Genomic DNA, 57,671 nt, shown 5'->3' with positions numbered 1-57,671 from the left:
GTTTGAAAATGTCTCCGTTAAATTCGGCGACGGTAACCGTTATGGCCTGATAGGCGCTAATGGTTGCGGAAAATCCACCTTTATGAAGATTCTGGCCGGCGTGCTGGAGCCCAGCAGCGGCAATATCAGCCTGGACCCTAACGAGCGTATGGCTTTCCTGAAGCAGGACCAGTTCGCCTATGAAGACCAGCGCGTGCTGGATGTGGTCATGATGGGCCACGAACAGATGTGGAAAGCCATGCAGGAGCGTGACGCGATCTACGCCAACCTCGAAGCGACTGAGGATGACTACATGCGCGCGGCAGAACTCGAAGGCGAGTTCGCCGAGTATGACGGCTACACCGCTGAAGCGCGTGCTGGCGAATTGCTGCTGGGCGTTGGTATCCCTATCGAGCAGCATACCGGCCCTATGAGCGCGGTTGCGCCAGGCTGGAAACTGCGCGTGTTGCTGGTGCAGGCCCTGTTCGCCAACCCGGACGTGTTACTGCTGGATGAGCCGACCAACAACCTGGATATCAACACCATACGCTGGCTGGAAGATATCGTGAATAACCGTGACTGTACCATGGTGATCATCTCGCATGACCGCCACTTTCTGAATCAGGTGTGTACGCATACCTGCGACATGGATTACGGCAAGATCACCTCTTACCCGGGTAACTATGACGATTACATGGAAGCCAGCATCGCTGCACGTAATCAGCAGGCCAAAGACAACGCCAAAGCCAAACAGCAGATCGCTGACCTGCAGGACTTTGTACGCCGCTTCTCGGCCAATGCGTCTAAAGCCAAACAGGCCACCAGCCGCGCCAAGCAGATCGACAAGATCAAGGTCGAGGAATTCAAGCCTTCCAGCCGCCAGTACCCGTTTATCCGCTTTGAGTATGACGAGAGGGAAAAACTGCACCGCAATGCGGTTGAGCTGAAAAAACTCAGCCATGGCTTTGATAAACCCTTGTTCAATGGCGTTGAAATGATGTTTGAAGCCGGTGAAAAAGTAGCGATCATAGGCGAGAACGGCATTGGTAAAACCACCTTCTTGCGCTGCCTGGCTGGCGACCTGCAAGCCAAGCACGGTGAAGTGAAATGGGCAGAAAAAGCCAATCTCGGTTATTTCGCGCAAGACCATGAATACGAGTTTGAAAAAGGTGAAGACCTGTTTGAATGGATGACCGCACAACGCCAGCAAGGTGATGATGACAACACGGTACGCAGCATGCTGGGCCGTCTGCTGTTTCCCACCGAGGCGACCAAGAAATCAGTCAAAGTGCTGTCAGGTGGTGAAAAAGGCCGCATGCTGTATGGCAAGCTGATGCTGGCCAAAACCAATGTGTTACTGATGGACGAACCGACCAACCATATGGATATGGAATCCATAGAAGCGCTCAACACCGCGCTGGACAAGTATAAAGGCACCCTGTTCTTTGTCAGCCATGACAGGGAATTCGTCAGTTCTATCGCCACCCGCATCATTGAGATCAAGGCCGACGGCATCGTTGATTTCACTGGCAACTATGAGGATTACCTGGCCAGCCAGGGTATAGAGTAAAGCGATGACGTACCAGGTGGCTGCGTCACTTGTTGCGTCTTTGCTTGCGATACATTCAGATACATAAGCCTGCAGCCCTGACAAACACCCGATACATTCGGGTGTTTTAATGTCAACATTGCAATTTCGCAATGATGACTGAAGGATACATGATGAAACTAAAAAAACTGGCTATCGCAGGTGCTCTGGTTTTAGTCTCTATGGCTGCCTTTGCAGACGGCGCCACTTGTGGCAAAGGTAAATTCGACAAAGCCCAATGGCAAGAACATAAACTGGAGCACTTTGAAAAGCACCAGGAAAAACTGCACACCGTGCTACAACTGAACGCGACGCAGGAAACCGCCTGGAACAGCTATCAGGCGCAGATCAAGCCTAAGGAAAAAGGCGAGCACCCTGACTTTGCCGAACTCGACAAACTGGGCACCATACAGCGCCTGGATAAAATGGAAGCCTGGGATAAAACGCGTGATGCACGCCAGGCCGAGCGTTCAAAAGCCATACGCACTTTCTATGCACAATTGAACGATGCGCAGAAAAAGGTGTTTGACGAGAATGCCTTCCCGCACCCTCATCATGGCGGACGTGGTCACGATCATGGCGGCCCGCAGCATGACAAACCACACCAGGACAAGCCACGATCATAATCGTAGCTAATGCTTATAAACCGGCCTGAATGGCCGGTTTTGTGCTCAAATATTTACTTCAACGCAAAGAGATAACCAGTGATGACCGAAACCAGCCACGAAACCCATGTTCTGGTGGTAGATGATGACGACGCCATCCGCGATCTGCTGTGTGATTTTCTGCATGAAAATCAACTGAGCACCCATCAGGCCGCCAATCATGCACAGATGTGGCAGGTGCTGCAGCAGAAAGTACCTGATGTGGTCATCCTCGATATCAATATGCCGCAGCGCAATGGCATAGAACTGTGTAGAGAGCTGCGTGAATCGCCCAAATACCATAGCATCCCCATCATCATGCTGACAGCGCGCAGCAGCTCGCTGGATACCATCATGGGCCTGGAGACTGGCGCGGATGATTATGTGGCCAAACCGTTCGAGCCGCTAGAATTACTTTCACGCATACGCAGCGTAGTGCGTCGTAGCCGCATGGCGGCTGAAAATTCAGGTAAGCATGTAGAAGAGCTGGATAACGGCATTCTGCGCTTTATTGCCTTTAACGAATGGACGCTGGACATTCAGAACCGCACATTGATCGATAAACTCAATACCAGCATCCCGCTCTCTAACGCAGAATTCAAGTTCTTGCGCTTTATGTTATTGCACGCCAACCGCCCGCTCAGCCGCGACCAGCTGATGGAAGAAATGCACGGCCGTGAAGCTGGCCCGTTTGACAGGTCTATAGACTTGCAGATCAGCAGGATACGGCAAAAGGTCGAAGTGGATAGCAAAAATCCCACTGTGATTAAAACCTTGCGCAATGAAGGTTACCTGCTCACCGCCAATGTGCGCTATCTCAAATAATGAGGCTTGAGGCTATGTTGAAAAACCTGCTAGGGGCGATGTCTGTCAGAATCTTCCTCATCACTGTCATCGGTATCCTGCTGACAGCGACCGTGGTCAATATGCTGGGGCAACGCGACTCACGCGTCAATGAATCACGCCTGCGTGATCAGTTTGCGTTTGACCGTATTGAAAGCATGATACGCATCCTTGAGATCACCGTGCCGGAGAAGCGCCAGGAGATCCAGCAAGTGTTCAACCGCATGGGCAGCAGCCTGAAACTGCACGCCAGGCCACCACAAAATGCCCAGACCCTGCCGGCAGAACTTGCCAACCTGAATACTTTGCTGGTGCCGGAAATCGCGGATCATATCAGTATCCTGGCGCTGGATCAGTGCGCCCCGCGCAACCGCCCGCCTCCACCGCCTTCCGGCTTTGGCCCTACGCCGCCGCAACTGCAAGGGTATTGCCTGGCGGTATATACCCATTTGCAGGATAACACGCCAGTGCTGATCCAGCTGCGTTATGGCGGCCATAGACCGCCTCCCGGTCACCCGGCAGAACGTAACCCGCTCGCCTTTCTGCTGGCCTTGCTCGGGCTGATCAGCATCATCTGGGTGGTAGCCTCGGTGGCGACGCAACCCTTGCGCAAACTGGCAAACGCCGCCCTGCAACTGGCACGCAATATAGAACATCCACCCCTGCCTGAAAACCAGGGCTCCACTGAAGTGCGCCATGCCGCCAAAGCCTTTAACGAGATGCAGCGCAGCATCCTCAATCACGTGCAGGAACGCGGCTTCATCCTCGGCGCGATCGCGCATGATCTGCAGACACCGTTGACCCGTTTACGCTTGCGGCTGGAAAAAGTCAAAGACCCGGAACTCAAGCAAAGCCTGGTCAAAGACCTCACCGCCACCCAGGAGATGGTGCGTGAAGGCCTGGACTTTGCCCGGTTATGCAGTGACAGCATAGATAAGAACCGCGTAGACCTGACCGCCCTCGCCAACGCCGTGTGTGATGACTTTGAAGAAGCAGGCTACCCGATCAACAAAACATTGCCGGCCGAAGCCATCACCATCATGGGCTCGGCGCACCTGCTCACCCGCTGCCTGAATAACCTGCTCAATAATGCCATACACTACGCCCTGGCGCCCGCTCTTACCATACAGCGCGACGATAAGCGCGTGACCTGCATCATCACCGATGAAGGCCCGGGTATTCCTGAACAAGAACTCGCAACCGTGCTGGAACCATTCCGCAGGCTGGAAGATTCGCGCTCGCGCCACACTGGCGGTACCGGGCTGGGGCTATCGATCGCGCGCATGATCGTTGAAAAACACGGCGGCAGCATGACCCTGAGCAACAAACCGGCGCCTGCGTCAGGGCTCATCATCCATATCGAATTGCCTTTGAACTAAGGTACTGACATAGCCGGGCTAACATATTGGCAAGCCAGATTTATATTGAAACCCGCCATGCGCCCGGTGTAGACTATTGCCGTTGCCAGGCAGTGGTTGCCTGTGCAAGATAGGAGAAGTGGCAGAGCTGGTTGAATGTACCTGACTCGAAATCAGGCATGCGTGAAAACGCATCGAGGGTTCGAATCCCTCCTTCTCCGCCAGCGTTGGCAGTACAGCGCTCAAAGCGCACTGCTAGCTTACAGATAACCTCAAACAATTCCCAGACACCTGCCTGTGATCGCCGGGGTCCCACTCAAGAAAATTCGGGAATAACTCCCATATACACGATTAATGATTCCCTGCATTCTAGCTAAGGGCTAATTTGTCGACTAGGACAGGCTGAAACGAGGCGACTTGTTTCATCCTGGGCGAATCAGCCCCATCCCCATATTTAGTTTGTATGTAGTCTCCGAGTTTAAGGGCACCTGTCAAAGGGTGCCTTTTCTTTTTTTATCCTCTGCCAACACCACAGCGCTGACGTTAGCGTTTCATTCAAGCCACTTGCAAGCTTAGTCGCTGCATCTTCGATTAAAAATATCAGCCTGTGACGGCCTACGTTGTTTAACGTATTAATAAACAAGGCCTTAGGTGCGAGCATAGTGCCATAAGTCGTGCCAGCCCTGAGCCCTGGCACTGGATGCACACTGCCCTCTTGCCACTCCCCCTGCGCAAGATCAGCGCATAAAAATCGTATTCAAGGCATGGGCTATATACAAGCCTGCGATCAGCAGTGAACTGGCCATGATCAAGTTTCAGAATCACGCGATTTTGAACAACGCATTTGTGATTTTTTAATACAGTGGAGTCTTTAAAATGGCGGAACATACTTGTAGTCCCGGTTGTAATCATGGCATCACCCCGGAAAACGAGGGGCTGATTAAAGAAGAGTTTCACGAGGCCAGGCGTTCATTTCTGAAAGATGCGTTCGCGGTTGGCGGCAGTACGGCCGCATTGGGTGCGTTGGGCATTACCATGTCACAGAGTGCATTCGCTCAAAGCCCAAAGGTAGGTGCCGGTGCCGGGCGGGCCAGTCATTACTATGTGCCAGCCAATGATAAGACTGTGCACTGGGGCTTCTTCAGTAAATCACTCAAGCCATTGATTGAAGTTGAATCAGGCGATTATGTGACGCTGGAGACCCTGACCCACCACGCCAATGATGACGCCGAACGCATGGTGCGCGGTGACCCCGGCGCAGAAAGTGTTTTTTACTGGGACAGCAAACGCAAGGGAGTGGACCGCCGCGGTATAGGTGCCATGAATGCCAAGGTCGGCGCTGGCGGTGGTTTGGGCGTGCATATCTGCACCGGGCCGGTGGCCATTAAAGGGGCTGAACCCGGCGACATTCTGGAAGTGCGCATTGTCGATGTCACGCCGAGAGCCAGTGCTAATCCGCTATACAAAGGCAAGGCGTTTGGCAGTAATGCGGCGGCCTGGTGGGGCTTTCACTACGGCGATACGGTAGAAGAACCCAAGAAACGTGAAGTCATCACTATTTATGAGGTGGATGCGACAGGCGAAAGAAATTACGCCAGTGCCGTCTATAACTTCCGCTGGACACCGCAAACTGACCCGTTTGGCGTAGTGCACCCTATCATTGATTATCCAGGGGTGCCGGTAGACCACAAAACCATACAGGAAAACCACAATGTGCTTAAAAATGTGCGTGTGCCCATACGTCCGCACTTTGGCACCATGGGCGTGGCGCCAGCCGAAGCGGACATGGTCAATTCTATCCCGCCCAGCTATACCGGCGGCAATATAGATAACTGGCGCATAGGCAAAGGCGCGACCCTGTATTACCCGGTGTCGGTGGCAGGCGGTTTATTCTCGGTCGGTGACCCGCATGCGTCACAAGGTGATTCCGAGCTGTGTGGCACCGCGATCGAATGCTCACTCACCGGCACCTTCCAGCTGATACTGCATAAAAAAGCCAGTCTGCCCGGCACCCCGCTCGAAAGCCTGAAATATCCATTGCTGGAAACGCAGGATGAATGGTTGCTGCATGGCTTCAGCTACCCTAACTATCTGGCTGATTTGGGTGCGGATGCACAGAACAGCATTTTCGCCAAATCTTCAGTCGATCTGGCCTTGCGCGATGCTTATCGCAAGATGCGTGATTTTCTGATGAGTACGCAGGGATTAAGCGAAGATGAGGCTATTTCGCTGATGTCTATTGCAGTAGACTTTGGTATCACCCAGGTAGTCGATGGCAACTGGGGCGTACACGCCCTGGTGAAAAAAAGCATATTCCCGCCACGCAAAACCTGATCGCACAAAATCTGATCCCACAAAACCTGATCACGAGGCTGGCAAGCGTTTGGGCATTGCCCCTGCCAGCCCAAATGAAAAAAGCCGGTTGCCTCAGGCTAAACCGGCTTTCTGCTTTTCTTCAACAGGACGTTTAGCTTTCTTTCAACGCCCGTATCTCCGGCAAGTTGCGCCACCAGCCATACACATCCATGCCACAGCCAAACACATAGCGGTTGGGTACGTTTAAGCCGACCACGTCTGCTTTTAAGGGTTTGGCCAGACCGTTATCTTTCTCAGTCAGCACGGCAGTCAGCACCTGTTTGGCATTCGCCTGCTGGCAATGCTGCACCACTGCCGCCAGGGTGATCCCTTCATCCAGAATATCGTCCAGCACGACGACGGTTTGTCCACTGAGGTCGAACTCCGGCAGCCTGGCCCAGACGATGTCACTGCCGGCAGTGCCATGGTAACGATTGGCTTGCAGGTAATCCAGGCGCGCCGGCAGTTGCAGCCTTTGCATCAACTGCCCGGCCAGGTAAAGCCCGCCACGCATCACGCATAACAGCAGAATGGGTTGAGCGGCCAACCTGGCCTGCAAGGCATGGGCCATCTGGTCCAGTGCCTGCGCTACCTCGGCCGCACTGAACACAAGCTCAGAGTTGTCAAGCCAGTAGTCGGGCGACCGGGTGTTGGGATCTTGCATGCTGTTCTATATAAAAGTGACTTGAATACAGGATCAGATCGCCAGTGTTTTCAGGTATTCCCTGAAGCTGTCTGAGATCTCATCATGTTTTAGTGCCAGCTCAACGTTGGCTTGCATAAAGCCCAGCTTGCTACCGCAATCATAGCGTTTGCCTTTATAGCGGTAGGCTTTCACTTTTTCAAATTCCATTAAAGCAGCAATACCATCAGTCAGCTGTATTTCACCACCCTTGCCTGGTTTTACCTTTTCCAGGCAGTCAAAAATACGTGGCGATAAGACATAACGGCCGACCACCGCCAGGTTGGATGGGGCTTCTTCCGGCTTTGGCTTCTCTACCATGCCTTTGACTAACAGCAGATCATCAGTTTCCGGCACTGCATCCACCACGCCATAGCTGCTGGTTTCTTCAGGGGCAACTGTTTCAATGCCCAGGATAGAGCATTGGTTTTGCTCGTAGATATCCACCATCTGTTTAGTGATAGACACATCGCCACACAACAGGTCATCTGCCAGCAGCACGGCAAACGGCTCGTTACCTACCACAGGTTTGGCACATAACACTGCATGCCCAAGGCCCAGGGCCTGTGACTGGCGGATAAACACGCAGCTCACGCCTTTGGGCAAAATGCTGTGTACGATATCCAGCAACTTTTGTTTACCGGCGGCTTCGAGCTCGGCTTCCAGCTCATAGGCTTTATCAAAGTGGTCAGCGATAGAACGTTTGTTACGGCCGGTGATAAAGATCAACTCGGTGGCACCAGCGGCGATCGCCTCTTCAGCGGCGTATTGAATTAGTGGTTTGTCTACGATAGGCAACATTTCCTTGGGGCTGGCTTTGGTCGCCGGCAGAAAACGGGTCCCTAACCCGGCAACAGGAAACACTGCTTTTGTAATTCTTTTCATGGTCATATCCTAAGAAATTTCTAGTTATAAAATAAATAATATCAATCTGACATTAGCAGCGTGCAATTGATTTCAATTTTAACAAAAGAACCACACCTGCCAGTTATGCAGTGATCGCATTGGCAACGATCACCGGCCAATCACTGATCAATAATCCATACACCAGCCATAAAATGACACCCAGGGTGAAAATCGTGTACATAGGCAGCGAGATTCCACTCAGATCCCGCGTGCGCCACGATTTGATCACCTGTGGCACAAATGCTACCGTAGTGCAGATGGCCGCTATAGAGCCAATACAGGCATTTAAGCTGATCATTTCAAATCTTCTACTTCGGCACCGAAAGCCTGCAACTTGAGCTTTTTAAACTGGTCACGGAACTGGGCCGCTTTTTCAAACTCAAGGTTCTTGGCGGCGTCGTGCATGGCTTTTTCAATACGTTTCAGTTCTTTCATCAGCGTTTTTTCGCTCATGTTTTCGTAGCTGGCCTGCTCTTGCGCGGCCTTACGCTCGCGGTGCGCCTCATCCTTGTCGTATACGCCTTCAATGATATCCTTGATACGTTTGGTCACGCCTTTGGGGGTGATGCCGTGCTCGGCATTGAAAGCTTCCTGGATCGCACGGCGGCGATCGGCTTCGTCCATCGCCAGCTTCATGCTGCGGGTGATCTTGTTAGCGTAAAAGATGACCTTGCCATTCAGGTTACGCGCCGCACGGCCTGCGGTCTGTATCAGTGAACGTTCAGAACGCAAGAATCCTTCTTTATCCGCATCCAGCACCGCAACCAGCGAGACTTCCGGGATATCCAGGCCTTCGCGCAGCAGATTGATACCCACCAGCACATCAAACTCGCCCAGACGCAGGTCGCGTATGATCTCCACCCGTTCCACCGTTTCAATATCGCTGTGCAGGTAGCGCACTTTCACGCCATGTTCAGACAGGTAATCAGTGAGGTCTTCTGCCATGCGTTTGGTCAGCGTGGTGGTCAGCACGCGTTCACCCACCGCCACGCGCTCCCTGATCTCGCCCAGCAGGTCATCCACTTGCGTATCTGCCGGTTTGACTATGATCTTCGGGTCGACCAGGCCGGTCGGGCGGGCGATCATTTCCACCACTTGTTGCTGGTGGTTCTTTTCGTAATCTGCCGGTGTGGCCGAGACAAACACGCACTGGCGCATGATGCGCTCAAACTCTTCAAACTTGAGCGGACGGTTATCCATGGCTGAAGGCAGGCGCCAGCCATAATCGACCAGATTGGATTTGCGTGAACGGTCACCCAGGTACATGCCGCCTATCTGCGGCACGGTGACATGGCTTTCATCTATGATCATCAGGGCCTGCGCCGGTAAATAATCGATCAAGGTCGGCGGCGGGTCGCCGGGGTTGCGGCCGGTCAAATGGCGGCTGTAGTTTTCAATGCCTTTGCAGAAACCGATCTCGTTGAGCATTTCCAGATCGAACCGCGTGCGCTGTTCGATGCGTTGCGCTTCTACCAGTTTGCCATCCGCCAGAAAAGTCGCCACGCGGTCGCGCAATTCGACCTTGATGGTTTCCATCGCCCGCACGGTCGCTTCACGCGCAGTCACATAATGGCTGGAAGGGAAAATACGGAAGTTATGGATCTTGTTGAAGACCTGGCCGGTCAACGGGTCAAACAACTGTATGCTGTCTATCTCATCATCAAACAGGCTGATGCGTACCGCTGTTTCACTGTTTTCAGAAGGGAACACATCAATGATGTCACCGCGCACGCGGAAACAGCCACGGCCAAAATCAAAGTCGTTGCGGTCATACTGCATGGCGATCAGGCGCAAGACGACATCTTTTTGCGCGATCTTCAGGCCCTGGTGCACATGCAGTACCATGCCATGATATTCACCGGGGTCGCCGATACCATAAATGGCAGACACGGTAGCCACGATCACCGCATCTTCACGCTCAAGCAAGGCCTTGGTGGCTGCAAGCCGCAACTGCTCGATATGCTCGTTGATGCTGGAGTCTTTCTCGATAAACAGGTCGCGTGAGGGTACGTAGGCTTCCGGCTGGTAATAGTCATAGTAACTGACGAAATATTCCACCGCATTATTGGGAAAGAACTCCCTGAATTCACTGTATAACTGCGCCGCCAGCGTCTTGTTGGGCGCCATGACGATGGCAGGTTTGCCGGTACGCGCGATCACGTTGGCCATGGTATAAGTCTTACCCGAGCCGGTCACGCCGAGCAGGGTCTGAAACTTCAAACCATCTTCAATGCCCTTGGTGAGTTTTTCAATGGCCTGTGGCTGATCTCCAGCCGGGGGAAAAGGCTGATGCAACTCAAACTTGCTACCTGGAAAGGTGACGATCACAAAAACAATCTGATGAAATATACAATAGTGTCATTTTAACCGTTTTTAGTTCATCAGGCGCGTGATTTACATTTGAAAGCACAGGCTTTTCAGAGAACTTTTAGCGGTAAAAAGTGGTCCTTTTTTGAATGCTGGCAAAATCACCCTGGGGAATCGCTTGAAGCTTCTGTTATCGGTTTGCATCGTACTACTCTCCTCAGCAGCGCAGGCTTACAACCAGCAGGCCATGATGGAAGCTTATTTCGGCGTGGTCATGATACGTGGCTACAATGAGAACGGCGGCATGGCTTATGGCTCGGGCGTGGTCATCGCTGACCATACTGTAGTCACCAATTGCCATGTCTTGCGCGCTACCAAACAACCCTGGGTGTCGCGTGGAGAAGACACCTACCCTATCACCAGCGTACGCGCCGATGTCTGGCACGACCTGTGTGTGGTCAGCTCGCCTACCCTGCCATTCAAACCGGTAGCTCGCGGTAACAGCTACGCCCTGGTGCGCGGGCAGGAGATCAGCGCGATCGGCCACTCCAACGGGGTGCCCGCGCCTATCACTTCCATAGGTGAGATCCAGGGCCTGTACCCTACCCCATCCGGCAATATGATACGCAGCAGTGCAAAGTTCCTGATGGGCGCCAGCGGCAGTGGCTTATTTGATATGGATGGCCGCCTGGTTGGCATCAACACCTTTAAAACCGCCGGCCATGGCGGCAGCATACACTTTGCACTGCCGGTAGAATGGCTGGAGACGCTGGAAAAAATGCCAGCCACGACCGAGTTCCCGGTGCGTGGCAAAGCCCTGTGGGAAGAAGATGAGGATAAAAAACCTTATTACATGCGCGCCGCCGTGCCGGAATCGCGCCAGGATTGGCCTGGTCTAGAGAAAATAAGCATGCTCTGGACACAGCAGGAGACCAACAATGCCGATGCCTGGTTCAGCCTGGGCCTGGCCGAACAGTCACTGAAGCAGCTGGATGCCGCCGCCCTTGCTTTCCAGAAAGCGGTGACGCTGGACGGCCAGTTTGTCGAAGCCTGGTTCAGGCGCGGCGAAGTCGCCCAGCTGCTTGGCGACGATAAAACAGTGAAAGAGGTGGAACTGCAATTGCAGAAAATCGACCCGCTGCTGGTGTCTGTGTACCAGAATTACCTGCATTGCGAGAAAAACTGCCAGAAACAATGAGTTAAACCGGCAAAAAACGCTGGCCGCTGGCTTCCACGACAGGTCATTTTTGCGTAAAATGTTGCGTTTTTCATTTTTTTGCAGGCGCCTGATGCCTGTTTGTGCACACCGATCAACAAGGAAGCCATTTTGAGCAAACCTGCCGCCAACGTGCTGTCTGCGCGTGTTTTATCCATTAAAGAATCCCCTACTTTGGCGATCACGGCCAAAGCCGCCAGATATAAATCTGAAGGCCGCCCTATCATTGGCCTGGCAGCAGGTGAACCGGATTTCGATACACCGCAGCATATCAAGGACGCAGCCAAAGCAGCCATTGATGCCGGTTACACAAAATACACACCCGTCAGCGGCATCCCGGCGCTGAAAAAAGCCATCGTCAACAAATTTAAAAATGAAAACGGTTTTGATTATGCCGTCAATGAAGTGATCGTTGGCGTAGGTGGCAAGCAAACCATCTTCAACCTTTGCCTGGCGGTGTTAAACCCGGGCGATGAAGTGGTCATTCCAGCGCCTTACTGGGTCAGCTATGCCGATATCGCCATGGTGGCCGAAGCCAAACCGGTGATCTTGGAGTGCGGTATTGAACAAGGTTTTAAACTGTTGCCTGCCCAGCTGGAAGCCGCCATCAACAGCCGCACCAAACTGGTGATGTTCAACTCGCCTTCTAACCCGACCGGCGCAGTCTACTCACTGGATGAATTAAAGGCCCTGGGTGAAGTGTTGCTCAAGCACCCGCATGTACTGATTGCCACCGACGATATGTATGAACACGTCAACCTGACCGGCGAAAAATTCCATAACATCCTCAATGCTGCGCCTGGCCTGAAAGACCGCTGTATCGTATTGAACGGCGTCTCCAAAGCGTATTCCATGACCGGCTGGCGTATCGGTTATGCGGCTGGCCCGGCTTATATCATCAAGGCGATGGAGATCCTGCAAAGCCAGTCCACCAGCAACCCGACCTCGATCTCGCAATATGCAGCAGAAGCAGCGCTGAGTGGTTCACAAGACTGTATCAAGCCTATGGTCGCCGCATTTAAAGAGCGGCATAAATATGTGGTTGACCGCTTTAACGCCATGCCAGGCCTGAGCTGCCTGATGGCTGGCGGCGCTTTTTATGCTTTCCCGGATGCGCGCCAGGCGATCAGCAACCTGCACCAGGCAGGCAAGATCAAGGAAACCAGCGATATGGCATTGGCTGAATACCTGCTTGAAGAGCATAACGTGGCCGTGGTGCCAGGCTCTGCTTTTGGTGCCGAAGGTTACTTCCGAATCTCGTTTGCCACCAGCATGGACAACCTGCGTGAAGCTTTGGACAGGATAGAAAAAGCTCTCAGCGTATAAGCGATTTGCTATCTAGCAGACAATAAAAAAGCGCCTCAGGCGCTTTTTTAGTTTTATGCTTTCAAGCATCAATCGTTCAGAAAATCTTTTAACGGGCCGTTAGGCAGGCCGATATCGATCGTTGAGGTCTGCGTCATCAGATCCGCCAGCTGCGTGATCGGCATCACGGCAGACGGCAAGGCCGCAGGGTTATCCCCCGCCACCAGCACATCATGGATATTCAGCGCATCGGACTGCAATACCCGCTCGGTAATAGAAGCATGCGTGATAGAAACAAAAGCGCTAGTGTCATCTTGCAAGGTGCTGGTCAAAGGCAGCGATAAATCGACTGCATCATTCAACTGCAAGGCAGCCAGCAAATGCTGTATCACCGCCGGATTCACGGCATACTCGCTGATATCCACCGCATCAGGCGAAGCAGTCAACGCCTGAGAAAGCTTGACTGCCTGCTGCTCGGCAAATTGCACCAGCTCGCCATTGCCCACTTGCATGGTGACCTGTGCCCCAGCCACGGTGATCAACTGGTCACCCTCATGCAAGGCATCGCCCGCTTTCAGCAAATGATGCTGGCCCTGCTGATCGACAATTTCTGCTGCACCCGCCAGACCAACGACTTTTCCTAATACTGTACGCATAGTAATCTCCTGTTGCGCTCATTATAAACGACGTTGGCACAATAAAAAATTGGCCCATTTGGGTAATAAAGCGGCATTCCGACCATGCAAACCCCTTGACTTTCACAGCCAGTTTATTAGCGAAACCGGCATTTAAACTGCACATAGAAAAATATAAAGAAATTCGCAGAAAGTGGTTGACCAAGGGGCACGCTCTCAGTAATATAGCGCCTTCAAACGACGTACCGATTCCTCAATAGCTCAGTCGGTAGAGCGCCGGACTGTTAATCCGTAGGTCCCTGGTTCGAGCCCAGGTTGAGGAGCCAAATAAAAAAGGCCTTGCAGAAATGCAAGGCCTTTTGCTTTTGGGTCAGCGTTGGAAGCACTTTATGGTTTCTCAATAAGTGAAGAAAACAGGCCGGTGTTTTGGAATGATGAAACAGATACCCCCTCACCTAGGCAGCACACTGGAAAGTGGCCTGAGATAAATGGAGGAGGTGATTAATATCTGTCGCTGGATTTGCGCTTGTAACGCTTGATGATTGAATAGGCTGCATGAAACGGCCTGTGTTAATTCCAGTCTATAAACAATATCTCGCAATCTTCAGCATGCGCGATCTTGCTAACTTCGCCTTTGCCATAGCACTGCAGTTTTACTTTTTGCCCTTTTTTGAGTTCGGCTGCCTTGCTTTTCTCACTATCAGCCAGGGTGAAGTGTGGCTCCAGCAATGGGTCTATGCCACCTTCGAGTATCAGTACGGCATGCTCAGACGGATCAGTACTCTTATCGACGACACTGCCGCTGACTATAAAAGCTTTGTTTTTGTATTTTTCATCTGCCGCAACGGCATCATTGGCATAAGCTTTTGCTATTTCACCTGCTGTGGTTTCAAAAGGTGGCGCGTCGTTACTTTGCCCAGGTTTTTCTTTTGCAGTTTGTTGAGTCTCTGTTTCTTGGAACGACTCACCAACGATCAACCAGGCAATGCTGAGCACTGCAACTATCCCCAAACCCCATTTAAGTACGTTTTTCATTGTTTTTCTCCATTTTGAATAATCAGTCACTGCTCACTTACATTAGTTGAAGTTTTTACCATATGCGAGCTGCCACAGCTTATAACTTTAACACTCATAAATCCAAGCAGTGCCCACTTTCATGTGGGCTGTTGTAGCAAATTACAAAAATAGCCTTGCCGAAATGCCGGGCTATTTGCATTTCAGCGCTTTCATCACAGTTTTCTTGATCGATCGTCAAAGCGCATGCATGCGCCCTTCCCTTTTCACGCAGCTAACTTTTATGAACCATGCAACTATCCTGGCTGATATCAGCTCCATGTTATAACCCTGGTCACTCTGTTAACATTCCTGAGTACAACATCACGCTCGGCATGTGACTAGCCGGTGGCACTAGACATTAGGCGTTAGGCGCAATACATAAGGATAACAATGTCTGATCTGGCATTAACGTTAGCAAGGATCCAATTTGGGTTCACCATCTCTTTCCATATCGTCTTTCCGGCGATCACCATAGGCTTGGCGAGTTACCTGGCGGTGCTTGAAGCCAGCTGGTTAAAAACCAAGAACACGGTTTACCTCGATCTGTACCACTTCTGGGTCAAGATCTTTTCTTTATGTTTTGGCATGGGCGTGGTGTCTGGCCTGGTGATGGCTTATCAGTTCGGCACCAACTGGGCAGGGTTTTCCAGCGTGGCCGGTAGCGTGACCGGCCCGTTGCTCACTTATGAAGTGTTGACCGCGTTTTTTCTTGAGGCTGGCTTTTTAGGTGTGATGCTGTTTGGCTGGAACAAGGTCGGTCCGGGTTTGCATTTCACCGCGACCTTGATGGTGGCCATAGGCACCCTGGTATCGGCGACCTGGATATTGGCTTCTAACAGCTGGATGCATACGCCGCAAGGGTTTGAACTGGTGGATGGCAAAGTCATCCCGGTTGACTGGTTTAAAATCATTTTTAACCCTTCTTTCCCCTACCGGCTGGTGCACATGGTGATAGGCGCTTATCTGGCGACCGCCTTGTTTGTGTCGGCGGCGGCTTCCTGGCAATTATTGCATGGCAAAAACAACCGCAGCGTGCGCAAGATGCTGTCCATGGGTTTATGGCTGATCTTGTTGCTGGCGCCGCTACAGGCCATGGTCGGCGACCTGCATGGCTTGAATACGCTGAAACACCAGCCGGCCAAGATCGCCGCGATAGAAGGCCATTGGGAGAACAAGGGCGAAGAAGCGTCGCCACTGGTGCTGTTTGCCTGGCCGGATATGGCACAGGAGAAGAATCATTTTGCGCTGGAGATCCCGCTTTTAGGTAGCCTGATATTGCGCCACTCGCTGACCGAGCAGATCCCGGCACTCAAGGACTTTCCTGCTGCGGACAGGCCGAACGCGACCATTGTGTTCTGGACCTTCCGCGTCATGGTAAGCCTGGGGCTGATGATGATATTGCTGGCAGTCACCTCACTCTGGCTACGCCTCAAGGATAAGTTATACAACAGCCCGCCGTTCCAGAAGTTCTCCATCGCCATGGGGCCAGCCGGGGTGGTTGCCATTCTGGCTGGCTGGTATACCACGGAGATAGGCCGGCAACCGTGGGTGGTATACGGCGTTTTGCGCACCGCAGATGCGGTCACGCCACATACCACTGGTGAAATGGCGCTGACGCTGGGCTTGTTTGTGGTGATTTACATCGCGCTATTCGGCATGGGTACCTTATATGTGTTGCGACTGGTGAAGGTCGGGCCAAAAACTGATGAAGCCTTGCAGGGCGATGCTATCTCCATCAATCGCACCGAGCTTGATGAATTCACCCTGGCGCCGGAGTTTCACCCTGATAATAAAACGCCAGCGACATCAGACAGCCAGGCTGACCAGCAACACCACCCTGATAAAAAGGATAACTAAATGGATTTATCACTGGACTTATCATTGGTTTGGGCCGGCATTATCCTGTTTGGCATCATGATGTATATCATCATGGACGGCTTCGACCTCGGCATAGGCATCCTTTATCCATTTTTTCAGGAGAAGCATGACAGAGACCTGATGATGAATACCGTAGCACCGGTGTGGGATGGCAATGAGACCTGGCTGGTGCTGGGCGGTGCCGGCTTGCTGGCGGCATTTCCGCTGGCTTATGCCGTGATATTGAGCGCGCTTTCGCTACCGCTGCTATTGATGCTGATGGCCCTGATCTTCAGAGGGGTGGCGTTTGAATTCAGGTTCCGCGCCACGGATGAAGAGCGACATTTCTGGGATAAAGCGTTTTTGTGCGGATCGATAGTGGCGACTTTCTTTCAGGGCATGACGCTGGGTGCTTATCTGCAAGGCATCAAAGTCGTCAATGACGCCTATGCCGGCGGGCCGCTGGACTGGATCTCGCCATTTTCCATCTTTACCGGCCTGGGCTTACTGGTGACTTATGCTTTACTAGGCTGCACCTGGCTGATCATGAAGACCGGGGGCGAGTTGCAGGCGACCTGTTACAAACTGTCGCGCCAGGTTTCTATCATACTGCTTCTGATCATCGCCGCCATCAGCCTGTGGACGCCGCTGATGGATAGCGGTATCGCCGAGCGCTGGTTTACTATGCCTAATTTCCTGCTGCTCTCGCCGGTGCCGCTGCTGGTGGCGTTCTTTTTCTACCGGCTGCAGGTATCGCTGCGTGCAAGATCAGAAACCACGCCGTTCATCTATACGCTATGCCTGATCCTGCTCGGCTATGCAGGCCTGGGCATCAGTATCTGGCCGAATATCATCCCGCCGCATATCTCCATATACGCCGCGGCAGCACCGCCGCAAAGCCAGATGTTCGCCCTGATAGGCGCGCTGGTGATCATCCCGGTCATCCTGATCTACACCGGCTGGGCCTATTACGTTTTCCGTGGCAAGGTAGACCCGGATGAGGCTTACCATTAATGCGGAGCGGCAGTGTATGACAGGCACAAAACAAAAAAACAGTTTTGCCAAACGTTTAGGCTGGCTGGTGCTGATCTGGCTGGCGAGTATCGCCACCCTCAGCGTGGTCAGCCTGCTCATCAAGCTATTGATGAAAGCAGCAGGATTCAATAGCTAAGCCTGAGAAGTTAAGCCTGGTACGGGCGCGATCAGAGAATCTTTTTTGCTTTTGCAGGTCATCACAGTATAGACGTTGCCATCGCATGCATGATCAAATGTGCTTGCCCGTTCAAAACCAATCCGTTTAACATGCCATATAAAGCTTGTGCCTGAACAAACCTAACCAACCCTGATGACGACTACCCAGCAAAAAATAAAATGGCGGCGTTTGCGTGCCTGTAGTGCTTGCGATATGGTCAGCGCCATTCCCGTGCTGCGCCCGGGTGAGCACGCCAGTTGCCCGCGTTGTGGCCATGTGTTGGCAAGGCGGCACTTGCACCCGGTACAGCGCAGCATCGCTTTGGCAGTCACTGCTTTGCTCAGCCTGATGATCGCCATCGCCTTTCCGTTTATCAGCATGGATACCAATGGCCTGGATAGCCAGATCGCCCTGCCGCAAACCGCTGTCACTCTGCTCAATGTCAACCAGCCGCTGGTGGCGCTGATCGTCAGTGCCACGGCCATCATCCTGCCTGCTCTGTACCTGATAGGCGTGATCCTGATGCAGGCCAATGTGTTGCGTACAGTGCCGCGCGCTTACAGTGACGTCATCGCCCGCTTATTCTCGCGCCTGCATCCGTGGATGATGGCCGATGTGTTCATGATCGCGGCGCTGGTGAGCCTGGTGAAACTGACCGATATAGGCGAAGTACAGCTGGGGGTCTCGTTCTGGGCCTATTGCGTGTTCGCCCTGTTATTACTGATGACCACACGTTCGGTCGATATCGATCTGCTATGGCTGAAACTGGCTGGTGAACCGCCGCCGGATACCGGCATCCGCTGCGGCGTCAATGCGGCTGAACAACATGTGGCCGGCTGCACCACCTGTGGCTTGCTCAATACGCTACCGCCTGCAGACAAAGACACGGCTTTTCTATGCATGCGTTGTGGCAGTACGCTGTATGCGCGCAAGCCTAACAGCCTGCAATTCACCTGGGCCTTATTGCTGACGGCAGCCGTGCTCTATATCCCGGCCAATGCCTACCCGATGATGATCACCACCTCGCTAGGCCAAAGCCATTCTTCCACCATCATAGGCGGCATGATAGAGCTCTGGCAGCATGGTTCGGAGCCGGTGGCAGTCATTATTTTTGTCGCCAGCGTGCTGGTGCCTATCATTAAAATGCTGATACTGGTGCTGTTACTATGGCTGGCACGCCACCCCGGCCCGTTGAATGCGCAGCAAAAAACCGCACTTTACCGGCTCACCGAATTGATAGGCCGCTGGTCTATGGTCGATGTATTTGTCGTCGCCATCATGGTGGCACTGATACAATCAGGCAACCTGATGTCGGTATTGCCCGGCCCGGCGGCACTGGCTTTTTGCGCGGTCGTGATCACGACCATGCTTGCAGCGATGGCTTTTGATCCCCGTTTATTGTGGGATACCCAAGGAAAACCTTATGACAGAGCAAAACAATAATCAGCCACCCGCAAACCCGTCCCGCCCTGAGGAGCCAGGCAAAAGTCAGCCCGCCCATGACCATCTTCTGGCCAATGTCAGCAAGCAGGTGCGCGTGTCGCCGATCTGGATAGTGCCTATCGTCGCCCTGCTGATAGGCTTATGGCTGATCTATGACAATTACACCCGTGTCGGCAAACAGATCACGCTTTCGATGACCAATGCCGAAGGCATAGAAGCCGGAAAAACCAAGATCAAGGTGCATAGCGTGGATATCGGCCAGGTCGAACAAGTGACCTTGTCCGATGACCTCACCCATATTGAAGTGCTGGCGCGTATCACGCCCAAAGCGCAGCCCATGCTGGTGAAAGACACCCAGTTGTGGGTAGTCAAACCGCGCATAGGCCTGGAAGGCATCAGTGGTCTGAACACGGTGATCTCGGGTTCCTATATCCAGTTGCAACCGGGTAAAGAACTGGAAGAAACCGACCACTTCACCGTGCTCGACCAGCCACCTATCTCGCTCAATGGCGCCAAAGGCGTACACGTCAACCTGGAAGGCAAAGTCGGCAATGCCCTGCGCGTAGGCGACCCGGTCACTTACCAGGGTTTGCGCGTCGGCCGCGTAGTCAGCGCCACGTTTGACCCCAAACAGCGCAAAATGCAGCACGAACTGTTTATTGAGCACCCTTACGATGTGCTGGTGACTGAAAACTCCCGTTTCTGGACCGCGGTCGGCATAGACGTCAAACTGGACGCAGAAGGCTTTAAAGCGAATATCCCCACCGTAGAGTCGCTGATCGCCGGTGGCGTCAGTTTCGGGCATCCCGACGATACACCTATGGGGCAACCAGTGCGCTCGGAAACCAAGTTCGAACTGTTCGCCAATGAAGACGCCGCACGCCAGCAGACTTACGCCCAGTACATAGAATACGTGTTACTGGTGGATGATACCGTGCGTGGGCTGACCAAAGGCGCCCCGGTTGAATTCAGGGGCTTGCGCATAGGTACGGTGATGAACGTGCCGTGGAAATTCAACTCGCCTGAACGCAAAAAAGATTTCCGCTATGCGATCCCGGTGCTGATCCACCTGGAACCAGGCAGGCTGGCCGACAACGGCCAGGCCAACCTCGAAGAATGGAAGACCCGCATCGGCCATATGCTGGAACGCGGGCTGCACGCCACCCTCAAATCCGGCAATCTGCTCACGGGTTCGGTCTATGTCGATCTGAATGTCGGTCAAAAAGGGCATAAACCCTATAAACGCGAGCGTTTTGAAGGCTTGCCGGTATTGCCTACCACTGCCACCAGCCTGGCGCAGATAGAACAAAAACTTTCTGACCTGCTGGATAAACTCAACCGCCTGAATGTAGAACCTGTGCTTTCCGGGCTGGATAAGAACCTGCAGCAGTCCGAGATCACCATGAAAGAGATCCGTGCGCTGAGCGTGCAGGTCAACCAGTTTATCAGCCAGCCAGATCTGCAGCAGATGCCAGCCAACCTGAACAAAACCATGCAGGAGGTGCAAACCACCCTCAAGGGTCTGTCACCAGACTCACCGGCCTACCAGGAATTGACCAGCACCTTGCAACGCCTGGATAAAGCCCTGCGTGACATACAGCCACTGGCGCGCACCCTGAACGAAGAGCCGAGTGCCGTGCTGTTTGGCCGCAAACCCGGGAATGACCCGGTGCCTCAAGCACCGGCAAACCAACAGGTGCCCCAAGCACCGGCTAACCCGTAAGGAAACACATATATGATGACTACCCTCACCCCCTTACGGACTGGCTTGCTGTTGATCGCGGCATGCAGCCTGAGCGCCTGCCTGAAATCAAACCCGCCGGTGACCAGCCAGCGCTTCAGCCTGCCGGAAGTCACTACGCCGGCTGCGGCGCAATCGACCTCTGCAGCACAGCAGACGCTGGTATTAAACCGCATTCAACTGGCAGATTACCTGGATACAGACCGCATAGTGGTGCAACTGGACGATGTGACTTTGCATCCGGCGCGCGACCACCTATGGGTAGACAACCTGTCGCAGGAGTTACGTCGTGGCCTGCGTGCCCGCCTGGCCAGCCGTCTGCCGGATACTGCCATCACAGATCCGCTGCCCGGCGCAGCACCCTCAGCCACCAGCCTGCAATTGACCATAGACCAGTTTCACGGCCAGATCGGTGGTTATGCCATATTGAGTGGCCAATGGCAGTTGCTATCTGCTGACCACAAGCCCTTGCAAAACCAGTCATTCAAGTTCCGCACCCCGCTGGCCGAGAGTGGTTACCCGGCCCTGGTGCGTGCACTGGGCAGCAACCTCGATCTACTCAGCGCGCAGATCGCCGGACAACTGCCACACTCGCCCTAGCCTTACCCAACTGGCCTGACTCACCTAGCAAGGCCCGTCTGCCGCGACCTGTGGCAGCGGCCCGTGCACCTGCTGTAGCACCCACACATGCCGGGCGAAAAAAAGCCGGCCTATAGCCTCTAGTGGCATAACCCTGTATTTGCTATGATGACTTTTCCATTCACAATAAAAAAGTCAGGAGCTGCTAATGGGTCTATTCTCTTTTATCAAAGAAGCGGGTGAAAAGCTGTTTGGGGCTGGCGAGGCCAAGGCCGCGCAGGAAACTGCCACTAAAGCCCCTACCCCGGTCAATGTCGATGCCGCCAATGCAGCTGCCGCCAAAGCCATCCAGAACTACATTGCAAAAAACAATCTGCCAACCGCAGGCTACGACATTAAATTTGATGGCGCCAGCGGTACCGTGATCGCGCAAGGCAATGTGGAAACACAGGAAACCAAGGAGAAGATCTTGCTGTGCTGTGGCAATGTCGCCGGCGTCGAGGCGGTGCAAGACCAGTTATATGTGCCTAGCCAGGAAGCAGAAGCCAGGTTTTACACTGTGGTTAAAGGCGACACCTTATCCAGGATAGCCAAAGAGATGTATGGCAATGCCAATGCCTATATGAAGATCTTTGAAGCCAACCGGCCCATGCTTAACCACCCTGACAAGATCTACCCCGGGCAGGCCTTGCGCATTCCCGAATAAACCACAGTCTGTTTGTCTCAATGATTGTTAACCACATTGTAAATGATTCAAAATTATTAGGAGCATGATATGTCTGCATTTTTTCGTTTGTTGATCATTGCCGGTTTAAGTGCCAGCTTGCTGGTTGCCTGCGGCGAGAAAGAACCCACGGTTGAAGAAGCGCTGGAATCTGCGCAAACGCACACCGAGGCAGCCGCGACTGAAGCCAAGGATGCTGCTGCAGATGCGGTTCAGGCTGCAAAAGATGCAGCAGCGGCAGCAAAAGCGCAGATCAGTGAAACCACCGCAGCGACTGAAAAAGCGGTCGAAAACAAGTAAGGCCGGTCCCGCACAAAAAACCCGCATTTGCATGCGGGTTTTTTATTGCCGCTAGCGCAACGTTAGTTAGTAACTCTTTGCTTTTCTTAATCGCCTGGCCCCGCTATATCCCGGGAATTTTTCATGTACACTGCCCCGTGCTTTACAGCGTTGACTGGAAAATTTAGATTGCAACGATATCGGTTTTGGACGCGACTGACACTATGGATCAGCCTGGTTCCATCAGTGTTCTGCCTGGTGCCATTGGCATCTGCGGCCCCGGCTTTGCTCGGAACCACCTGCATCAACCAGCAAGGCACCATCATTGCCAATATCCCCTTGCAAGGCGGTAAATTCGCCTGCCAGAGCGTGCTCAAGATCACCGAGGCCGGCCTGTATGTGATCGATTTCAAAAACACCTCGACCATTGCCCGCTTCCAGCATGAGATCTCGCAGGAGAGCAGCACGCAGCAAGCGGCCACCCAGGGTAAAAATGCCACGGATGGCATAGCGCCGCCTGACCAGGCGCTAGCGCAAGGCTCACACAAAAAACAACAGACTATCCTGCTCAGCGGTGGTTTGAGCAGTTCTGCAGACAACCCGTTCATGCTGCGCCATGGGCGCATAGTCAGCCTGCAGCCAGGCAGCTATAGACTGGTCACCTGGCTGCAATCCCCTTACTATCTGGCAGCCCCCAGCCTGGTGATCAGCGAACTGGCCAGCTATCAGCAACAGAGCAATATCAGCGCCGCCACCAGCCTGCTGTTACTGGGCATACTGCTGGGTCTGTTCAGTTATTACGCGATACTGGGTGCGTTGCCCGGCCACCTGACCGAACGCATGTATGCCATCTTTATTTTTGGTAACCTGCTGTTTCACGCCGCCGCACTGGGCGTATTCAACCAGTTTTTTCACTGGCACTGGTTTTACCTGACCGGCCTGCCGTTGCTGATCGCCAACCTGGCGTATGTGAGTTTCATCTGCCACCTGCTGGGCATCAACCAGTTTCACCGGCCGCGTTTATACCAGTTATCCCTGATCGCCAGCAGCCTGCTGATCGCCCTGATCGTACTCGGCATGATCTTCCCCGACTGGATGCTGGAAATGTCGCGCCTGGGCATAGTGATTTTTCTCGCTTTTGGCCTGTTTTGCGGCCTGCGCCTGAGTGCCCAGCGGCAGATCATCGCTCAACTCTACCTGCTGACGACCATAGGTTTTGGCATACTGGGTATGATGGTGCTCAACGCGGCCAATGCTACCCAGCATATCTTCAGTATTGAGCAGTTAGGGCTGTTTGCGGTGACGGTACACGCCATCCTGCTCGCTATCCTGGTCGCCTATAAACTCAGTCGGCTGCATCATGAAAAAGAGCAATTGCTGGTCGAGCTGCAAAACACACGCTCGCTGGCCCTGAACGACAGGCTCACCGGCATCCCCAACCGGCATGCGCTGGAGAACAAGCTGTTGAAGTTGCCGCTACATGGCTGCCTGATGTTTCTCGATATGGATAACCTCAAGCATGTGAACGACCAGTTCGGCCACGAAGCGGGTGACATGCTACTCAAACTGTTCAGCCAGATTCTGGCGCATAAGCTCAGCGAGCACGGCCAGCTTTACCGCCTCGGCGGAGACGAGTTCGCCATTCTCTGCCATGAAGATGATGTCGAGTGGTGCCAGCACCAGCTCGAATACACGCATCTGCAACTGCACAAAGAGGGCTTCAGCGGCGTCGGTGCCAGCATGGGCATCGTATTCGCACATGAAGCCAGCGACACCGAAGCACTGCTGCGTATCGCAGATAAACGCATGTACGAAAACAAACGTACCCGCAAAAACCGTAAAGAAATGATGCAGGTGCTGCACCCGTAATCATGCCGGCGCACGAACAATAACGCTGCCAGACACAGTTTTTCGCCGCCTGGTGCATAAGTCGCTTTAAAAGCGCAAGCCGTGCCTGCTTATGATTTATACTCATGACATGGATAGTCAGGCAGCGCACTCAGCGCCCATGATTGAATACTTTACGCTGGCCAGCAAAAGGCCTGTTGATAAAGCTGAACGATAACATCAGGCTAGCACTTGAACACCTGGCTAGCACGAAAACCAGGCCAGCGTTTGCCCTGCATCAGTAATAAAAGAAAGTAGTGATGCCTTTACTCACCACCCTGCTTGTTCTCATCGTCTGCGCCCGCCTGCTAGGGCAAGTGTTCAGCCGCTTTAACCAGCCCGCCATCATCGGCGAAATGGTCGCCGGTGTCATTCTTGGCCCCAGCCTGCTCAATTTCATCACCCCTACCCCGGCCTTATCCGGCATTTCTGAGCTGGCCGTGTTTTTGATCGTATTGTCAGCCGGGCTGGAAATGAATTTCAAGGAAGTCATAGACTCCATGCGCGGCAAGGGCATAGTGATCGCCTTGCTCGGGTTTTTTCTGCCGCTCACAGGCGGCATACTGGTCGGTGTCGCGTTCGGGCTGGATGTCAGCCGCACCATCTTTTTAGGCCTGTGCGTCTCCATCACCGCGCTGCCGGTCACTGTCAGCATACTGCAAAGTTTTAAACTGCTGGATTCGGATATTGCCCGTTACTCGGTGGCCACCGCCATCTTTAACGATATCGCCGCACTGCTGGTGTTGGGCGTGATCCTCAACCTGCCGGAACAAAAATCCTACCAGGCGGTGAGCTTTGCTATTTTTCACGCCAGCTGGAAACTGATACTGCTGATTTTTCTCATCCTCAGCGTTAGCTTGATCATCAAGAAAGTGATCGATAAAGGCGTCAACCTGCACTTGTGGTCAGAAAAACTGGTGGCGCTGATAGGCAATGAGGCGCTGTTCGGCATTCTGTTGTTATTTGTGCTGCTGTTCGGCTCTGTGAGTGCCGCGCTCGGTTTCCATTTCGTGATCGGCGCATTTTTTGGTGCACTGTTGATAGACCGCAATTTTTTCCTGCCCTCGCGCTACCAGGAGCTGGAGTTGACGCTGGGCTCTATCACTGGCGGTTTTCTGGCGCCGGTGTTCTTTGCCTACCTGGGGCTGGAATTCAAAGTGCAGATCATAGAATCATTCTGGTTTGTTGCAGTGGTGTTGCTGGTGTCTATCGCGACCAAGATTCTGGCCGGCTGGCTGGGTGGCCGCCTGATAGGTTTGCCAAAAAGCGATGCGCTGGGCATAGGCTTTATTCTGAATGGCCGCGGCGTGATGGAACTGGTGATTGCCAGTATCGCCTACGAGCGCGGATTTATCGGCCAGGACCTGTTCTCGGTGCTGATATTGATGGGTGTGGTCACCACACTGATCACGCCGCTGATGTTCCGTAAATGGATCATGCCGCAGATAGAAGCCAGGGCCGGCATGCTCTCTTCATCGTCATCGTCGTCATCCGGGCAGTGATACCCATGAAAAAGTCTTGCCACACAGCCGGGCTTTTTCTATTATCAATACTGCGGCCGTCTGCATCATACGCAAGCATACTGACCGTTGCGCATGCTTTCACGCTCCATTCGAGCATGAATTCATACATAATAGCGTTTTATCCACTGCCAGTGCTCAAGGGTCCGTTGTGCTGACGTCAATTATTCATCGTTGTTTGTGGCTGTTGCTCGGCCTGCTGCTAGCCAACCCTGTGTTTGCACAGCCCAGCCTCGGCACAACCTCGTGCCAGAACGAGCATGGCCAGCCGGTGGCACAGATCCCGCTGCAAGGCGGCAAATTCACCTGCCACACCGCGCTGACCATCACCGACACCGACGACTATGTGCTCGACTTTAAAAATACCACTGTGATCGCCAGTTTCAGCCACCAGCTGACCACGACAGATGGCGTCAGCCATGTTGTACACGGCGGCCTCAACAGCCACCAGGCCAACCCTTACCTGCTACGCCATGGCCGCAAGTTCAGCCTGTCGCCTGGCACCTACCAGCTCACCACTCATCTCAACTCACCGTATTACCTGGCGCAACCAGAACTGTTTATCGCCAGCGAGCCGGATTACCTGAGTCAGGTCATTAAAAGCTCGGCCGGTGCCATTTTGATGCTGGGCGTGCTCATGGGAATTTTTGTCTATTACATCGCGATCGGCATGGCCCCGGGCCACACTACCGAACGTATGTATGCCCTGTTTATCTTCGGCAACCTGATCTTTCAGGGCGCGGCACTGGGTGCATTTGCGCAGTTGGGCGATTCACACTGGTTTTACCTGAGCAGTGCGCCCATCCTGCTGTCCAATATGGCCTACGTCAGCTTTGTCCGCCACCTGCTGGGCATCAACGCCATCCACTACCCCAGGCTGCATCAGCTGTCACTGGTGGTCTACGCCATTTTGCTCGCCTTGTTGATCAATGCGCTGATCAACCCGAACTGGATGCTGGAAATGGCGCGCACCGGTGTGGCTATCTTTCTGGGCTTTGGCTTGATCTGCGGCGGTTACTTCAGCTGGCTGAAACATCGCACCGCCCAGTTCTACCTGATCGCCATCACCGTATTTGGTGTGCTCGGTGGCATCAGCATCAGCGCGCAAAAACTCAGCACCAATATCTGGACCATAGAACAGATGGGCCTGATCGCCGTGACGGTGGAAGCGATCTTACTGGCACTGGTACTGGCCTACCAGATCAACCGCCTGCACCAGGACAAAGAGCGCATGCTGGTCGAGCTGCAAGACACCCGCTCCCTGGCCCTCACCGACCGCTTGACCAACCTGCCCAACCGGCATGCGCTGGAAGGCAAGATGCTGAATTTTCCGTCCTACGGCTGCCTGATCTTTCTGGATATGGATAACCTCAAGCACTTTAATGACCACTTTGGTCACGAAGTCGGCGACACCCTGTTAAAGAATTTCAGTTTATTCCTCAACCAGCGCCTGGGCCACGACGCGCAGCTATACCGGCTAGGCGGCGATGAATTCGCCATTCTGTGTCATGAAGATGAAGTGGAATGGTGCCAGCACCAGGTAGATGCCACCAACAAGCAACTGCAAGCCAACGGCTTTATAGGCGCAGGCGCCAGCCAGGGCGTGGTGTTTGCGCGTGAAGCCGACACTTCGGCAGACCTGATGCGCATTGCCGACAAACGTATGTACGCCAACAAGCGCTCGCGTAAAGACCGCAAGGAAATGATACAGATCCTGCAGTCCTGACCCCCACTCGCTGTTTTTTCCACGCCGCCCCCCTTCTGGCGGTCACTTTTTCAAAGCTTAAACATTGCACTCTGCAAACTGCCAGCCGCAGTAGGCTATAATCCTGAAAACTTTAGGTTCTCTCGGTGCATTCCCCGCCGAGGATTAAACGGGAAGTTCGATTCGACAAAGTCACACTGAGTCTAATTCGACGCTGCCCCCGCAACGGTAATTGAGTTATGCCGGTTCGATATGCCACTGTGCGCTTGTATGCATGGGAAGGTGAACCGGATTTATGCTCATTAGCCCGGAGACCGGCCTACAGTCTGTAATACAAGTGCTACGGTGGGTGGCATGATGTTGAGTAACTCAGGTCGACCGGCTCGCAACTGCGGATGGTGTAGACCCAACATTCATCCGACTAATAAAGCCTTAACGCTATCATGCGAGTGACTAGCTGTCAGCTCGCGGCCTGCCGTATTCTGCGGCTGGTGCAGTTCAGCCAACTGGTTTTGCTGCGCACTGATAGTTTCTAAGGCCGGTTTTAGCCGCATTCACCGTATTACGCTCGTGTCATTTTAATAACAAGAAATGTCCAGGGAGGACACATTGTTCAACGAGAATGTAGTGAATTCGGCGCCTATCTGGCCACTTAAACGCAGCCACATGCTGGTCACCGCCGCCATGGCCATCATGGGCAACCCGCTGGCTTATGCCGAACCGGGTGAGACACTGCCTGAGGTCAAGGCACTGCCCGAGGTAAAGGTGCAGTCAAAAAAAGACACCCGCAGCACACCGCTTGATTTGCCGGCCAGCACGGCTTCAAGGCTGGGTATCACCTTGCAGGAGACACCAGCCAGTGTAGAAGTACTGTCTAAAGAAACCATGCACGAGCGCGGTGACCGCACCGTCACCGAAGCGGTCGAAAAAGCCGCAGGCTTTACCGCAGCAGTGACACCGGGTTCGCCGGGCATGTTCTCTACGCGTGGCTTTACCAATAATGCTGTGGCGTGGCTGTATAACGGCACGCGCATTCCCGGTGGCTCATCCATGTCGGCGCGGGTGCTGGATATCGCCAACTTTGACCGCATAGAGATCATCAAAGGCCCGGCCGGGGTATTGCATGGCGAAGGCTCTATCGGTGGCGCCATCAACCTGATCTCGCGGGCGCCCAGCTTCAGCAACCAGCCATGGGAGCTGGATTACTCATACGCCAGTTTCGATACCCATAGACTGCATCTGGGCACAGGCGGCGCCATCAATGGCGATGCGGCGGCCTATAGGGTAGATTACAGCGGCACGCGCTTTGGCACCAATGTCGACCACGAAAGAGGCAGTCTGGATAGGTTTACCGGCTCTGTGCTGTTTAAGCTGAGTGAAAAAACCAAACTGACTTTTGAGCTGGATAAACTGTATGACGATACCGACAATGTGTATTTCGGCACGCCACTGGTCAATGGCAAACTCAAAAGCTCGCTGCGCAAGGTCAACTACAACGACATCAGCGGCAACCGCTACAAATCGGATAGCCTGTGGCTACGCGCCAACCTCGAATGGCTGCCCAACGAGCAGTGGGAGATCCGCAACCAGTTTTATTACTACACCGCCTATAGAGACTGGCGCAACACCGAAGCCTATACCTACAACGCCAACAACACGGTGACCCGTGGATCATGGGGCGATCTGGACCAGGATCATGACCTGATAGGCAACCGCTTTGAAGCGCTGCACAAAGGCCAGATCGCCGGCCTGGATAACCGCTTTATGCTAGGCATGGATATCAACCAAACCGATTTCCATAATCCACGAAACGGATTCCCAAACGGACCGTTAGCTGCGACCAATGCTTACAACCCGGCTGATACCAGCTTCGCCCTCGGTTCCGGCGGTGTGTTTAAAGGCAATGACACGCGTGACGTCACCATAGACCAGTGGTCTGCCTTTATGGATGACCAGCTGGCGCTGACCAGCAAACTGAAAGCGGTGCTAGGCCTGCGTTATGACCAGTTCGACACCCACTGGAAATACACCACGCCCGCCACGGTGACAAAGACTTCCAATACCTACGAATTCGCTTCTTACCGGCTGGGCGGCGTGTATGACATCACCCCTACACTCACCACCTATGCCTCATATGGCAGCGCCGTTGAACCTGGCGGCGTGATATTGCTACTGAACAGCACCCAGAGCCAGCTGGACCTGACCACGGCAAAACAGGCAGAAGTCGGCTTAAAACACGCATTCTGGGAAGGCAAAGGGGAATGGACCGCCGCCATCTACGAGATCACCAAAAAGAATGTGTTTGTCACCGACCCCAACAACTCACAAAACCGCCTGCCTATCGGCCAGCAATCCTCGCGCGGCATCGAACTGGGCCTGGGCTTGCGCCCTAGCGCACAATGGCAGATAGACGCCAATATTGCTGCCACCCGTGCACGCTATGATGATTACAGCACAGGTGTGCCGCCGGCCAACTTCAGCGGCAACCAGCCGCCGTTTGTGCCTGATTATGTTGCCAACCTCGGCCTGCGCTTTATGCCAACCAGTGATTTAAGCTTTAGCACCTGGATACGCCATGTGGATGGCATTTATGCCAACGACGCCAACACCATCAAGTTGCCGGCTTACACCACCGTGGATGTGGCGGCGGATTATAAGGTCAACAAAGCAGTCAATCTTGGTTTCAGGGTACGCAACCTGACCGATGAGTTCTACGCCACATTTGGCTCGTCCAACGGGCGGCAAGCCATGATCGCCGCACCCAGGACTTTCGAACTGTCAGTCAATCTGCGCTATTAGTGCTCACCGTGCATCAATATTAAGCAGAGGCGGCATATTGCCGCCTTTCTCCACGGTTACCTGCGTTACGCTTAAGAAACAATTAACCCTCTGATCGCTGCTGCCACAAAGTAAAAAGCCTCCAGCTCGGGAGGCTTTTTACTTATGACAAATACCTGTCAACCTGGCAATGCACTTACCCCGTGGTAACCAACATAGATCCCCACTAACAGAATCAACACCGCTGAGAAATAAGGCGCTTTTCTGGCAAACGCGCCAAACCCTGACCAGCGGCTGGAGACATGTTTGATACTCATGGCAGCCAGCACGCCAGAAGCCACCATGGTCAATGCCAGCCCGACACTAAAACACAGCACCAGCGTAGCACCCAGAGCCACCTGCTTTAACTGCAAGCACAGCAACAAGACCGTGATAGAGGCAGGGCAAGGGATCAAGCCGCCGGTTAAACCAAACATCACGATCTGCGCGGTAGTGGCCTGACGGCCGGCAAAGCGCTGCTGTATCTCCCTGGCATGCGCCAGTTCGTGCGGGTCTTGATAATCGGGTGACAGATCCTGCAGCCCGGCATGGTGATCGTGATCGTGATCGTGGTCGTGGTCGTGGTCATGGTCATGCGCCATTTTCGTGTGCCGTCGCGTTACCAGCGCCATCCAGATCGCCATCGCGATCAAAATAATCGCCGACACAATCTGAAAGTACGGTTCTGAGGTTTCAGCGTTCCAGCTACTGCCAAAATACAAACCCAGCATGGCGATCGCCCAGACGATAGCGGTGTGTGAAATGGTCGCCGCCAGGCCTAACAGCACTGCCTGTTTCACCGTGCCGCGTATGGCGATAATAAACGCCGCCATCATGGTTTTAGAGTGGCCAGGCTCCAGCCCATGCAACACGCCAAGAAAAATGGCGCTAGGGATAAACAACCAGCCGTTGCCCTGCTGGATCAAATGCAAAAAATCACTCATTTGAATCCCCCGGTGCAAGCAACATACAAATAAAACTGCCTCGCACAGACAGTGTAGAAGTAACCATCATAAAAGCCCCTCAATGTTTAAGAACACACACAGAGCGCCGGGCGAAACCTATCGTCAGGCGCTTACAGGGCGAGGTAAGGAGGCTTTTGCGGGGGAGAGGTAGATGGGTTGAGGTAAATCACGCAGAAAAACACAGGCACAGCATCACCAGCCTGGCTGGCAGCCAGCATAGCGTCACTCACCAGCAAACTGGAAAGATGGATATTGTGCTCAAAATCCACCAGATGCAGCACCGATGGCGCAGACTCATCCTCATGCAGATCGCCATCCTGCTCATGGTGGTGCGCGATATGCTGCATATGCTCGACCATATGCGTCAATGTTTTTTCATGCGAGCTTTGTGAGCCGACCAGGTGCGCAAACTTCATATCCGCAGCCAGCAACGGTTGCAGCGGTAAAAGCCAGATAAGCAAGAAAATAAACAGGCGGCGCATAGCCCTATTCTATTACAAGCTTCAAATAAAAAACCATGCCTAATCGGTTATAATGCCGCAACCTTTGGGGAGTAGCCTGCTTCATCTCAAGTGAAGTGCCTGTGTCAACATAATCGACTTACGTCGTGGTGCAGGCGGCCGTTTTCGGTTGGCGAGACTAATGGATATCAGTGCGACAAAAGTCGGGCGTGCTGCTATCTGTTATTTTCGTCCCGACTAGAAAACATAACTCAATGACCCTTACCAGCACCTCCATCGCGCTTATCGCGCTAGCCATGTCCACCGACGCCTTCGCCGCAGCTATCAGCAAAGGCGCAGCGCTCAAAAATCCCAAACTGTCAGAAGCCCTACGCACCGGTTTGATCTTTGGTGTAATAGAAGCCATCACGCCACTCATCGGCTGGGCCATCGCCACCTTCACCATCAAAACCTTCGCCGCCAGCTATATCACCGACTGGGATCACTGGATCGCCTTCACCCTGCTGCTCGCCCTCGGCCTGCACATGATTTACGAAGGCCTGCAACCCGCAGAACCTGAAGATGAAAAACCAAACAGTCACTCCTTCTACATTCTCGCCCTCACCGCAGTCGCCACCAGCATAGATGCCATGGCCGTAGGCGTCAGCCTGGCGTTTATGGAAGTGAATATATTTGTGACCGCCGCAGCCATCGGCTTGGCGACTTTTACCATGGTGACAATCGGAGTGATGCTGGGACGGGTGTTGGGGTTGATGTTTGGGAAACGTTCAGAGATTGTAGGTGGCTTAGTGTTGATTGCGATTGGGTCTTATATTCTTTATCAGCATCTTGCACTATAAATCAGTTTAGGCTACTTTCGTTCTAGATTTAGATTAATAACCGTATTTGATTTACTTTAGCCCCCAACGCTAATAGCTTCTGGGGAAATACGTAACTCCTGCTTTGTACTCTGGGATTATTTATGAAAAAGATTGATTTTCACATTCATACGGTACCAACGGTTAGTGACTCTATTTTTACATTCAGCCTAGATGTCTTTCAAAAATATGTTAATGAAACGCATCTTGATGCGGTAGCTATAACGAATCACGACTTATTTGATGCTGAACAGTTTCGATTGATTGAGAGAAATCTTGGCATCACTGTTTTTCCCGGAATTGAGATAAATCTAGAAAAAGGACATGTATTAATAATTACAGAGAGCACAGACGTAGAAGACTTTGTGACAAAAACTAACTTAGTATCGCAAAGGATCACAAAAAAAGGAGATTTCATCACAATCGAAGAGTTTGAAACTTTTTTTGGAAATCTCAATAAATATTTAGTAATTCCTCATTATGACAAAAGACCTTCTTTGTCTAACGAAACACTAGATAAAATGAAATCATATGTTGCTGCTGGTGAAGTAGATAGTGCTAAGAAATTTATACGCAATATAAAAGACCCCAATAAATTAACTCCCGTACTCTTCAGTGATCTACGAATAAAAGTAGGTTTAGATAAATTTCCAACTAGACAGACATTCATCGATTGCGGAGATATATCCTTATCTGCTATTAAACTAGCTCTTCAAGATAAAAAGAAGGTAACTCTTTCCGAAAATGACGGTAATAAATTGTGGCAGGTATTTACTACTGGGCAAATGCTATCTACGGGTTTGAACATTCTTATTGGAGAACGCTCTTCAGGTAAGACTCATACTCTTAATGAAATATATAGCAACATTGACAATGTTAAATACATTCAACAATTTTCTCTAGTTCAACAAAATGAAGCCTCATACGAGCGTGATTTCAAAACCGATGTAGAGCGTAAGCGTAGTGTTTTTATAGATGAGTATTTACTGGGGTTTAAAAAAATCCTAGACGATATTATGAATGTTGATTTGATTTCAGATGATCGAGAAGTTGATAGCTACTTATCGACACTGTTGAAATCAGCTGAAGAAATTGATCGCAATGATGCATTTTCAAACGCGGCCCTATTTTCAGAGTTACCGTTTCCAATTGGTAACTCTCAAACCCTAAAAGAGCTTATTGAATCTGTTAGGCAAGTAATAGAAAATATTGAATTTAAAATCATAATTGAAAAACATTTAGAGGCTAAGTCATTAAAAAGTTTAGCAAGTGAGTTAATTAAACTCTTGTGGGAAAAAACACTTGAGAGTAGTAAAAAGAAGCTAATTAATGAGCTAATAATAGATATAAAGAAAAGCTTGCAAATACGTACTTCAGCAACTCAAATTGAAGACGTCGACTTATATAAAATCATCCTAAATAAGAAACGTGTTAGAAAGTTTAAAGAGATCACCAATCTTTTAAAAACAGAAGCAGTAATATCAGAGGAAAATATCCAAGGTTTTCGAATAGAAGCTAAAAAAGAACCCTTTACAGGAGCGGGGGAAATTCGGTCAACTAGTGGTGGAAATGCAGCATTTAGTGAAGCCTTTAAGGATTATGCAAACCCCTATATGTACTTACGTGCACTTATGTCTAATGAAAACCTGACATTATCAGAGTTGTATAAGCTATTCGTAAAAATTAACTACCGGATATTAAATAAAGATGGTTTCGAAGTGTCTGGAGGTGAGAGATCAGAGTTTAGGCTATTACAAGAAATATCCGATGCGAAAAACTACGATCTACTATTAATTGATGAACCTGAGTCATCATTTGATAATCTTTTTTTGAAGAGCGATGTTAATCAAATTCTTAAAAAACTCTCGGAATTCATGCCCGTTGTTGTTGTTACACATAATAGTACGGTTGGAGCATCAATTGGCGCAGACTATATCTTGTATACAAGGAAAGAGATTGAAAATGAAAAACCAGCTTACCGCGTTTACTCTGGATACCCTACTGATAAGAAACTTTTCTCAACAGATCAAAAATTTATTAGTAGTCATGAAATCATGATGAATTCTCTAGAGGCTGGAGTAGAGGCTTATAACAATAGGAGGCTTGGATATGAAGCTATTAAAGATTGATGAGAATGATGGATTTTTTCTAGACATTACAGGCCAATACCGCGTAATGAGCAAAATCACCAAGGAAGATATACTTAGACTAGTAAATATGATTCTTGATGATGATCATGCAGAATTTGATCTATACAACGAAGAGGGTATAAAAAATCAAGCACATCAAATTATCTACAAGAGCGTAGTCGCGAAGCTTCTAGACTTACAAGAACGAAGACAAGAGTTTATCGATGAATCACAACGACTGTTTCTGACGGAATATGAAAAATACAGCACTAATCACTAGCGAGTCTTAAGTGAAAATTGGATTTATCAAGGTAGAACTCCATGCAATGTGGTATTGAATAAAGAATGAAGTAATCTTTAATAGGCTTCCGATCCTATTCAGATTTCTCTGAATAGGATCTTCCACACTAAGACTCAGTCCTTATCGTGCCACTGCTATAACAACGACAACGGCCGCAGGTAACAAAAATGCTACCAACGGTGACAATCCAGCTCCAGTAAGTGCCATAAAAGCACTTAATATTGCTGTCATAGCCTGACTAAAGCCATCCGGCGTTGTTGAGTTTAGGTCATCCATAGACTCTCCTTACACAACTTTGCTACCAGTCTCTTGATGAGTCGGAGGTAGCAACCAGACTTTGCTGCCATTTCGTCAGTTTTCACCTTATAGGGCTTTTTGCAGCGGACTGGCGACAGCAACCCGACTGCTTAGGTCTATTTTAAACCATCTAAAAGAGTTATATCAAATAAGATTGGAGAATCTCATTTCATGTTGAGCATGCTAATTAAAGACGAACATTTTCTATGCCTACTCCCTTGTGGTCAGGTAGCACAACACCATATAAGTCGAAACACTTAGTACCTCCAACAATCATCCGCGTTAAAATAGCGCCACACTCGTTTTATTAGAATTTATATGGATAAACGTATCCCCGTCACGCTGCTTACTGGTTTTTTAGGCAGCGGCAAAACTACCCTGCTTAACAAGCTGCTGCATAACCCGGCGATGAAAGATACTGCCGTGATCATCAATGAGCTTGGCGAGGCTGGTTTGGACCAGATTTTTGCTAATAGCCAGATTTCGCAAACGGTTGAGAGCGAGCATGTGGCTGATAACACGGTGTTGTTGAGTTCTGGCTGTTTGTGTTGCTCGCTCAAGAATGAGCTGGCAGATACCATGCGTGATTTGTTTTTTAAGCGCAGTTTGCAGGCGGTGCCGGAATTTAACCGGCTGGTGATTGAAACTACCGGCATGGCTGACCCTGGCCCTATTTTAGCCAACCTGATGAATGAGCCGGTGATTGAATCGGTTTATCGTCTGGATGCAGTTGTGGTCACCATTGATGCGGCTTATGGTTTGCAGCAGATAGAGACACAGAAAGAAGCTTTGAAACAGGCGGCGGTGGCAGATGTGTTGCTGATCACCAAGTCAGACACCGCTACGCCTGAGCAGATCAGCGCTTTGCAATCAAAACTGGCCGCGATCAACCCGAATGCGACGCAGCAGTTTGTGTTGCATGGCGAGATCGACCCTATGCAGATCATTGATGTGGGGCTGTTTGATTTTGCCAACAAGCAGGCTAACCCTGAGCGCTGGTTGCGTGCGCCTGCCAGCGGTTTTACGGCTAAAAAAGGTACGCTGCCGCAGGCGCCAGCGCATGACGATGTGACTACATTTACCGTCTACTTGCCCAAGCCTATGGCGTGGGCTGACTTTAGGGGTGTGATCCTCAAACTGTGCCAGGTGCATGGTGAGCAGTTGTTGCGTTTAAAGGGAATTCTGCATGTGGAAGATGCGCCAGCACCACTGGCGGTGCACGCGGTGCATTTCACGCCCTACCCGCCCACGCTGCTTGAAGGCTGGGATGAAGATGAGCCTATCAGCCGTATTGTGATCATAGGCAAAGGCATCGACGAACAGGCCGTTCGCGAGATGCTGATTCAGTTTTAAAAATAAATGATTGCGCGGGCGAATTGTTGCGTTGCGCGGTACTCGAATGCAGGCACTGGCTCAAACGCTGGTTTTAAAGAATAGTTGTTGTACTTAATATTGGAGTTTTTATGGGACGTTATTTAGAAAGATTATTAGAAGGCTGGATCTTCCAGAGCCGCTGGTTGATGGCACCTATGTACCTGGGTTTGGTGGGTGGCCTGTTTATATTGCTGGTGAAATTCGGCCAGGAATTCTTCCACATTGCCTCGCACCTCGCCTCATTTTCGGAGCAGGAAACCGTGCTTTCATTGCTGGCGCTGGTGGATATCACGCTGGTGGGCAATTTGCTGATTATGGTGATTTTCAGCGGTTATGAAAACTTTGTCTCGCGCATTGATACAGCAAACAGTGAAGACCGGCCTGAGTGGATGGGCAAGGTCGATTACTCCGGCCTGAAGATCAAGCTGATCGGTTCGATAGTGGCGATCTCGGCGATCGATTTGCTGAAAGCGTTTGTGCACCAGAGTTCGGGCACGGCCAGCTTTACCACCGAGCAAATGGCATGGCTGGTCGGCATACACTTGACCTTTATCATCACCGGCGTGCTGTTCGCCTGGATGGATAAGATCGCCGGTCATGGTAAAGACCATTAGTCGATAGCAAGCCTAATAAAAACGGGAGCTGATGCTCCCGTTTTTATTTTAACTAGCGGAATTAAGCTTGTTTACGGCGTTTGGCAACTGCACCCACCAAAGCCAGGCCGGCAAACATCAGGGCGTAAGATTCTGGCTCTGGTACCACTGCGGCAGAAGTCACGGCTGTGTATTGCAGGCTGAGAAAGCCGTTACCGTTGAAAGGCAACTGCCAGCCCTGGCCTGGAATGGTGCTGTTGTAAGCATGGCCCAGACCGAAACCTGTAGTGTCTTGCGCAGTTTGTGTACGTGACAGTTGAATGCCAGTCACGCTGGCGTCGCTGCTGGTCAGGTAGGCGATGTACTTGGTGCCGGCATTCAGGCTCAGGCCCAGGTTTTCAAATGACAGCGTGGTGTAACCGCCGGTGGCATTGTAGGTATCCACAGCGTTGAATGTGCTGGTCAGCAGGTTGTTGCCTACGCTATTCACGGCCTGGTTCTGCGCGTTAGTGCCCGGGTTCCACTGTGCTACGTTCAGCTGGAAAGAAGCTGAAGTATTGCCGATGGCGTAGAAGCTGAAAGATGACAGCAGGCTGTCTGCTGTCAGCGAGAACACCTGGCCGACTTTAGGCGAATCACCACTTGGGTTGGCTGCATTGCCAAAAGAGGCAAATGGCAAACCGGTGTTGGCGCCAGCTGGCACGTTGCTGTAAACCGCGGCTGAAGCGCTACCGGCGAAAGCCAGCAACAGGCTGGCAACTACTTTCATTTTTAATGCTGATGAGATCATGATTTTTCCTTAATATTTGGCGATGACAGTTGGTGAAAACACGTTGTAACGCTGCCAAATTACGCCTGGAATATTTCAGATATTTGAAAAAAGATGACCCGCCATAGTCCGAAAAATGCACGCTATCCATACAGGCTATGGCTGCAAACCCTGCATGTAAATTTAAATAAAATAATGCCTTAAGGGAGTTTGTCAGGCGCTGACCAGCGCCCCGAATGTTGAATATGGTCTGGGATGAGTGTTGAATGCGCTGCCTTATTCGCGTTGCAGCAGGATAGTGATCAGCAGTGTGGAATCAGCCAGCGCTTTAACGGTATGCGCCTCACCGGCACTCAGGTACACCAGGTTGTTTGGCTTGAGCACCCTGATCTCATCGCCCAGGCCAAGTTCAACCTCACCTTCGATACATTGTATGGTGATCGCGCCAGCTGCGGTATGTTCCGGCGTGGTTTTACCGGCGAGCAACACAAACCTGAACACTTCGATATGGCTCTCGCGTATCAGGGTCTCAGATGCGGCATTCGTAAAATCAGACCCATACGGGCTGATATCAATGACCTGTCCAGGGGCAAAATGCTGGATACTCATATGGTAAACCTCACTTGATGCGTGTGCTGTTGATTCTAACGCGACTGCGCCGGCTTTCCAAATAAGCTTAGGGCGACCTGGCTGGCAATGGCTAATGCACCAACGATAAATACCACGTCACCGAAAGTCCTGGCCCAGCGCAAGGTTTGCAATAGCGGCTGTTGCATGAATGCCTCGCTGCGCGCATACCACAGACCTTGCTCGAAACTGGCCTGAAACTGCATGACACCAATAGGCAGCAGGCTGGTGAATATCATCAGCAGTAATCCGATATTGAGCGCCCAGAAACCGGTGCGCATCAGCTTCTCATTAAACAGCGCCTGCGGCCGGATATAGCGCAACACCAGCAGCGTGAAACCTATCGCCAGAAAGCCATATACCCCGAACAGGGCAGCATGCGCATGCACAGCCGTGGTATTCAGGCCCTGAATGTAATACAGAGAGATAGGCGGGTTGATCAGAAAGCCGAACACGCCAGCGCCCAACATATTCCAGAAAGCCACCGCGGCAAAGCAGCACAATGGCCAGCGCAGGTTTTCCAGCCAGGTGGCTCGCTGATGCAGATGCCAGTGATGCCAGGCCTCATGGACTAACACCAGCAGTGGCACGACTTCCAGCGCGCTGAAACTGGCGCCTATCGCCATCACCGGGGTGGTGGTGCCTGAAAAATACAGGTGGTGAAAGGTGCCCGGAATGCCACCGACCATAAACAGCGACGCCGAAGCCAGGCTGGCGGTAGTAGCGACCGTGCGCGATACCAGGCCCAGCGACATGAAAATATAAGCCAGGGCGGCGGTGGCAAATACTTCAAAAATGCCTTCTACCCATAAATGCACCACCCACCAGCGCCAGTACTCCATGACCGAGAGATTGCTGTGCTCGCCGTAAAACAGGCCGCTGCCATAAAACAGGCCGATCGCGATCACAGAGGCAGTCAGCAAGGCCAGCAGGTTTTTGTCGCTGTCTTTGGCCCTGAGTGCCGGGATCATGCAGCGCAACATCAGACCCAGCCATAGCAACAGCCCGATAAACAGCGCGATCTGCCAGAAACGACCAAGGTCTATATATTCATAACCCTGGTGCCCGAACCAGAAATTGAATGCGCTCGGCATCAGGTTAGCAATGGCTGAATATTGCCCGAGGAAAGAGCCAGCCACCACGATGAGCAAAGCCACAAACAGGATGTTCACTCCCAGCTTTTGGTAAGCCGGATCTTTGCCGCCGTTAATGATAGGTGCGAGGAACAAGCCTGCGGCCAGAAAGCCGGTGGCTATCCAGAACAGGGCACTCTGGATATGCCAGGTGCGGGTCAGCGAATAAGGGAACCACTGCGAGACATCTATGCCATAAAACTCCTGGCCTTCTACTGTGTAGTGCGCGGTAAAGCCGCCTATAAACACCTGGAATATCAGCAAGGCGACTACGATAAACAAGTACTTGCCCAGTGCCAGCTGCGAAGGCGTCAGGGTGAAACTGCTTATCGGGTCCAGCGTGCCGGCCGTGGGCGGCACATCGTCTTCTTTACGCAAGATAGACCAGCCAAGTATCAGCAAGCCGACGCCGGCCAGCAAAAACACCACACTGCCCATAGACCACAAGATATTCTCACTGCTGGGCTGGTTATCTATCAGTGGTTCGTGCGGCCAGTTATTGGTGTAGGTGACGGTGCCATCAGCACGCTCGGTAGCGGCTGCCCATGCGGTCCAGAAGAAGAAATAAGCCAATTTTTTCCTGGCTTCGGCAGCAGGCAGGGTGTTGTCTTTCATGGCATAGGCGACACGGGTCTGCTTGAATGCAGGCGCGTCAGAAAACAGTGCCTGGTAATAGGCGGCGGTCTGCTGCACCGCCTGCGCGCGGCGTGGCGTCAACGTTAAGGTGCCCTGCGCATCCAGCCGGTTGCTACGGTACTCCTGTTTCAGCATCTCGCGTAAACCAGCCTGCTGCACCGGGTTAAGAGCGTCGTAATCTGCATTGTGATTTTGCCGGGCGGCCAGATCCAGCCAGTTGACCAGCTCCCGGTGCAGCCAGTCTGCCGTCCAGTCCGGCGCCTGGTAAGCGCCATGCCCCCAGATAGACCCCACCTGCATGCCACCTATGGATTGCCAGTGCGACTGCCCGGCCAGAATATCTGCTTTATCGAATCTAAATTGCTGATCACTGCTCAATACACTGGCAGGAATAGGCGGTGCCGAACGATAAATCTCGGCACCCATATAGCCCAGAATGGTGAACGTGCTTAAGAGTACGGCAAGCAGAATAAGCCAAAGCTTTTTGTAGATACCCATGAGACAGTCTCTTTCTTGTGAAGTCGGGAGGCGTTGAATCTGGTGGTGTACGCAGCATAAATTATTCATATGAACGCTGTGTTACGCAAGCCTAAGCTTAGCCGAAAGCGGCGTTTGCAGATTTGCGACAAGTCAAATCGGCAGGTTTTCTGCAGAAATAAACAACAGGGATAGTTGAACAGGCAAATGCTATGTGTGAAAAACGATCTATGGAGCAGCCAGAAATGAAAAAACCAGGCCTGGCTATGCCAGCAATGTTAAAGGCCGGTTTCCCGGCCTTAGTTTTCAACTATGTATTCTGCGTGCTTAAGACAGATATTTGTCAGTAGAGATTACCGAGCCATAACCAAATGCAAACGCGGCCATCACGGTGGCATGCACCTGCGCTGCAGGAATATTGACGCCGTCAAACTCAAGGTCCAGTGTGGCACAGGCATCGTGCAATATGGTGGCGACATAACCCAGATCTACCGCGGCACGCACTACGGCATCTATGCACATATGGCTCATGGCGCCGACCACGATCACTTCTTCTACCCCTTGCGCATCCAGCTGCTGTTGCAGGTCGGTATCTCTAAAGGCATTGATGTGGTTCTTGACGATGACCGCCTCCCCTGCCAGCGGTGCAACCGAGGGCTGGATCTGAACGCCAGGCGTGCCTGGCACAAACACTGGCGCTTCACCGTTGGCGAACTCATGACGGATATGGAAGACAGGGATCCCCTTCTGGCGGGCATCTGCGATCACCCTGGCGGCATTGGCCGCCGCAGACGTTATGCCGGTTAACGGCAGTTTGCCGCTGGGCAGGTATTCATTTTGCAAATCGACAACGATGAGACCACTTTTATTCATGCTGCTCTCCTGCAAGGGTTGAAAAGTGCCTTATGTTCACCAGTAAACATCAGGCAGTGTAGTCGCGGCCGGGCTACAACAATCACTTTTCCTCGGTGGCGATATTTAACCTGTTGTATTCACTGGTGTTTTCCGAGGCATAGCACTCCAGTATCCTGGAATCATTGGCCTTGAATTTGATACTCTCTATCGTATTGATGTTTTTTTCAAACGCCGGGTCTAACTCGCCGCACTTCTTGGCCCGGTTACTCACAAAATGTAAATAATCCTTCTTGTTCAGCTCAGAGTGGATAGAACCGTCATTGAGCAAATTGGTGTAAGCGCGTCGCAACCTGAGTTCAGACACACTCCACAGGCTGAAAGTGATCTGGTTGGTAGACACGTTCACCATAGGTCGCAGGTCTTCTACCGGGGCTGGCTCAACGGTTGGCGGTGGCGGGGGTTCGCTGACCGGCGCTGGCGGTGGTGCAATGACGGCTGGCTCGGCCACCGGCGGTAATGTCTCTATATCCGCAGGCTTGGGCGCGGCTTTAACCGGCGCAGCAGCGGTTTCAGTCTCTTCTTCGGCCTCTGGCAGCGTGATCTGTTGCTCGGCGCGGGTCAAGGAATCTTCGACTGCGCTCAATGGCTCGACGGCCGGCAGTGGTTCAGTTGCCTGCCAGCTGAAGATCACCAGGCCGAGCACGACCAGGCCGGTCAGGTAGAACAGTATGGTGGCGATAAAGTTGAATTTTTCATTAGACGTATCCTCACTGCCGCAATTCGGGCAATTTGTCGATAGCGCTTCATCCTTTGGGTACCAGATAAATCCGCAGGCGTTGCAGACCTTGTGAAGTCGAAGAAATAGGCTCATCAGGGTTCTCTTATTGTTATTGAATCATCATCTCATTTAAAGCCACTGCCAGTGCGCAAGTGTGTGCCGGCCATCCATGACTGGTCATCATGCCTTATTTTAGGTTTTGCCAGTTGAGATTAGTTCACCGGCATAGCCACAAATAGACATTGCGCAAATGACAACACTATGAATTTTAATGCATACACAGGGTCGGTATGAATAATGCGACTGCAAACAAAGGTGGGGAAAAATGGAAGAAACCGTATTTTTTAATTTTAACGGCATCATCGTCAGCAATAGCCGGTTTATCGTGCGTAGCCAGACTTACGCCATGCAAAGCGTCACTTCGGTAAAACCGGGGGTGGTCAAACCCTCGCGCGTGGTGGCGTCGGCATTCATATTGATCGGCGTGCTGTTGCTGGCTGCTGAATTGCTGGACTTGGAACTGCTGACCTTGCTTGATCATAAAGGTGTACTGCTGGTTGCAGGTGCGGTCGCCATTTTGATCGGCCTGATCGCCTGGTACCTGGAAAAACCCAGATACTCGGTGATATTGCATACATCGGCTGGCGAGCACCATGCACTGGTCAGCGACAACAAGCAGGACATAGAGCATGTGTTGCAGGCGCTGAACCAGGCCATCGTCAGCCGGGGCTAGTTACAGCAGGCCAGGCTGCAGCCATACACCACTCAGCTGGTCAGTTAATATTTGGCGGGCACAAACATCTCTTTGGGTACCGGCCCACGGATGTAATCCGGGTTGTGCACGCGCTTGGGCAAGACTACTGACGGGTGCTCTACTTTGTTATATTCGATCTGGCTCAGCAAATGGTTGATGCAATTCAGCCGCGCTTTCTTTTTATCCACCGCTTCTATCACCCACCACGGCGCCTCAGCGATATGCGTGCGTTCCAGCATGATCTCCTTGGCTTTGGTGTATTGCTCCCACAGGCGGCGCGATTCAAGGTCCATAGGGCTGAGTTTCCACTGCTTGAGCGGGTCCTGGATACGCGTCATAAAGCGCAAGTGCTGTTCGTCATCGGTGATGGAGAACCAGTACTTGATCAGGATGATGCCTGAGCGCACCAGCATCTTCTCGAACTCTGGCACCGAGCGGAAAAACTCTTCGTACTCGTCCTCATTACAGAAGCCCATCACTTTTTCTACCCCGGCGCGGTTATACCAGCTGCGGTCAAACAGCACGATCTCACCGCCGGCTGGCAGATGCGAGATATAACGCTGGAAATACCATTGTGTGCGTTCACGCTCGCTGGGTGCCGGCAAAGCGGCAACGCGACAGACGCGCGGGTTGAGGCGCTGGGTGATGCGTTTGATCACCCCGCCCTTGCCTGCCGCATCGCGGCCCTCAAACAGCACCACTACTTTCAGTTTGTTGTGCACCACCCAGTCTTGCAGCTTGACCAGCTCGCCTTGCAGACGGAACAGTTCTTTAAAGTAGATCTGGCGCTCAGACAGTGATTCGCTATGCACCTCATGCATGCCGGTGGCTGTGGCGTACTCTGCCAGCAACTGGTCCATACGCTGGTCATCCAGTTCCATCTCCAGCTCTTCGTCAAAGCTGTCCAGCATCTCGTGATGCATTTGTGCCTGGCTGAATTGCTCGTCGCTGGATTGTTCATGGTTAGCAGAGATTGCAGCTGCTTTATCTATGGTCATGGTGGCTACCCTGGGAGAGATTTGGTGTGTAACTGGGAATGCTAAATTTCCTGCATGACAGTTTGATGACTATTTTGTTTTTGCTGGCTAATGGCGGCCAACACCTGTCATCAATTTGTCACATTTAAAATCAATACTCGGGGTTCTCGATAAAATAATCAGGCGAATATCATGAATACTTCATCTGCCAGTGCCTCATCGTTATCATCTAGCAGTGCCAGACCTAACCTGGACAACAAGCCGGGTTTGCTCACCAAAGCCATCTTCGTAGGCCTGTTGGTATTGGGCCTGATCTACACCGGCTTTAGCCTGATGCATGACGTCAACGATACCGGCGCCAGCACCACCACCTGGCTACCGTTCATTTTGCTGGGCGTAGCGCTGGTGATCGCACTCGCGTTTGAATTCGTCAATGGTTTCCATGACACCGCCAATGCGGTGGCGACTGTGATCTACACCCATTCATTACCCGCCAATTTCGCGGTGATCTGGTCTGGCACCTTCAATTTTCTCGGTGTGCTGGTTTCCAGCGGCGCGGTAGCGTTCGGCATCATCTCGCTGCTGCCGGTGGAACTGATACTGCAAGTAGGCTCAGGCGCTGGCTTTGCCATGGTGTTTGCCTTATTGATCGCCGCCATATTGTGGAATCTGGGTACCTGGTTGCTGGGCTTGCCGGCTTCGTCATCCCATACCCTGATAGGTTCTATCATAGGCGTAGGTGTCGCGAATGCCTTGATGCACGGCCGTAATGGCACCAGCGGTGTTGATTGGGCGCAGGCGACCAAGATAGGCTATTCATTATTGCTCTCACCTGTGATCGGTTTCTTTTTTGCCGCTTTATTGCTGCTGGCACTGAAAGCCTTTGTCAAAAGCAAAGAGCTTTACCAGGAGCCTAAAGGTAACAAGCCGCCACCACTGTGGATACGCGGCCTGCTGATCCTGACCTGTACTGGGGTTTCGTTTGCGCATGGCTCGAATGACGGCCAGAAAGGCATGGGGCTGATCATGCTGATACTGGTGGGTACTGTGCCTATGGCATATGCCTTGAACCGCGCCATGCCGGTAGACCAGATGACGCAGTTTGTGGCAGTGGCACACGTCACCCAGCAGTCACTGGAACAAAACACTGCTGCAACACCGCCAGCCAGCAATGACGCTGCCCGCCACACCCTCACCGAATACGTACGCACCAAGACTGTGACGCCGGAACTGATCCCCGCCCTGGCAGCCATGACCGGCAGTATCGGTGACCAGGTGAAATCGCACGGCACTTTTGCCGAGGTTCCTGCCGAGCAGGTCGGTAACGTGCGTAATGATATGTATCTGGTGTCAGAAGCCATACGTTTTCTGGATAAAGATGAGCAAGTGAAATTTGACGGCGACACCAAAGCGAATGTGACGGCGTTTAAAAAAGAGATCGATAAAGCCACCAAATTCATTCCAATCTGGGTGAAAGTGGCGGTCGCCATCGCCCTCGGTTTAGGCACCATGGTCGGCTGGAAGCGTATCGTGGTCACGGTAGGCGAGAAGATAGGCAAGACCCATCTGACCTACGGCCAGGGCGCCTCTGCCGAATTGGTGGCGATGACCATGATAGGTGCGGCAGATATGTACGGTTTACCTGTGTCGACCACCCATGTGTTGTCATCCGGGGTAGCGGGCACCATGGCGGCGAATAAGTCAGGCCTGCAAATGTCCACTATCCGCAACCTGCTCATGGCCTGGGTGCTGACATTGCCGATGGCGATGCTGTTGTCAGGCAGTTTGTACTGGTTGTTCACTCAGCTGTTTTAAACAGCACGCCCTGCCACTAAAACCGCGATAGACCATCGCGGTTTTTTATTGCCGTCACACTCATCAAGTTTCGTTAAACATGTAAATAGATTTAAACAAACCCGAGAACTAAGGGTAAAACCATGCTTTCGTTAAGGAAATGGAACATAAATCTGCGTTTTATCGGTAAATCCTTTTCTGCGTCTAAGGTATTTAATACAGGCTATAAACAAGCAAAAATAGTTAAAACCTAATACGCAACTGAGGGCGATGCATATGAGTATTGATTTCCTGAATAAACTGACTGGTAAAGCAGGCAAAACCAGCGAGATAAAACCACGTGATGAAAGCGGACAGATTCAAGCCATACATCAGGTGATGGGCGTGATCGAATTCGACCTGCAAGGCAATATCCTGGCGGTGAATGACAACTTCGCGGCGGTGACTGGTTACAGCAAGCAGGAGATCATAGGCCAGCATCACAGCCTGTTTGTTGACGCGGACTACAAGAAAAGCGCGGAATACAAACAGTTCTGGGAAGACCTGGGCCGCGGCAACGCTGATAACGGCCAGTTCAGAAGAATAGGCAAAGCCGGCAAGGAGATCTGGCTGGAAGCCAGCTATGTGCCGGTCAAGGATGAAACCGGCAAAGCGTTCAAAGTCATTAAATATGCATTCGATATCACGGCCGAGAAACAGCGTGATGCCGAGTCACAAGGCCAGATCGCCGCCATTAACAAAATCATGGGCGTGATCGAGTTTGACCTCAAGGGCAATATCCTGGCGGTCAATGCCAATTTTGCTGACGCCACTGGTTATAGCAAACAAGAGATCGTCGGCCAGCACCACAGCCTGTTTGTCGAACCGGCTTATAAAAGCAGTGCTGAATACAAACAGTTCTGGGAAGACCTGGGCAACGGCCAGGCCAATGAAGGCCAATTCAAGCGCGTGGGCAAAGGCGGCAGGGAGATCTGGTTGCAGGCCAGCTACAATCCTATTCTGGACAGTAGCGGCAAACCATTCAAGATCGTCAAATACGCCACTGACATCACCGTCAGCCAACTGAGGAATTCGGATTACTCGGGCCAGATCGATGCCATAAGCAAGGTCATGGGCGTGATCACCTTTGACCTCAAGGGCAACGTCACCGACGTCAATGATACCTTTGCCGCTGTCACCGGTTACAGCAAACAAGAGATCGTCGGCCAGCACCACAGCCTGTTTGTCGAACCGGCTTATAAGAACAGCGCCGAATACAAACAGTTCTGGGAAAACCTGGCTCACGGCAAAGCCGATGAAGGCCAATACAAACGCATAGGTAAAGGCGGCAGGGAAATCTGGCTGCAAGCCAGTTACAACCCGATATTTGATGCGGCAGGCAAGCCATTCAAGGTAGTGAAATACGCCACCGATATTACTGCAGATAAATTGAAGAACGCCGACTCCTCAGGCCAGATCGATGCCATCAGCAAAGTGATGGGCGTGATCACTTTTGACCTCAGCGGCAAGATCACTGACGTCAATGATAACTTTGCCGCAGTGACGGGCTACAGCAAGAGCGAGATCATAGGCCAGCACCACAGCATGTTCGTAGAAGCGGCTTACAAGAACAGCCCTGAATACCAGCAGTTCTGGGAAAACCTGGGCAAAGGTAAAGCCGATGAAGGCCAATATAAACGTGTAGGCAAAGGCGGCAAGGAAGTCTGGTTGCAAGCCAGCTACAATCCTATTTTAAATTCCGACGGCAAGCCGTTTAAAGTCGTGAAGTACGCGACTGACATCACGGCCAAAGTGGCTGAAGCCAATATTATGAAACAGGCTGTACACGAGACCGCGGACGTGGTCGCGGCCACCAAGAGTGGCGACCTGACACAAAGGATAGTCACCGATAACAAACAAGGCGAGATCAAAACCCTGTGTGAGGGTGTCAACACCATTGTGGATGAAATGACCGATATCCTATCTTCGGTCAAAGTCGCCGGCGAAGCGATCAGCACGGCCGCCTCGCAGATCTCGCAGGGCAATAATGATTTATCGCAACGGACTGAAGAACAAGCCAGCTCATTACAGGAAACCGCTTCCAGCATGGAAGAGATCGCCTCTAATGTGAAAAATAACGCCGAGAATGCGCAACAGGCCAACCAGATGACCGACCAGGCCAGCAGCATTGCAGCCAAAGGCGGTGAGGTATTTGGCAAGGTGGTATCGACTATGTCAGAGATCACCGAGAGCTCTTCACGCATTGAAGAGATCATTTCGGTGATAGACAGTATCGCCTTCCAGACCAATATCCTGGCGCTGAACGCGGCGGTTGAAGCAGCGCGTGCCGGTGAACAAGGCCGTGGCTTTGCCGTGGTTGCCAGCGAGGTGCGTAACCTGGCACAACGCTCCGCGAGCGCAGCCAAAGAGATCAAGTTGCTGATCAATGATTCGGCCGCTAAAGTCGCCAATGGCTCTACCTATGTAGAACAGGCCAGCGGCACGATGGAAGACCTGGTCACCGTGATCGAACGCTTCTCACAGCTGATCAGCGAGATCACCAGCGCGTCGGTAGAACAAAGCAGCGGCATAGACCAGATCAATACCGCTGTCTCGCGAATGGATGAAGTCACTCAGCAAAATGCTGCACTGGTTGAAGAAGCTGCCGCCGCTGCGATGTCACTGGTGGATCAGGCAGAAAAACTGCAGGAAACCGTCAGCCACTACCGCTTTCAGGACAATGGCGCTGGCAGCTCAGCAGGCAGAGCCTCCAAACCGCAATTACAATCCAGAAGCCAGAACTTTGCAAAAAAAGTCAGGACCGGCACCAATAACGCTGGCTGGGATCAGTTTTAAACATTAGTCACATGATTGAATACAAAACCCGCCGCTGGCGGGTTTTTTTATGCCTGCCAGCCAGCAGACGCCCGCTTGCTACAGCGGCGCCCAGTGGCTGGCCAGATCTCATTTAGCTGATGATTTTATTGATGATTTCCGAAAAACCGGCTACCCATGGCCGCCCAGTTCAGATGTTTACCCCAATTACATTTACTTCAATCAATTGACCTATAAATGCCTCTCTGTTTCATCAGTTAAAAATCTAACAAGTGTATTAAGATAAATTAAATTTCGTTTATCTTATTTATGACCCGGAGAATTGGTATGCTCAGTATTTTTAATGGTAGTAAGAATTCCAGCAAAGAACTGTTACTCAAGCAAATCGATCTGACTGGTCAGATCGACGCTATCCACAAAGTGATGGGCGTGATCGAATTCGATCTGCAAGGTAATATCCTTGCGGTCAATGAAGGCTTTGCGGCAGTCACCGGCTATCGCGCCCAGGAGATCGTAGGTCGCCACCACAGCATGTTTGTGAGCGCCGAGTACAAAGCCAGCAGCGAATACAGACAACTGTGGGAAAAACTGGCCCAGGGTGAAGCGGCAGACGGCCAGTTCAAACGCATAGGCAAAGATGGCAGGCAGTTGTGGCTGCAAGCCAGTTACAACCCTATCTTCGATGAGAATGGCAAGCCATTCAAAGTGGTGAAATATGCCACTGACATCACGCAGGATAAACTCAAGAACGCCGATTTTTCAGGCCAGATCGCGGCCATAGGCAAAGTCATGGGCGTGATCGAATTCGATCTGCAAGGCAATATCCTGTCAGCCAATGACAATTTTGCCGCTGTGACCGGCTACAGCGCACAGGAGATCATAGGCAACCACCACAGCATGTTCGTGACGCCAGAACACAAGGGTAGTACTGAATACCGTCAGTTCTGGGAAAACCTGGCCCAGGGTATCGCCAGCAACGGGCAGTACAAACGCTTTGGCAAAGATAACCGCGAAATCTGGCTGCAAGCCAGTTATAACCCTATCTTCGATACCGATGGCAAGCCATTCAAAGTGGTTAAATATGCTACCGATATCACACGTGAAAAACTCAAGCATGCCGATTTCTCCGGCCAGATCGCCGCCATAGGCAAAGTCATGGGCGTGATCGAATTCGACCTCAAGGGCAATATCCTGTCTGTGAATGACAATTTTGCAGCGGTGACCGGCTACAGCGCGCAGGAGATCGTCGGCAACCATCACAGCATGTTTGCCACGCCTGAATATAAGAACAGCGCAGAATACAAGCAACTCTGGCAGCAACTGGCGCAGGGTGTGGCCAACGATGGCCAATACAAACGCATAGGTAAAGGCGGCCGCGAGCTATGGTTGCAAGCCAGTTACAACCCTATCTTTGATATGGACGGCAAACCGTTCAAGGTGGTCAAATACGCCACTGATATCACCCGCGAAAAACTGCAATACGCTGACTTTTCAGGGCAGATCGCTGCCATCAGTAAAGTCATGGGCGTGATCGAGTTTGACCTCAAAGGCAACATCCTGGCGGTCAATGATAACTTTGCCGCAGTCACCGGCTACAGCGCACAGCAGATCATAGGCAACCACCACAGCATGTTTGTAGGCGCGGCTTATAAGAACAGCCCTGAATACAAACAGTTCTGGGAGAGTCTGGGCCGTGGTCAACCCGATAATGGCCAGTACCAGCGCGTAGGCAAAGGCGGTAAGGAGATCTGGCTGCAGGCGACTTACAACCCTATTTTTGATATGGATGGCAAACCGTTCAAAGTGGTGAAATATGCCACCGATATCAGCGCCAAAATCAAAGAGACACAGGCCATGAAACAGGCGGTGGATGATGTGGTGCGCTATACCAAAACCGGTGATCTGACCCACAGGATACCTACCGCAGACAAATCCGGCGAGATCAAGCAGTTGTGTGAAGGCATCAATATCATCATCGATGCCATGACCAGCATTCTGGCCACCATTAAAACATCTGGCGCCACCATTTACCTGTCTGCCTCCGAGATCTCCATGGGTAACAATGATCTGTCACAACGCACCGAGGAACAGGCCAGCTCACTGGAAGAAACCGCAGCCAGCCTGGAAGAGATCGCCGCCACCGTCAGACACAACGCCGAAAATGCCAAGCAGGCCAACATCATGACCAGCAAAGCCAGCGAAGTGGCCAATAAAGGCAGTGAAGTATTTACCAAAGTGGTGCAGACCATGGCCGAGATCAGCGAGAGTTCTTCGCACATTGAAGAGATACTGACTGTGATAGACAGCATTGCTTTCCAGACCAATATCCTGGCACTGAATGCAGCAGTCGAGGCTGCGCGTGCCGGTGAACAGGGGCGCGGATTTGCCGTGGTCGCCAATGAGGTGCGCAATCTTGCGCAACGATCAGCCACCGCCGCCAAGGAGATCAAGCAGTTGATCGCAGATTCGGCCAGTATCGTCGCCAACGGTTCTCAATATGTAGACCAGGCCAGCGGCACCATAGAAGAGATGCTGCATGCGATCAAGAATGTATCCGCCATCATTTCCGAGATCACCGCTGCATCTGCCGAGCAAACCACAGGCATAGACCAGATCAACTCGGCCATGAACCAGATAGATGAAGTGACCCAGCAAAATGCGGCACTGGTGGAAGAAGCCGCTGCCACTGCCATGTCGCTGGTTGAACAAGCCAACAAACTGACTGAGACGGTAGACCAGTACAAGCTGCCGGACAGCCGCCCTGCCTCGCACAGCAAACCGGCTGACAAACAGAGCTACCAGATCGCCGCTGCGGCATAAGACTCTTTGCAGTATGCAATAGCACAGATCAAAGATTCAGATTCGATACCTTGCACAGCTCCTGCAAGGTATTTTTTTATCTTCTGCTTCTGGATTATATGCGTGTGCGGAATTGACGCGTAGCAGGCCAGCAGAGCCCGGTTTTTGCAGCGCTAGCGATCATTGTTTCCGCATCACTGAAATGGCAGCGCAACAGGCATGGCTATTGGCTGGCCCTGAACCAGGTTTAATGGCCGTATAAGTCCTGGGTCTTGTAGTTAGGCCCAAAGAATTCTTTCATCAGGAAATCCTCAAGCCCGGCGCTGTCGGCAGGCCTGGCCGATAAAGTCACGGTGCGGCCAAGGCGGTTGGAGATCCAGTCGAAATCGCCATTGTAATGCTCGCGTATGATTGCGATCATGCGCCGTATCATCACCAGGCGTATATCTTCACCTGTGCCCGCCTCTACCTGGTAAAACTGGGTATTGGCAGACGTGTAATCATTCACCCAGCCTTTAAAGCTGAAGCTGGCGTTGTATGGGTCCAGGCGTTTGATCGAGAACAGGCCATTGGTGCCGACCTTGAGGTTGTTCATGATATTTTTGGTACGCCGTTCGTCTTCACTCGGCCCGCGCTCGGCGGCCGCCGCTGCATCGTTGACCTGCTTGGCAGCCATTTCTTCAGAAAAACGGTCGGACTGCCTGCGCTTGATCATGCTTGAAAAATCTTCTGCTGGTGGCGGTGGCACCTGCTGTGGCGTAGGCTGCGGACGTGGTTGCGGCTTGGGCTCAGGCAGTTTGAAACTGCTGTCCGGGTTCTGCGACTGAATGATCTTTTTAGGCAGCTTGGGCGCTTCTTTAGGCTGCGGCTTGGGTTTGGGCTGCGGCTTGGGCGGCTCCGGCAACTCCAGCGGCGGTTCAATGACTTTGGGCGGGCTGACGGCAGGCTTGCCGGTGTTCAGCACTATGCTTAATGGCGATTGCGATGACTCTTCCATCGGTGTCAGCAAGTCGAGTATAAAGCCCCAGAACAAAATCGCATGAAAAAGCAGCGACAGCAAAAAGCCCCACATCAGCCTGGCCGGAATGCGCAACACGCGGTCCCGCTGTTTCGGTTTCAGCCAGTTGGGCGTGCTAAAGGGTTCAAATGGGGAAGGCTTGCGCATGAACAGGATTAATCACAGAGTTTGCTGATGTCACGCATGACTATTGTATTTCTTGCCAAAGTTTTTCGAGTCTTTTGATTGAGACAGGATAAGGCGTTCTTAATTCCTGTGCAAATAATGATACACGTAACTCCTGCAACTGCCACGCAAAGTCTTGTAACCTGGCTGTTACAGAGGCATTCGCCTTGCGTAACTGTTCAACCTTTTGCTGCCAGCGCTGCTCTAGCTGCACGATAGACTGTGCATGCTTGCCATCACGTTCTATGCTGGTCGGATATTTATCGATGCGCATGCGTATCGCCTTCAGATAGCGCGGCAAATGCGGCAGATATTCCCAGGGCGTACGGCTGAAGCACCCGTGATAGACCAGCGTCTGCAGCTGTTGTTCGCATTCACGTTTGATTTTCTGTGTCACCGGCGTCATTTTTTGCAGTTGTGCCGTCAATAGCTGGTATTCGCTGGCGATCAGCTGCACCTGCCGGGTCAGCGCTTCTGCCACCGCAGGCAGGCGCGTGCGTGCGCGCTGCTTGAGCTGCATGAACTCGGCATTGGTGCGCGGCAATGCGTCTTCGGCGATAAACGCGCGGTCTGCGATCGCTTGCAGCATGTCTTCACGCAACTGGTCGGGGTTCATCACCGCGCGTAGCAACAAAGCATACTGGTTAAAGCCTGGCAGGCTTTTTTCCAGCTGTTTCATCTGCTCTTTGAGCTCAAAGCGCATCAGGCGGCACACGCCTTTGCGATGGGCGATTGCCGCCACCTCAGGCGTATCAAACAGCTTCACCGCCACGCTGTCCTGGTTATCTTCTACGGCCGGATAGCCGGTCAGCTGGCGGCCATCCTTGCTAAAGGTCAGCGTTTGCGGCAGGTCACCAAAGTCCCATTGTTTGAGGCCGGTTTTTTCAATATCCGGCGAACCGCTACGGAAAGTCAGTTGTGCGGCTGAACCCAGTTGTTTCTTGAGCGCATTCCAGTCACGGCCCATGCCGAGCTCGCGGCCCTTTTCATCCACCACACGGAAATTCATCAGGTGGTGCGCATCCAGCCCGGCCAGGTCAAACTCTTCCGGCTTTAGTTTGAGCGCAGTCTTGTGCTGGATAAACTGCGTCAATGCCGGTAACAATGCCCCGCTGGCCTGGTGTGCTTGCAGAAAGCCGGTGACAAAGTCAGGCACAGGCACGCACACACGGCGCAAAGTCTTGGGCAGCGCCTTGATCAGCGCGGTGAGTTTGTCACGCACCATGCCTGGCACCTGCCATTCGGTCACGCTGGCATCCAGCTGGTTGAGCAAAGCCAGGGGGATAGTGGCCGTCACACCGTCCAGCACATGGCCAGGTTCAAATCGGTATTTTAGCGGCACCGTGGCGCCATCTATGCTCATCTGTTCGGGAAACTGCACTTCGGTGATGGCATTGGCACCGTGGCGCATCAGCGACTCACGCGTCAGGTATAACACTTTAGGGTTGATGTTTTCTGCGTCCTGCCGCCATGTTTCAAACGAAATGCCATTGAACACACGGTATTGCTCGCTGATCTCGGGCACCACTTTGTCGTAGAACGCAAACAGCTGGTGCTCGTCGATCAGCACATCCTGGCGACGCGCCTTGTGTTCCAGAGCTTCTACCTCTGAGATCAGCCTGCGGTTAGCCTCCTGGAAAGGTGCGCGCGTATCAAACTCCATATTGGCCAGCGCTTCGCGTATGAAGATCTCGCGTGATTGTTCAGCATCTACCGGCCCGTAATGCACACGGCGTTTAGGCACTATGGTCAGGCCATACAGGCTGACGCGCTCCCAGGCGACCACCTGCGCGGTCTTACGGTCCCAGCGCGGGTCACTGTAATGGCTTTGCGTCAGGTCACGCGCCCCGCCCTCGTGCGCCACCGGCTCTATCCAGTCCGGGTCTATCTTGGCCACGATGCGTGCATACAGTTTGCTGGTATCGACCAGCTCGGCGGCGATCACCCATTTCGGGCGGCTCTTTTTCAGTGCCGAGCCCGGCGCGATGGTAAAGCGTATGCCGCGCGCACCGGCATAGGTCTCGCCGTCGCCATCCTTAAAGCCGATATTGCCCAGCAAGCCGGATAGCAGCGCCCTGTGCACCTGCTCATAGCTGGCTTCTTTATCGCCTAGCTTGAAATCCATTTCTTCTACCATCTCGCGCAGTTGCGCATGCAACTCACGCCACTCTTTCAGGCGCAGGAATGACAGAAAAGACTGGTGGCACTGGTTCAGCAGCTCGCGGTTGGATTTCTTGGCTTTCAGCGCCTGGTCGTACCAGTCCCACAACTTGAGATAACTCATAAAGTCGGAGTCATCAGCCTTGAACTTGGCATGCGCACTGTCTGCCGCTTCGCGCTTGTCCATAGGCCGCTCACGCGGGTCTTGTATGCTGAGCACACTGGCAATGATCAGGATCTCGCGCAAGCAGCTTTCTTTTTTGGCCGCCAGTATCATGCGCGCGACGCGCGGGTCCAGTGGCAGGCGTGCCATCTGCCGCCCGATCTCGGTGATCTCGCGCCGCTCGGTCACTGCACCCAGCTCTTGCAGCAACTGGTAACCATCGCTGACCAGGCGCGACGAAGGCGCCTCAATAAACGGGAATTCGGCGACATCGCCCAGGCGTAGGTCCGCCATGCGCAAGATCACGCTAGCCAGTGAGCTGCGCAAGATCTCCGGCTCGGTAAACGCCGGGCGCTGGTTAAAATCCTCTTCCGAATACAAGCGCACGCAGATACCGCTGGACACCCGGCCACAACGCCCTGCCCGCTGCTTGGCCGCCGCCTGCGAGACTTTCTCTATCTGTAACTGCTCTACCTTGGCGCGCGGGCTGTAACGGTTGACGCGCGCCAGTCCGGCATCGATCACATATTTAATGCCAGGCACCGTCAGCGAAGTCTCGGCCACGTTGGTCGACAGCACGATGCGGCGCTGCCCACCGGGTCGGAAGATCTTCTGCTGGTCTTCAATGCTCAGGCGCGCAAACAATGGCAGTATCTCGGCCGATTTCAGCTTGAGCGAACGGCCCTGGTTTTTGCGCAAATGGTCGGCCGTATCACGGATCTCACGCTCGCCGGGCAAAAACACCAGGATATCGCCATCCCCCTGCCGTAACAGATCTTCAGCCGTATCGAGGATGGCATCTTCCATCACCTCCTCTTCGTCATCTTCTTCCAGCCAGCGCGTTTCGGTGCGTGGCGGTTTGCGCTTGATGCCCATCAGGTCCTGAGCAAAACGGTCTATATCATCCAGGCCATCGTCCACCGGCACTTCTACCGCCACCATGGTGGTTTTATTGCCCAGCGGCCGGTAGCGTATCTCCACCGGATAAGTGCGGCCGGACACCTCTATCACTGGCGCGCCATTGAAATGACTGGAGAACCTGTCCGCATCTATGGTCGCCGAAGTGACGATGATCTTCAGGTCTGGCCGTTTTGGTAACAGCTGCTTGAGATAACCGAGCAAGAAATCGATGTTCAGGCTGCGCTCGTGCGCTTCATCGATAATGATGGTGTCATAACCATTGAGAAATTTATCGCTTTGCGTTTCTGCCAGCAAGATCCCGTCTGTCATCAGCTTGACGTAACTGCTGGCAGAGAGTTTGTCGTTAAAACGCACCTTGTAACCCACCGCCTCACCCAGCGGGCTTTTCAGCTCCTGCGCGATACGGGTGGCTACCGAGCGCGCCGCGATCCGCCTGGGCTGTGTATGGCCGATCAGGCCGCTGACCCCACGCCCGAGCTCCAGGCAGATCTTGGGTAACTGGGTGGTCTTGCCGGAGCCGGTCTCACCACAGACGATCACCACCTGGTGCTTCTGGATAGCCGCAGCGATCTCGTCTTTTTTGCCGCTGACGGGTAATTCTGGCGGGTATTCCGGCTTGGGCAAGGCGGCCAGGCGCGCCTGCAAGCGTTGTTGCGAAGCCTGCACTTTGTGCGCGATATCCACCAGCGGCTTATCGACGGGTTTGTCCTGTTTCAAGGCATCACGCAACTGGTGCAAACGGCGCTTCAGCGGAAAACGGTCAGCCAGCATGCACTGCGTAAGTTGTTTTTCGAGTTGGCTGATGAGTTGTGCGGGAGAGACAGCGGTCATAGGGGTGGGATTTTAACATGATAGGGATTAAAGCAATTCAAGATTGGCGCATGAGTAAAGGGGTTGCATAGGTATAACAAAGGTTATTTTTTGCCACTAGGCGAATAGCTTTTCTTTGCTTGCCAAACTGGTGGACTCGCGCAGAGTAAGTGATGCACTTGCTGGAAGATGTAATTGGTATTTCTTTGGCTGGTTCTATGCTCTATTTCGGCATTTTATTTCGCCCCTCGGCGAGTTACTTTTCTTTGCTTGCCCAAAGAAAATGTAACCAAAAGAAATGCACCCTAGCTTCCGCTTGTTTCCTGCGTTGCTCATCAGCGTGGGCGTCCAACGAAACTCGCCCTAGCGGCTTGCACACTACGCAAGCCACCGCGGAACTCGAACAGACGCTGGCCGACCCCTCCC

The 57,671-nt window shown here is 52.4% G+C and carries 45 protein-coding genes, 2 tRNA genes and 2 riboswitches (1 of these 49 running past the window's edge); of the genes, 30 read left to right on the top strand and 17 right to left on the bottom strand.

Going from position 1 to position 57,671, the window contains the following annotated elements:
- The 6 genes from ACT6RZ_RS10430 to ACT6RZ_RS10405 form a co-directional block, all read left to right on the top strand.
- Window positions 1-1,549, top strand: the 3' portion of a protein-coding gene (locus ACT6RZ_RS10430) for an ABC-F family ATPase (protein WP_442586668.1). The gene continues 47 nt to the left of window position 1, outside the view; only the last 1,549 of its 1,596 coding nucleotides appear in the window; its start codon lies off the left edge, out of view; it ends in the stop codon at window positions 1,547-1,549.
- 152 nt (window positions 1,550-1,701) lie between these two features.
- On the top strand, window positions 1,702-2,193 hold the full coding sequence (locus tag ACT6RZ_RS10425; protein WP_444702049.1) for a Spy/CpxP family protein refolding chaperone: 492 nt from the start codon (window positions 1,702-1,704) through the stop codon (window positions 2,191-2,193).
- A gap of 81 nt (window positions 2,194-2,274) precedes the next feature.
- Complete coding sequence (locus ACT6RZ_RS10420; protein WP_444702048.1) at window positions 2,275-3,036, top strand: response regulator; 762 nt, start codon at window positions 2,275-2,277, stop codon at window positions 3,034-3,036.
- 14 nt (window positions 3,037-3,050) lie between these two features.
- Window positions 3,051-4,433: an ATP-binding protein gene (locus ACT6RZ_RS10415; RefSeq protein ID WP_444702047.1), complete on the top strand. Its 1,383-nt coding sequence runs from the start codon at window positions 3,051-3,053 to the stop codon at window positions 4,431-4,433.
- A 112-nt stretch (window positions 4,434-4,545) separates the two neighbouring features.
- Window positions 4,546-4,636, top strand: a tRNA-Ser gene (locus tag ACT6RZ_RS10410).
- 652 nt (window positions 4,637-5,288) lie between these two features.
- Window positions 5,289-6,746 carry an acetamidase/formamidase family protein gene (locus ACT6RZ_RS10405; protein ID WP_444702046.1) on the top strand — a complete coding sequence of 486 codons (1,458 nt, stop codon included), beginning with the start codon at window positions 5,289-5,291 and terminating at the stop codon, window positions 6,744-6,746.
- A gap of 133 nt (window positions 6,747-6,879) precedes the next feature.
- On the opposite strand, the gene ACT6RZ_RS10400 is transcribed toward ACT6RZ_RS10405, so the two are convergent.
- From ACT6RZ_RS10400 to uvrB, 4 genes are all read right to left on the bottom strand, one after another.
- On the bottom strand, window positions 6,880-7,431 hold the full coding sequence (locus ACT6RZ_RS10400; RefSeq protein ID WP_444702045.1) for a hypoxanthine-guanine phosphoribosyltransferase: 552 nt from the start codon (window positions 7,429-7,431) through the stop codon (window positions 6,880-6,882).
- 33 nt (window positions 7,432-7,464) lie between these two features.
- The gene (gene galU / locus ACT6RZ_RS10395; RefSeq protein ID WP_444702044.1) at window positions 7,465-8,334 is read right to left on the bottom strand and encodes a UTP--glucose-1-phosphate uridylyltransferase GalU; all 870 of its coding nucleotides are present in this window, start codon (window positions 8,332-8,334) and stop codon (window positions 7,465-7,467) included.
- A 103-nt stretch (window positions 8,335-8,437) separates the two neighbouring features.
- On the bottom strand, window positions 8,438-8,653 hold the full coding sequence (locus ACT6RZ_RS10390; RefSeq protein WP_444702043.1) for a SemiSWEET transporter: 216 nt from the start codon (window positions 8,651-8,653) through the stop codon (window positions 8,438-8,440).
- Window positions 8,650-10,683: an excinuclease ABC subunit UvrB gene (gene uvrB / locus ACT6RZ_RS10385; RefSeq protein ID WP_444702042.1), complete on the bottom strand. Its 2,034-nt coding sequence runs from the start codon at window positions 10,681-10,683 to the stop codon at window positions 8,650-8,652. Before uvrB ends, ACT6RZ_RS10390 begins: the two co-directional genes overlap by 4 nt.
- Before the next feature lie 157 nt (window positions 10,684-10,840).
- Here uvrB and ACT6RZ_RS10380 point away from each other — a divergent pair, with 157 nt between their 5' ends.
- Window positions 10,841-11,860: a trypsin-like peptidase domain-containing protein gene (locus ACT6RZ_RS10380; protein ID WP_444702041.1), complete on the top strand. Its 1,020-nt coding sequence runs from the start codon at window positions 10,841-10,843 to the stop codon at window positions 11,858-11,860.
- Between the two features lie 129 nt (window positions 11,861-11,989).
- Complete coding sequence (locus ACT6RZ_RS10375; RefSeq protein ID WP_444702040.1) at window positions 11,990-13,204, top strand: pyridoxal phosphate-dependent aminotransferase; 1,215 nt, start codon at window positions 11,990-11,992, stop codon at window positions 13,202-13,204.
- Between the two features lie 68 nt (window positions 13,205-13,272).
- Here ACT6RZ_RS10375 and ACT6RZ_RS10370 read toward each other — a convergent pair whose 3' ends face one another.
- Window positions 13,273-13,839, bottom strand: a complete 567-nt coding sequence (locus ACT6RZ_RS10370; protein WP_444702039.1) for a hypothetical protein — start codon at window positions 13,837-13,839, stop codon at window positions 13,273-13,275.
- A gap of 229 nt (window positions 13,840-14,068) precedes the next feature.
- Between ACT6RZ_RS10370 and ACT6RZ_RS10365 the strand changes: the two genes are divergently transcribed.
- Window positions 14,069-14,144: transfer RNA gene (locus tag ACT6RZ_RS10365), tRNA-Asn, on the top strand.
- A gap of 244 nt (window positions 14,145-14,388) precedes the next feature.
- Here ACT6RZ_RS10365 and ACT6RZ_RS10360 read toward each other — a convergent pair.
- On the bottom strand, window positions 14,389-14,883 hold the full coding sequence (locus ACT6RZ_RS10360; protein WP_444702038.1) for an OB-fold protein: 495 nt from the start codon (window positions 14,881-14,883) through the stop codon (window positions 14,389-14,391).
- A 381-nt stretch (window positions 14,884-15,264) separates the two neighbouring features.
- Here ACT6RZ_RS10360 and ACT6RZ_RS10355 point away from each other — a divergent pair, with 381 nt between their 5' ends.
- The 12 genes from ACT6RZ_RS10355 to ACT6RZ_RS10300 all read left to right on the top strand — a co-directional run bounded on the left by ACT6RZ_RS10355 (window position 15,265) and on the right by ACT6RZ_RS10300 (window position 30,600).
- The gene (locus ACT6RZ_RS10355; protein ID WP_444702037.1) at window positions 15,265-16,731 is read left to right on the top strand and encodes a cytochrome ubiquinol oxidase subunit I; all 1,467 of its coding nucleotides are present in this window, start codon (window positions 15,265-15,267) and stop codon (window positions 16,729-16,731) included.
- Window positions 16,732-17,745, top strand: coding sequence for a cytochrome d ubiquinol oxidase subunit II (gene cydB, locus ACT6RZ_RS10350; protein ID WP_444702036.1), 1,014 nt, complete (start codon window positions 16,732-16,734; stop codon window positions 17,743-17,745).
- A 16-nt stretch (window positions 17,746-17,761) separates the two neighbouring features.
- Window positions 17,762-17,902 (top strand): DUF2474 domain-containing protein, encoded by a 141-nt coding sequence (locus ACT6RZ_RS10345; protein WP_444702035.1) that lies wholly within the window; start codon window positions 17,762-17,764, stop codon window positions 17,900-17,902.
- Between the two features lie 174 nt (window positions 17,903-18,076).
- Window positions 18,077-19,366 carry a PqiA/YebS family transporter subunit gene (locus ACT6RZ_RS10340; protein WP_444702034.1) on the top strand — a complete coding sequence of 430 codons (1,290 nt, stop codon included), beginning with the start codon at window positions 18,077-18,079 and terminating at the stop codon, window positions 19,364-19,366.
- Window positions 19,347-21,089: an intermembrane transport protein PqiB gene (gene pqiB / locus ACT6RZ_RS10335; RefSeq protein WP_444702033.1), complete on the top strand. Its 1,743-nt coding sequence runs from the start codon at window positions 19,347-19,349 to the stop codon at window positions 21,087-21,089. The genes ACT6RZ_RS10340 and pqiB overlap by 20 nt, the downstream gene beginning before the upstream one ends.
- Before the next feature lie 12 nt (window positions 21,090-21,101).
- Complete coding sequence (locus tag ACT6RZ_RS10330) at window positions 21,102-21,707, top strand: PqiC family protein (protein ID WP_444702032.1); 606 nt, start codon at window positions 21,102-21,104, stop codon at window positions 21,705-21,707.
- A gap of 187 nt (window positions 21,708-21,894) precedes the next feature.
- Window positions 21,895-22,392, top strand: a complete 498-nt coding sequence (gene lysM, locus ACT6RZ_RS10325; RefSeq protein WP_444702031.1) for a peptidoglycan-binding protein LysM — start codon at window positions 21,895-21,897, stop codon at window positions 22,390-22,392.
- 69 nt (window positions 22,393-22,461) lie between these two features.
- Window positions 22,462-22,710 (top strand): hypothetical protein, encoded by a 249-nt coding sequence (locus tag ACT6RZ_RS10320; RefSeq protein WP_444702030.1) that lies wholly within the window; start codon window positions 22,462-22,464, stop codon window positions 22,708-22,710.
- 168 nt (window positions 22,711-22,878) lie between these two features.
- Window positions 22,879-24,558: a GGDEF domain-containing protein gene (locus tag ACT6RZ_RS10315; RefSeq protein WP_444702029.1), complete on the top strand. Its 1,680-nt coding sequence runs from the start codon at window positions 22,879-22,881 to the stop codon at window positions 24,556-24,558.
- A gap of 278 nt (window positions 24,559-24,836) precedes the next feature.
- Window positions 24,837-26,078, top strand: a complete 1,242-nt coding sequence (locus ACT6RZ_RS10310) for a cation:proton antiporter (protein WP_444702028.1) — start codon at window positions 24,837-24,839, stop codon at window positions 26,076-26,078.
- Between the two features lie 169 nt (window positions 26,079-26,247).
- On the top strand, window positions 26,248-27,822 hold the full coding sequence (locus tag ACT6RZ_RS10305; RefSeq protein WP_444702027.1) for a sensor domain-containing diguanylate cyclase: 1,575 nt from the start codon (window positions 26,248-26,250) through the stop codon (window positions 27,820-27,822).
- A 97-nt stretch (window positions 27,823-27,919) separates the two neighbouring features.
- Window positions 27,920-28,138: riboswitch (cobalamin riboswitch) on the top strand.
- Between the two features lie 254 nt (window positions 28,139-28,392).
- A complete protein-coding gene (locus ACT6RZ_RS10300) occupies window positions 28,393-30,600 on the top strand; it encodes a TonB-dependent receptor (RefSeq protein WP_444702026.1) in 2,208 nt (735 codons plus the stop codon).
- Between the two features lie 158 nt (window positions 30,601-30,758).
- On the opposite strand, the gene ACT6RZ_RS10295 is transcribed toward ACT6RZ_RS10300, so the two are convergent.
- Complete coding sequence (locus tag ACT6RZ_RS10295; RefSeq protein WP_444702025.1) at window positions 30,759-31,562, bottom strand: nickel/cobalt efflux transporter; 804 nt, start codon at window positions 31,560-31,562, stop codon at window positions 30,759-30,761.
- Window positions 31,563-31,693: 131 nt separating this feature from the next.
- Complete coding sequence (locus ACT6RZ_RS10290) at window positions 31,694-32,065, bottom strand: hypothetical protein (protein WP_444702024.1); 372 nt, start codon at window positions 32,063-32,065, stop codon at window positions 31,694-31,696.
- Window positions 32,066-32,123: 58 nt separating this feature from the next.
- A riboswitch (yybP-ykoY riboswitch) is annotated at window positions 32,124-32,286 on the top strand.
- A 12-nt stretch (window positions 32,287-32,298) separates the two neighbouring features.
- On the opposite strand from ACT6RZ_RS10290, the gene mntP reads away from it, so the two are divergent.
- From mntP to ACT6RZ_RS10275, 3 genes are all read left to right on the top strand, one after another.
- Complete coding sequence (gene mntP / locus ACT6RZ_RS10285; protein WP_444702023.1) at window positions 32,299-32,883, top strand: manganese efflux pump MntP; 585 nt, start codon at window positions 32,299-32,301, stop codon at window positions 32,881-32,883.
- A 122-nt stretch (window positions 32,884-33,005) separates the two neighbouring features.
- A complete protein-coding gene (locus ACT6RZ_RS10280; RefSeq protein ID WP_444702022.1) occupies window positions 33,006-35,030 on the top strand; it encodes a hypothetical protein in 2,025 nt (674 codons plus the stop codon).
- Complete coding sequence (locus ACT6RZ_RS10275) at window positions 35,011-35,310, top strand: hypothetical protein (RefSeq protein ID WP_444702021.1); 300 nt, start codon at window positions 35,011-35,013, stop codon at window positions 35,308-35,310. Before ACT6RZ_RS10280 ends, ACT6RZ_RS10275 begins: the two co-directional genes overlap by 20 nt.
- A 141-nt stretch (window positions 35,311-35,451) precedes the next feature.
- Here the strand turns inward: ACT6RZ_RS10275 and ACT6RZ_RS10270 are convergent, their stop codons facing one another.
- Window positions 35,452-35,607, bottom strand: a complete 156-nt coding sequence (locus ACT6RZ_RS10270) for a hypothetical protein (protein ID WP_444702020.1) — start codon at window positions 35,605-35,607, stop codon at window positions 35,452-35,454.
- 339 nt (window positions 35,608-35,946) lie between these two features.
- On the opposite strand from ACT6RZ_RS10270, the gene ACT6RZ_RS10265 reads away from it, so the two are divergent.
- Together ACT6RZ_RS10265 and ACT6RZ_RS10260 are read left to right on the top strand one after the other, a co-directional pair.
- Window positions 35,947-36,981 (top strand): CobW family GTP-binding protein, encoded by a 1,035-nt coding sequence (locus tag ACT6RZ_RS10265; RefSeq protein ID WP_444702019.1) that lies wholly within the window; start codon window positions 35,947-35,949, stop codon window positions 36,979-36,981.
- Between the two features lie 110 nt (window positions 36,982-37,091).
- A complete protein-coding gene (locus tag ACT6RZ_RS10260; RefSeq protein ID WP_444702018.1) occupies window positions 37,092-37,616 on the top strand; it encodes a TIGR00645 family protein in 525 nt (174 codons plus the stop codon).
- A gap of 61 nt (window positions 37,617-37,677) precedes the next feature.
- Here ACT6RZ_RS10260 and ACT6RZ_RS10255 read toward each other — a convergent pair whose 3' ends face one another.
- The 5 genes from ACT6RZ_RS10255 to ACT6RZ_RS10235 all read right to left on the bottom strand — a co-directional run bounded on the left by ACT6RZ_RS10255 (window position 37,678) and on the right by ACT6RZ_RS10235 (window position 42,963).
- A complete protein-coding gene (locus ACT6RZ_RS10255; protein ID WP_444702017.1) occupies window positions 37,678-38,385 on the bottom strand; it encodes a PEP-CTERM sorting domain-containing protein in 708 nt (235 codons plus the stop codon).
- A gap of 255 nt (window positions 38,386-38,640) precedes the next feature.
- On the bottom strand, window positions 38,641-38,973 hold the full coding sequence (locus ACT6RZ_RS10250; protein WP_444702016.1) for a cupin domain-containing protein: 333 nt from the start codon (window positions 38,971-38,973) through the stop codon (window positions 38,641-38,643).
- Window positions 38,974-39,008: 35 nt separating this feature from the next.
- Window positions 39,009-41,258 (bottom strand): nitric-oxide reductase large subunit, encoded by a 2,250-nt coding sequence (locus tag ACT6RZ_RS10245; RefSeq protein ID WP_444702015.1) that lies wholly within the window; start codon window positions 41,256-41,258, stop codon window positions 39,009-39,011.
- Between the two features lie 306 nt (window positions 41,259-41,564).
- A complete protein-coding gene (locus ACT6RZ_RS10240) occupies window positions 41,565-42,110 on the bottom strand; it encodes a cysteine hydrolase family protein (protein WP_444702014.1) in 546 nt (181 codons plus the stop codon).
- Window positions 42,111-42,192: 82 nt separating this feature from the next.
- Window positions 42,193-42,963, bottom strand: coding sequence for a hypothetical protein (locus ACT6RZ_RS10235; protein ID WP_444702013.1), 771 nt, complete (start codon window positions 42,961-42,963; stop codon window positions 42,193-42,195).
- 232 nt (window positions 42,964-43,195) lie between these two features.
- On the opposite strand from ACT6RZ_RS10235, the gene ACT6RZ_RS10230 reads away from it, so the two are divergent.
- Entirely contained in the window at window positions 43,196-43,603 is a 408-nt protein-coding gene (locus ACT6RZ_RS10230; protein WP_444702012.1) for a DUF6232 family protein, read from the top strand.
- 44 nt (window positions 43,604-43,647) lie between these two features.
- On the opposite strand, the gene ppk2 is transcribed toward ACT6RZ_RS10230, so the two are convergent.
- Window positions 43,648-44,622, bottom strand: coding sequence for a polyphosphate kinase 2 (gene ppk2, locus ACT6RZ_RS10225; protein WP_444702011.1), 975 nt, complete (start codon window positions 44,620-44,622; stop codon window positions 43,648-43,650).
- Between the two features lie 171 nt (window positions 44,623-44,793).
- On the opposite strand from ppk2, the gene ACT6RZ_RS10220 reads away from it, so the two are divergent.
- The 3 genes from ACT6RZ_RS10220 (at window position 44,794) to ACT6RZ_RS10210 (ending at window position 52,029) form a co-directional block, all read left to right on the top strand.
- A complete protein-coding gene (locus tag ACT6RZ_RS10220; protein WP_444702010.1) occupies window positions 44,794-46,416 on the top strand; it encodes an inorganic phosphate transporter in 1,623 nt (540 codons plus the stop codon).
- A 255-nt stretch (window positions 46,417-46,671) separates the two neighbouring features.
- Window positions 46,672-49,230: a methyl-accepting chemotaxis protein gene (locus tag ACT6RZ_RS10215; protein WP_444702009.1), complete on the top strand. Its 2,559-nt coding sequence runs from the start codon at window positions 46,672-46,674 to the stop codon at window positions 49,228-49,230.
- Between the two features lie 306 nt (window positions 49,231-49,536).
- Window positions 49,537-52,029: a methyl-accepting chemotaxis protein gene (locus tag ACT6RZ_RS10210; protein ID WP_444702008.1), complete on the top strand. Its 2,493-nt coding sequence runs from the start codon at window positions 49,537-49,539 to the stop codon at window positions 52,027-52,029.
- Between the two features lie 226 nt (window positions 52,030-52,255).
- Here ACT6RZ_RS10210 and ACT6RZ_RS10205 read toward each other — a convergent pair whose 3' ends face one another.
- The gene (locus tag ACT6RZ_RS10205) at window positions 52,256-53,173 is read right to left on the bottom strand and encodes a hypothetical protein (RefSeq protein ID WP_444702007.1); all 918 of its coding nucleotides are present in this window, start codon (window positions 53,171-53,173) and stop codon (window positions 52,256-52,258) included.
- Window positions 53,174-53,213: 40 nt separating this feature from the next.
- Window positions 53,214-57,206, bottom strand: a complete 3,993-nt coding sequence (gene hrpA / locus ACT6RZ_RS10200; RefSeq protein ID WP_444702121.1) for an ATP-dependent RNA helicase HrpA — start codon at window positions 57,204-57,206, stop codon at window positions 53,214-53,216.
- Window positions 57,207-57,671: the final 465 nt, after the last annotated feature.

This window comes from Methylophilus sp., assembly GCF_052437885.1.
Lineage (GTDB): Bacteria > Pseudomonadota > Gammaproteobacteria > Burkholderiales > Methylophilaceae > Methylophilus.
This window is presented reverse-complemented; position numbering and strand designations above follow the sequence as displayed.

Bases quoted from the DNA above. Each gene is read 5' to 3' on its own strand.
- ACT6RZ_RS10370 (WP_444702039.1), bottom strand. From the start codon at position 13,839: ATGCGTACAGTATTAGGAAAAGTCGTTGGTCTGGCGGGTGCAGCAGAA.
- ACT6RZ_RS10390 (WP_444702043.1), bottom strand. From the start codon at position 8,653: ATGATCAGCTTAAATGCCTGTATTGGCTCTATAGCGGCCATCTGCACT.
- mntP (WP_444702023.1), top strand. From the start codon at position 32,299: ATGACCCTTACCAGCACCTCCATCGCGCTTATCGCGCTAGCCATGTCC.
- ACT6RZ_RS10245 (WP_444702015.1), bottom strand. From the start codon at position 41,258: ATGGGTATCTACAAAAAGCTTTGGCTTATTCTGCTTGCCGTACTCTTA.
- ACT6RZ_RS10405 (WP_444702046.1), top strand. From the start codon at position 5,289: ATGGCGGAACATACTTGTAGTCCCGGTTGTAATCATGGCATCACCCCG.
- ACT6RZ_RS10400 (WP_444702045.1), bottom strand. From the start codon at position 7,431: ATGCAAGATCCCAACACCCGGTCGCCCGACTACTGGCTTGACAACTCT.
- ACT6RZ_RS10215 (WP_444702009.1), top strand. From the start codon at position 46,672: ATGAGTATTGATTTCCTGAATAAACTGACTGGTAAAGCAGGCAAAACC.
- galU (WP_444702044.1), bottom strand. From the start codon at position 8,334: ATGAAAAGAATTACAAAAGCAGTGTTTCCTGTTGCCGGGTTAGGGACC.
- ACT6RZ_RS10280 (WP_444702022.1), top strand. From the start codon at position 33,006: ATGAAAAAGATTGATTTTCACATTCATACGGTACCAACGGTTAGTGAC.
- ACT6RZ_RS10420 (WP_444702048.1), top strand. From the start codon at position 2,275: ATGACCGAAACCAGCCACGAAACCCATGTTCTGGTGGTAGATGATGAC.
- lysM (WP_444702031.1), top strand. From the start codon at position 21,895: ATGGGTCTATTCTCTTTTATCAAAGAAGCGGGTGAAAAGCTGTTTGGG.
- ACT6RZ_RS10295 (WP_444702025.1), bottom strand. From the start codon at position 31,562: ATGAGTGATTTTTTGCATTTGATCCAGCAGGGCAACGGCTGGTTGTTT.
- ACT6RZ_RS10250 (WP_444702016.1), bottom strand. From the start codon at position 38,973: ATGAGTATCCAGCATTTTGCCCCTGGACAGGTCATTGATATCAGCCCG.
- ACT6RZ_RS10220 (WP_444702010.1), top strand. From the start codon at position 44,794: ATGAATACTTCATCTGCCAGTGCCTCATCGTTATCATCTAGCAGTGCC.
- ACT6RZ_RS10210 (WP_444702008.1), top strand. From the start codon at position 49,537: ATGCTCAGTATTTTTAATGGTAGTAAGAATTCCAGCAAAGAACTGTTA.
- ACT6RZ_RS10255 (WP_444702017.1), bottom strand. From the start codon at position 38,385: ATGATCTCATCAGCATTAAAAATGAAAGTAGTTGCCAGCCTGTTGCTG.
- hrpA (WP_444702121.1), bottom strand. From the start codon at position 57,206: ATGCTGGCTGACCGTTTTCCGCTGAAGCGCCGTTTGCACCAGTTGCGT.
- ACT6RZ_RS10330 (WP_444702032.1), top strand. From the start codon at position 21,102: ATGATGACTACCCTCACCCCCTTACGGACTGGCTTGCTGTTGATCGCG.
- ACT6RZ_RS10340 (WP_444702034.1), top strand. From the start codon at position 18,077: ATGACGACTACCCAGCAAAAAATAAAATGGCGGCGTTTGCGTGCCTGT.
- ACT6RZ_RS10310 (WP_444702028.1), top strand. From the start codon at position 24,837: ATGCCTTTACTCACCACCCTGCTTGTTCTCATCGTCTGCGCCCGCCTG.
- ACT6RZ_RS10415 (WP_444702047.1), top strand. From the start codon at position 3,051: ATGTTGAAAAACCTGCTAGGGGCGATGTCTGTCAGAATCTTCCTCATC.
- ACT6RZ_RS10290 (WP_444702024.1), bottom strand. From the start codon at position 32,065: ATGCGCCGCCTGTTTATTTTCTTGCTTATCTGGCTTTTACCGCTGCAA.
- ACT6RZ_RS10265 (WP_444702019.1), top strand. From the start codon at position 35,947: ATGGATAAACGTATCCCCGTCACGCTGCTTACTGGTTTTTTAGGCAGC.
- ppk2 (WP_444702011.1), bottom strand. From the start codon at position 44,622: ATGACCATAGATAAAGCAGCTGCAATCTCTGCTAACCATGAACAATCC.
- ACT6RZ_RS10345 (WP_444702035.1), top strand. From the start codon at position 17,762: ATGACAGGCACAAAACAAAAAAACAGTTTTGCCAAACGTTTAGGCTGG.
- ACT6RZ_RS10240 (WP_444702014.1), bottom strand. From the start codon at position 42,110: ATGAATAAAAGTGGTCTCATCGTTGTCGATTTGCAAAATGAATACCTG.
- ACT6RZ_RS10425 (WP_444702049.1), top strand. From the start codon at position 1,702: ATGAAACTAAAAAAACTGGCTATCGCAGGTGCTCTGGTTTTAGTCTCT.
- ACT6RZ_RS10235 (WP_444702013.1), bottom strand. From the start codon at position 42,963: ATGAGCCTATTTCTTCGACTTCACAAGGTCTGCAACGCCTGCGGATTT.
- ACT6RZ_RS10260 (WP_444702018.1), top strand. From the start codon at position 37,092: ATGGGACGTTATTTAGAAAGATTATTAGAAGGCTGGATCTTCCAGAGC.
- ACT6RZ_RS10270 (WP_444702020.1), bottom strand. From the start codon at position 35,607: ATGGATGACCTAAACTCAACAACGCCGGATGGCTTTAGTCAGGCTATG.
- cydB (WP_444702036.1), top strand. From the start codon at position 16,732: ATGGATTTATCACTGGACTTATCATTGGTTTGGGCCGGCATTATCCTG.
- ACT6RZ_RS10320 (WP_444702030.1), top strand. From the start codon at position 22,462: ATGTCTGCATTTTTTCGTTTGTTGATCATTGCCGGTTTAAGTGCCAGC.
- ACT6RZ_RS10275 (WP_444702021.1), top strand. From the start codon at position 35,011: ATGAAGCTATTAAAGATTGATGAGAATGATGGATTTTTTCTAGACATT.
- ACT6RZ_RS10300 (WP_444702026.1), top strand. From the start codon at position 28,393: ATGTCCAGGGAGGACACATTGTTCAACGAGAATGTAGTGAATTCGGCG.
- ACT6RZ_RS10230 (WP_444702012.1), top strand. From the start codon at position 43,196: ATGGAAGAAACCGTATTTTTTAATTTTAACGGCATCATCGTCAGCAAT.
- pqiB (WP_444702033.1), top strand. From the start codon at position 19,347: ATGACAGAGCAAAACAATAATCAGCCACCCGCAAACCCGTCCCGCCCT.
- ACT6RZ_RS10205 (WP_444702007.1), bottom strand. From the start codon at position 53,173: ATGCGCAAGCCTTCCCCATTTGAACCCTTTAGCACGCCCAACTGGCTG.
- ACT6RZ_RS10355 (WP_444702037.1), top strand. From the start codon at position 15,265: ATGTCTGATCTGGCATTAACGTTAGCAAGGATCCAATTTGGGTTCACC.